Origin of the sequence: Pseudomonas umsongensis (genome assembly GCF_002236105.1) — a bacterium.
GTDB classification, from domain to species: domain Bacteria; phylum Pseudomonadota; class Gammaproteobacteria; order Pseudomonadales; family Pseudomonadaceae; genus Aquipseudomonas; species Aquipseudomonas umsongensis.
Map to the genome: position 1 here is coordinate 57,057 of NZ_NIWU01000007.1, position 57,671 is coordinate 114,727.

General features: G+C 60.0%; 49 protein-coding genes (2 of these 49 cut by a window edge). 23 read left to right on the forward strand and 26 right to left on the reverse strand.

Going from position 1 to position 57,671, the window contains the following annotated elements:
- The 4 genes in view from PSUM_RS26215 to PSUM_RS26230 are tightly spaced (at most 37 nt apart) and all read left to right on the forward strand, a layout consistent with a single transcriptional unit that may run on beyond the window.
- Positions 1 to 487, forward strand: the end of a protein-coding gene (locus PSUM_RS26215; protein ID WP_083349717.1) for a TcfC E-set like domain-containing protein. It extends 2,036 nt beyond the left edge of the window; 487 of the gene's 2,523 nt are visible here — the last part of the coding sequence; its start codon lies off the left edge, out of view; its stop codon occupies positions 485 to 487.
- 37 nt (positions 488 to 524) lie between these two features.
- Positions 525 to 1,265 carry a hypothetical protein gene (locus PSUM_RS26220; RefSeq protein ID WP_020797447.1) on the forward strand — a complete coding sequence of 247 codons (741 nt, stop codon included), beginning with the start codon at positions 525 to 527 and terminating at the stop codon, positions 1,263 to 1,265.
- 3 nt (positions 1,266 to 1,268) lie between these two features.
- A complete protein-coding gene (locus PSUM_RS26225; protein WP_083349716.1) occupies positions 1,269 to 1,766 on the forward strand; it encodes a CS1 type fimbrial major subunit in 498 nt (165 codons plus the stop codon).
- On the forward strand, positions 1,763 to 3,025 hold the full coding sequence (locus PSUM_RS26230) for a hypothetical protein (protein ID WP_093935820.1): 1,263 nt from the start codon (positions 1,763 to 1,765) through the stop codon (positions 3,023 to 3,025). Before PSUM_RS26225 ends, PSUM_RS26230 begins: the two co-directional genes overlap by 4 nt.
- Before the next feature lie 69 nt (positions 3,026 to 3,094).
- On the opposite strand, the gene PSUM_RS26235 is transcribed toward PSUM_RS26230, so the two are convergent.
- Entirely contained in the window at positions 3,095 to 6,220 is a 3,126-nt protein-coding gene (locus PSUM_RS26235; protein ID WP_083349715.1) for a transglycosylase domain-containing protein, read from the reverse strand.
- A gap of 471 nt (positions 6,221 to 6,691) precedes the next feature.
- On the opposite strand from PSUM_RS26235, the gene PSUM_RS26240 reads away from it, so the two are divergent.
- The gene (locus PSUM_RS26240) at positions 6,692 to 8,113 is read left to right on the forward strand and encodes an amino acid permease (RefSeq protein WP_083349714.1); all 1,422 of its coding nucleotides are present in this window, start codon (positions 6,692 to 6,694) and stop codon (positions 8,111 to 8,113) included.
- Positions 8,114 to 8,250: 137 nt separating this feature from the next.
- Here PSUM_RS26240 and PSUM_RS26245 read toward each other — a convergent pair whose 3' ends face one another.
- The gene (locus PSUM_RS26245; RefSeq protein ID WP_033045130.1) at positions 8,251 to 9,378 is read right to left on the reverse strand and encodes an OpgC family protein; all 1,128 of its coding nucleotides are present in this window, start codon (positions 9,376 to 9,378) and stop codon (positions 8,251 to 8,253) included.
- 248 nt (positions 9,379 to 9,626) lie between these two features.
- Between PSUM_RS26245 and PSUM_RS26250 the strand changes: the two genes are divergently transcribed.
- Genes PSUM_RS26250 through PSUM_RS26260 form a run of 3 tightly spaced genes read left to right on the forward strand, consistent with a single transcriptional unit; the run spans position 9,627 to position 12,448 of the window.
- Positions 9,627 to 10,001, forward strand: a complete 375-nt coding sequence (locus PSUM_RS26250) for a GtrA family protein (RefSeq protein ID WP_020800893.1) — start codon at positions 9,627 to 9,629, stop codon at positions 9,999 to 10,001.
- Complete coding sequence (locus PSUM_RS26255) at positions 9,998 to 10,939, forward strand: glycosyltransferase family 2 protein (RefSeq protein ID WP_020800894.1); 942 nt, start codon at positions 9,998 to 10,000, stop codon at positions 10,937 to 10,939. Before PSUM_RS26250 ends, PSUM_RS26255 begins: the two co-directional genes overlap by 4 nt.
- Complete coding sequence (locus PSUM_RS26260; protein WP_083349713.1) at positions 10,940 to 12,448, forward strand: glucosyltransferase domain-containing protein; 1,509 nt, start codon at positions 10,940 to 10,942, stop codon at positions 12,446 to 12,448.
- A 24-nt stretch (positions 12,449 to 12,472) separates the two neighbouring features.
- On the opposite strand, the gene PSUM_RS26265 is transcribed toward PSUM_RS26260, so the two are convergent.
- The gene (locus PSUM_RS26265) at positions 12,473 to 14,092 is read right to left on the reverse strand and encodes an FMN-binding glutamate synthase family protein (RefSeq protein WP_020800896.1); all 1,620 of its coding nucleotides are present in this window, start codon (positions 14,090 to 14,092) and stop codon (positions 12,473 to 12,475) included.
- 109 nt (positions 14,093 to 14,201) lie between these two features.
- Entirely contained in the window at positions 14,202 to 15,005 is an 804-nt protein-coding gene (locus PSUM_RS26270; RefSeq protein ID WP_033045134.1) for a helix-turn-helix transcriptional regulator, read from the reverse strand.
- A gap of 118 nt (positions 15,006 to 15,123) precedes the next feature.
- Here PSUM_RS26270 and PSUM_RS26275 point away from each other — a divergent pair, with 118 nt between their 5' ends.
- The 3 genes from PSUM_RS26275 (at position 15,124) to PSUM_RS26290 (ending at position 17,227) form a co-directional block, all read left to right on the forward strand.
- A complete protein-coding gene (locus PSUM_RS26275) occupies positions 15,124 to 15,945 on the forward strand; it encodes a carbon-nitrogen hydrolase family protein (protein WP_083349712.1) in 822 nt (273 codons plus the stop codon).
- Positions 15,946 to 16,129: 184 nt separating this feature from the next.
- Positions 16,130 to 16,564, forward strand: coding sequence for an NUDIX hydrolase (locus tag PSUM_RS26285; RefSeq protein WP_020800899.1), 435 nt, complete (start codon positions 16,130 to 16,132; stop codon positions 16,562 to 16,564).
- 24 nt (positions 16,565 to 16,588) lie between these two features.
- The gene (locus PSUM_RS26290; RefSeq protein ID WP_020800900.1) at positions 16,589 to 17,227 is read left to right on the forward strand and encodes a LysE family translocator; all 639 of its coding nucleotides are present in this window, start codon (positions 16,589 to 16,591) and stop codon (positions 17,225 to 17,227) included.
- Positions 17,228 to 17,363: 136 nt separating this feature from the next.
- Here the strand turns inward: PSUM_RS26290 and metR are convergent, their stop codons facing one another.
- Positions 17,364 to 18,281: a transcriptional regulator MetR gene (gene metR, locus PSUM_RS26295; RefSeq protein WP_020800752.1), complete on the reverse strand. Its 918-nt coding sequence runs from the start codon at positions 18,279 to 18,281 to the stop codon at positions 17,364 to 17,366.
- Positions 18,282 to 18,390: 109 nt separating this feature from the next.
- Here metR and metE point away from each other — a divergent pair, with 109 nt between their 5' ends.
- Positions 18,391 to 20,703: a 5-methyltetrahydropteroyltriglutamate--homocysteine S-methyltransferase gene (metE, locus tag PSUM_RS26300; RefSeq protein ID WP_083349711.1), complete on the forward strand. Its 2,313-nt coding sequence runs from the start codon at positions 18,391 to 18,393 to the stop codon at positions 20,701 to 20,703.
- Positions 20,704 to 20,745: 42 nt separating this feature from the next.
- Here metE and PSUM_RS26305 read toward each other — a convergent pair whose 3' ends face one another.
- Positions 20,746 to 25,962 carry a dermonecrotic toxin domain-containing protein gene (locus tag PSUM_RS26305; RefSeq protein ID WP_083349710.1) on the reverse strand — a complete coding sequence of 1,739 codons (5,217 nt, stop codon included), beginning with the start codon at positions 25,960 to 25,962 and terminating at the stop codon, positions 20,746 to 20,748.
- 204 nt (positions 25,963 to 26,166) lie between these two features.
- On the opposite strand from PSUM_RS26305, the gene PSUM_RS26310 reads away from it, so the two are divergent.
- Entirely contained in the window at positions 26,167 to 27,201 is a 1,035-nt protein-coding gene (locus tag PSUM_RS26310) for an alpha/beta fold hydrolase (protein ID WP_033043248.1), read from the forward strand.
- Positions 27,202 to 27,315: 114 nt separating this feature from the next.
- Here PSUM_RS26310 and PSUM_RS26320 read toward each other — a convergent pair whose 3' ends face one another.
- From PSUM_RS26320 to PSUM_RS26370, 11 genes are all read right to left on the reverse strand, one after another.
- Positions 27,316 to 27,645, reverse strand: a complete 330-nt coding sequence (locus PSUM_RS26320; RefSeq protein ID WP_173667182.1) for a GlpM family protein — start codon at positions 27,643 to 27,645, stop codon at positions 27,316 to 27,318.
- Between the two features lie 8 nt (positions 27,646 to 27,653).
- Positions 27,654 to 28,982, reverse strand: coding sequence for a two-component response regulator AauR (aauR, locus tag PSUM_RS26325; RefSeq protein ID WP_020800746.1), 1,329 nt, complete (start codon positions 28,980 to 28,982; stop codon positions 27,654 to 27,656).
- Entirely contained in the window at positions 28,979 to 30,880 is a 1,902-nt protein-coding gene (aauS, locus tag PSUM_RS26330; RefSeq protein ID WP_020800745.1) for a two-component sensor histidine kinase AauS, read from the reverse strand. The genes aauR and aauS overlap by 4 nt, the downstream gene beginning before the upstream one ends.
- A 154-nt stretch (positions 30,881 to 31,034) precedes the next feature.
- Positions 31,035 to 31,769: an amino acid ABC transporter ATP-binding protein gene (locus tag PSUM_RS26335; RefSeq protein ID WP_015093699.1), complete on the reverse strand. Its 735-nt coding sequence runs from the start codon at positions 31,767 to 31,769 to the stop codon at positions 31,035 to 31,037.
- Positions 31,766 to 32,437, reverse strand: a complete 672-nt coding sequence (locus PSUM_RS26340; RefSeq protein WP_020800743.1) for an amino acid ABC transporter permease — start codon at positions 32,435 to 32,437, stop codon at positions 31,766 to 31,768. Before PSUM_RS26340 ends, PSUM_RS26335 begins: the two co-directional genes overlap by 4 nt.
- A complete protein-coding gene (locus PSUM_RS26345) occupies positions 32,437 to 33,183 on the reverse strand; it encodes an amino acid ABC transporter permease (RefSeq protein ID WP_020800742.1) in 747 nt (248 codons plus the stop codon). Before PSUM_RS26345 ends, PSUM_RS26340 begins: the two co-directional genes overlap by 1 nt.
- A 188-nt stretch (positions 33,184 to 33,371) precedes the next feature.
- Positions 33,372 to 34,286, reverse strand: coding sequence for a glutamate/aspartate ABC transporter substrate-binding protein (locus PSUM_RS26350; protein WP_020800741.1), 915 nt, complete (start codon positions 34,284 to 34,286; stop codon positions 33,372 to 33,374).
- A gap of 346 nt (positions 34,287 to 34,632) precedes the next feature.
- Positions 34,633 to 36,171 (reverse strand): glycerol-3-phosphate dehydrogenase, encoded by a 1,539-nt coding sequence (gene glpD, locus PSUM_RS26355; RefSeq protein WP_083349708.1) that lies wholly within the window; start codon positions 36,169 to 36,171, stop codon positions 34,633 to 34,635.
- Between the two features lie 286 nt (positions 36,172 to 36,457).
- On the reverse strand, positions 36,458 to 37,213 hold the full coding sequence (locus PSUM_RS26360; RefSeq protein WP_008056633.1) for a DeoR/GlpR family transcriptional regulator: 756 nt from the start codon (positions 37,211 to 37,213) through the stop codon (positions 36,458 to 36,460).
- Positions 37,214 to 37,308: 95 nt separating this feature from the next.
- Positions 37,309 to 38,814 carry a glycerol kinase GlpK gene (gene glpK / locus PSUM_RS26365; protein WP_020799855.1) on the reverse strand — a complete coding sequence of 502 codons (1,506 nt, stop codon included), beginning with the start codon at positions 38,812 to 38,814 and terminating at the stop codon, positions 37,309 to 37,311.
- A gap of 76 nt (positions 38,815 to 38,890) precedes the next feature.
- A complete protein-coding gene (locus PSUM_RS26370) occupies positions 38,891 to 39,742 on the reverse strand; it encodes an MIP/aquaporin family protein (RefSeq protein ID WP_020799854.1) in 852 nt (283 codons plus the stop codon).
- A gap of 346 nt (positions 39,743 to 40,088) precedes the next feature.
- Here PSUM_RS26370 and ybaK point away from each other — a divergent pair, with 346 nt between their 5' ends.
- Entirely contained in the window at positions 40,089 to 40,559 is a 471-nt protein-coding gene (gene ybaK / locus PSUM_RS26375) for a Cys-tRNA(Pro) deacylase (RefSeq protein ID WP_020799853.1), read from the forward strand.
- A gap of 99 nt (positions 40,560 to 40,658) precedes the next feature.
- On the opposite strand, the gene PSUM_RS26380 is transcribed toward ybaK, so the two are convergent.
- Together PSUM_RS26380 and argF are read right to left on the reverse strand one after the other, a co-directional pair.
- Entirely contained in the window at positions 40,659 to 41,768 is a 1,110-nt protein-coding gene (locus PSUM_RS26380; RefSeq protein ID WP_020799852.1) for an ABC transporter ATP-binding protein, read from the reverse strand.
- Positions 41,765 to 42,685: an ornithine carbamoyltransferase gene (gene argF, locus PSUM_RS26385; RefSeq protein ID WP_032831452.1), complete on the reverse strand. Its 921-nt coding sequence runs from the start codon at positions 42,683 to 42,685 to the stop codon at positions 41,765 to 41,767. The genes PSUM_RS26380 and argF overlap by 4 nt, the downstream gene beginning before the upstream one ends.
- Before the next feature lie 406 nt (positions 42,686 to 43,091).
- Here argF and PSUM_RS26390 point away from each other — a divergent pair, with 406 nt between their 5' ends.
- From PSUM_RS26390 to PSUM_RS26410, 5 genes are all read left to right on the forward strand, one after another.
- Positions 43,092 to 43,382, forward strand: a complete 291-nt coding sequence (locus tag PSUM_RS26390) for a hypothetical protein (RefSeq protein ID WP_020799851.1) — start codon at positions 43,092 to 43,094, stop codon at positions 43,380 to 43,382.
- Between the two features lie 134 nt (positions 43,383 to 43,516).
- A complete protein-coding gene (locus PSUM_RS26395) occupies positions 43,517 to 45,622 on the forward strand; it encodes a molybdopterin oxidoreductase family protein (protein WP_083349707.1) in 2,106 nt (701 codons plus the stop codon).
- 97 nt (positions 45,623 to 45,719) lie between these two features.
- A complete protein-coding gene (gene grxD, locus PSUM_RS26400; protein WP_007938922.1) occupies positions 45,720 to 46,061 on the forward strand; it encodes a Grx4 family monothiol glutaredoxin in 342 nt (113 codons plus the stop codon).
- Positions 46,062 to 46,336: 275 nt separating this feature from the next.
- Complete coding sequence (locus PSUM_RS26405) at positions 46,337 to 46,996, forward strand: FadR/GntR family transcriptional regulator (protein ID WP_020799848.1); 660 nt, start codon at positions 46,337 to 46,339, stop codon at positions 46,994 to 46,996.
- A complete protein-coding gene (locus tag PSUM_RS26410) occupies positions 46,986 to 48,293 on the forward strand; it encodes a CynX/NimT family MFS transporter (RefSeq protein ID WP_083349706.1) in 1,308 nt (435 codons plus the stop codon). Before PSUM_RS26405 ends, PSUM_RS26410 begins: the two co-directional genes overlap by 11 nt.
- A 77-nt stretch (positions 48,294 to 48,370) precedes the next feature.
- Here the strand turns inward: PSUM_RS26410 and PSUM_RS26415 are convergent, their stop codons facing one another.
- The 5 genes from PSUM_RS26415 to PSUM_RS26435 all read right to left on the reverse strand — a co-directional run bounded on the left by PSUM_RS26415 (position 48,371) and on the right by PSUM_RS26435 (position 54,277).
- Positions 48,371 to 48,991, reverse strand: a complete 621-nt coding sequence (locus PSUM_RS26415) for a DUF1120 domain-containing protein (RefSeq protein WP_083349705.1) — start codon at positions 48,989 to 48,991, stop codon at positions 48,371 to 48,373.
- Between the two features lie 86 nt (positions 48,992 to 49,077).
- A complete protein-coding gene (locus PSUM_RS26420) occupies positions 49,078 to 50,217 on the reverse strand; it encodes a DUF1120 domain-containing protein (RefSeq protein WP_083349704.1) in 1,140 nt (379 codons plus the stop codon).
- Between the two features lie 10 nt (positions 50,218 to 50,227).
- Complete coding sequence (locus PSUM_RS26425; RefSeq protein WP_083349703.1) at positions 50,228 to 52,711, reverse strand: fimbria/pilus outer membrane usher protein; 2,484 nt, start codon at positions 52,709 to 52,711, stop codon at positions 50,228 to 50,230.
- Between the two features lie 134 nt (positions 52,712 to 52,845).
- The gene (locus PSUM_RS26430; RefSeq protein WP_083349702.1) at positions 52,846 to 53,562 is read right to left on the reverse strand and encodes a fimbria/pilus chaperone family protein; all 717 of its coding nucleotides are present in this window, start codon (positions 53,560 to 53,562) and stop codon (positions 52,846 to 52,848) included.
- A gap of 94 nt (positions 53,563 to 53,656) precedes the next feature.
- A complete protein-coding gene (locus PSUM_RS26435) occupies positions 53,657 to 54,277 on the reverse strand; it encodes a DUF1120 domain-containing protein (RefSeq protein ID WP_083349701.1) in 621 nt (206 codons plus the stop codon).
- Positions 54,278 to 54,629: 352 nt separating this feature from the next.
- On the opposite strand from PSUM_RS26435, the gene PSUM_RS26440 reads away from it, so the two are divergent.
- The 4 genes from PSUM_RS26440 to PSUM_RS26455 all read left to right on the forward strand — a co-directional run bounded on the left by PSUM_RS26440 (position 54,630) and on the right by PSUM_RS26455 (position 57,204).
- A complete protein-coding gene (locus PSUM_RS26440) occupies positions 54,630 to 55,262 on the forward strand; it encodes a response regulator (RefSeq protein WP_083349700.1) in 633 nt (210 codons plus the stop codon).
- 95 nt (positions 55,263 to 55,357) lie between these two features.
- Positions 55,358 to 55,828: a nuclear transport factor 2 family protein gene (locus PSUM_RS26445; protein WP_020799840.1), complete on the forward strand. Its 471-nt coding sequence runs from the start codon at positions 55,358 to 55,360 to the stop codon at positions 55,826 to 55,828.
- Positions 55,829 to 55,868: 40 nt separating this feature from the next.
- Entirely contained in the window at positions 55,869 to 56,180 is a 312-nt protein-coding gene (locus PSUM_RS26450; protein WP_020799839.1) for a GIY-YIG nuclease family protein, read from the forward strand.
- Positions 56,181 to 56,268: 88 nt separating this feature from the next.
- Entirely contained in the window at positions 56,269 to 57,204 is a 936-nt protein-coding gene (locus tag PSUM_RS26455; RefSeq protein WP_020799838.1) for a glutathione S-transferase family protein, read from the forward strand.
- 92 nt (positions 57,205 to 57,296) lie between these two features.
- Here the strand turns inward: PSUM_RS26455 and PSUM_RS26460 are convergent, their stop codons facing one another.
- On the reverse strand, positions 57,297 to 57,647 hold the full coding sequence (locus PSUM_RS26460; protein ID WP_083349699.1) for a glutaredoxin family protein: 351 nt from the start codon (positions 57,645 to 57,647) through the stop codon (positions 57,297 to 57,299).
- Positions 57,647 to 57,671: the final stretch of a nucleoid-associated protein YejK gene (gene yejK, locus PSUM_RS26465; RefSeq protein WP_020799836.1), read on the reverse strand. 980 nt of this gene lie beyond the right edge of the window; only the last 25 of its 1,005 coding nucleotides appear in the window; its start codon lies off the right edge, out of view; it ends in the stop codon at positions 57,647 to 57,649. Before yejK ends, PSUM_RS26460 begins: the two co-directional genes overlap by 1 nt.

Sequence of the window (57,671 nt, forward strand, 5' to 3'; positions counted from 1 at the left end):
CGCCGATGATTTGAGCGGCGGCAGCGCGATACTCAAGCCAGGGCGCAATTTCGTGCCGATCACCGCCTACAAAAGTAGCTCGGTCAGTTTCGATTTCGAGGGTAACCACGTTCCCGCAGCCACCATCCAGCCGGCTCGTTCCAGCTATCACCTGAACAAAGGGGGGGTGGAATATCGCCAGGTGAAAGTGATGAGAACCCTGACCGTGCTCGGTCGCTTGATCGACCCGCAGGGCAACCCGCTCAAGGGCCACCACATCATCAACCACGCCAGTCGCGGGGTGAGTGAAGTGGACGGCTTCTTCTCCATGGAAATGAACGCCGGCTCACCGACCCTGGAGGTGCGCCACGGCAACCAGTTGCTGTGCCAGTTCCGTCTCGACCCGAGCGATGGCCGCACGGAAAACAACGTGCTGATGATCGGCGATCTGCGTTGCACGCCGGATACGTTGGCGGATGCGACGTTCAAGGCTCGAACTGCGGGTTAACCCCCGGCAAACCGGATTAATTAACGAGGTAGGGACGATGAAACGTCTGTTGGTATTAGTTGGTTTTTGTTTGTTCACCCAAACGGCTCACGCTAGCCCGAGCATCAATATCGGTACCGTCTACGACTATCTGGACGGAGATAAAAGCACCTTCCTGAAACGTGTGTTCAATGGCGGCGACAGTACGGCATTCGTCAAGGTCAACATCCTCGAGATTCTCTACGACGCCGATGGCAAGTCGCAGGAAGTACCGCTTCAATCCAATGCCGATGGCAGCTCCCGCGACGGCTTGATGGCCAGCCCGGCGCGGTTGATCGTGCCGGCCAACGGCATGCAGGGCACGCGTTTGCTGTACATGGGCGAGCGTGACCGGGAGCGGTATTTCAGGGTGCGTTTTGTACCGGTGGTGCCGGAGAAGGAAGACGCGTTCGCGCTGTCCAGCGAAGAACAGGAAGACTACAAAAAGTCGCTGTCCGCCGGTGTCACCGTGCTGGCAGGTTATGGCGCGGTGTTTTTCGTGCGGCCCAAGGAAACACGCTTTGACAGCGCGGTTGAAAACGCCACAAGCACCTATCGGATCCGCAACAACGGCAATTCCGTTGTGGTGATCGATGAGTTCAAGGACTGCGCGGTCAAAAACGATCAGGACTGCCAGCCCACGACCAAGCATCACATCCTCGCAGGTCGCACTTTTGAGTTCGAAAAGCAGGCCGGTCGCGAATACCGCTTCACCTTGGTCGAAGGTGAACGCAGCAAAAACCTCGACGTGAAGGGCTGACCCATGAACAGGAAGCTGATCCAGGTCTGGTTGTCGGCCGCCGTGATGGCGGCGAGCGCGGGTGTATTCGCCGCCCGGGAAGAGCACACCTTCGAAGTGTACGTGACCATTCCGACCCCGGCGTTTTACGTCATCCCCTCAGACCCGGGCTGGATTCATCGCGAGCAGCAACTGCCGTGGAGGCTGGCGACGTCGACACTGGGCAGCCTGCGCAAGTATTTCGATGTGAAGAATGTGGCAGGCTCGATTGAAGCGCGGCTTGACGGCCGCCCCTATCTGTCTAACGGCACCGATGCCGATGACATCGCCTTGCGTGTGCTGTTCAACGGCAAATTGTTGAGCGAGCACGAGAGCGGCGAAGTGGTGTCCCTGACCGATGCAGCGCCCGGAAAACGCGTGTTGCTGGAAGTCCTCCCGATGCCGCCTGCCGACGGGGTTTACAAGCCCGGCAAGTACTTTGGCAGTATCAATATGATCTTCAACGCGGTGTTGCCGATATGAAAAGATTGCACAGCAAACCACTAGCCCAGAGCCTGAAGCGTTTTGGATCAATCAGCTTCTTTAGTGTTGCCTTTGCCCTGCAGGCGAATGCGGCGGTCTTGGACATCGAGGCGTCCTTCGCGCCCGACTCGTCACAACCCCAAAAGAATGTATTCATCAATCAGACACCGTCCGGGGGGTTCTGTCGCCAAGTCCCGAGTGCTTGCGAGCCTCGTGGGCTATTCAGTCTGATTGCCCCCATAGCGTTTGCTGCCAACGCACCGATCCTGGCCAATCATGCGGACCCTCGCCAGGGCGGGATGGCGAAGGTCCCCTCTGAGTGGAGAACGGTGCGCGTGACTCATGAGTCGGGCGATTCAAAGGAGCTGTCCATACGCATTGCGGGTATTGGTCACGAAGCCGGCTTACCCCGGGCCATCGGCGAACTGACCAATGGAGGGTGGTGGGACAATTTGTGGGAGGGAGGCGCGTGGGTCTATGCGCCAGCGCCTTGTGGCGGCGTCGGCATATCCACTGCCGGCCACCATGGTTACAACAGTTTCTGGATGGTTCCCGTTGGAGCAGGCGTATGTAGCAAGAAAGCACTGTTCGAGATCCCGCTGGCCTTTCGTTATCAGTATTTTGTGTTCGCGTATGAGCTGCGCACCCCTGATCCGCTGAACATGCTGGGGGGTAAATACACAGGTACCGTTGCGTATACGGTCGGCCCTCATCAGGATTTCGACATGGGCGATGTGATGATTCCCGATGACAATCAGTTGATCCTCAACTTCTCCCTGGATGTACGGCATACGCTCAAAGTGGATATTCCCCCCGGTGGTGATCGGGTGGAACTGGTGCCGGCGGGTGGCTGGCAGTCCTGGCTGACCCAGGGGCGCAAGCCAACCCGGTTGTTTCGCGATCAAACCTTCAACATTTCCTCGTCTAGCCGTTTCAAGATGCAGCTTCAGTGCGAAATCACCGGACTTTTCGATTGCATGATTCGCGACCCCGTTTCCCAGCGAGCCGCCGTGGTGCAACTGAGCGTCAGCTTGCCCAACGGCTTGACGGATCTCAGTGGTCAACCGGTCACTCGTCGTCCTTTGCATGTCGGGCAGGTGAACGCCCAGGAATTCAAACCGGGCTTTTATGTAGACCGTGCGCCCGGCACCCTGCATTTCGAAGTTGCACCTTATTACGTGGACTACATGATCAAGGCAGGCGAAGCTTCCAAATTCAGGGGCAATATCACCGTGATCTGGGATTCCGAAGTGGGATAGATAACGCGTGCCCTGAAGGCGTGACGGCCTTCAGGGCGAGGTCTGTCGAAAAGAATAAATGACCCGCGATCAGCGTCGGGCGACTTCAACAGGCAGGCACTCGGTGTGACTTCCCGGTTGCAGGTACGGCGTCAGGATCGGTGCCATGCCTTTGAGCACTTGCACCGGCAACGCCGAGGTGAACTTGAACGCTTCGGCCGAGCGCCCCGGCACGAAGGCTGTCAGGGTGCCGAAATGGGTGTCGCCGATGTAGAACACGAAGGTCGCCGTCCGGTTGATCGACTTCGAGCTCAGAATCCGGCCGCCCGAACCGATGGCCTCGATGCGGTTGTCGCCGGTGCCGGTCTTGCCGCCCATGGCCAGCGGCTTGCCGTCTGGCGTGGTGAAGCTACCGGCGACGCGCTTGGCCGTACCGGCGTCCACCACCTGGGACAAGGCTTCGCGCATGGCCTTGGCCACCTCGGACGGCATCACCCGTTTGCCGACGTCCGGGTCATTGATCAGTTTGGTTTCATAGGGTGTGTTCGCCGCGAAGTGCAGGCTGTCGATGCGCAACGTCGGCATGCGCACACCGTCGTTGAGAATGGTGCCGATCAGCTCGGCCAGTGCGGCCGGACGGTCGCCGGAGCTACCGATGGCGGTGGCCAGCGAAGGCACCAGGTGATCGAACGGATAGCCCACTTGCTGCCAGCGCTGGTGAATGTCGAGGAAGGCTTCGATCTCCAGGATGGTGCGGATGCGGATGTCGCGGGCGCCCTTGTGCCGACTCTTGAACAGCCAGCTATAGACTTCCTGGCGCTCGAACTGGCTGGCTTTGACGATGTCCTTGAACGTGGCGTCCGGGTGGGTCAGCAAATAGCCCATCAGCCACAGGTCCAGCGGGTGGACCTTGGCAATGAAGCCCTGGTCGGGCAAGTCATAGGTGCCGGGGCCATAGGCGAGGTACAGGCGTTCGAGGCGCTCGTCGGTGAGTTTTTCCTTGTCGATGCTGGATTTTTCGCCGGTGAGGTGCGAGCGCACAAAGGTGTTGAAGCTCTGCTGGCTGGCCTGCGGCAGCAGGTAGCGGTGCACGGCGGCCAGGCGGATTGGGGTCGGGCGCATGCTGTCGAGGAAGGTCTCGAGTCGCGCCTGGGTGTCCTTGTTCTTGTATTTTTTCCAGAACTTGAGCAGGAACGACGTGCCCTCGCGGTCGGCAAACGAGGCCAGGTATTCCTGGCGGCGAGGGTCGCGGTCGTCCTTGAGCAATTCAGCCCGGTTGTTGGGGCCGGAATACGTGGTGTAGCGCACCAGGTCGCGCATCAGGCGAATGAACGGCAGGTTGATCGACTCCCGCAGGGCGTCGCGCAGGGTCGGGTTGCGACCGTTGTCTTCCTTGCGGAAGTTATTGAAGGTGTGCAAACCGCCACCGGTGAAAAACGCTTCGCCGGGGCTGGCGGAGTACTTGCGATCCAGCGCGGCGCCGAGCATGGGTTGCAGGCTGTGGTCTTTGTTCTGGATCAAGTAATCGACCACCCAGCGGCTCAGGCGATCCTGTTCCGGTATCTCGACTTTCTTCAGGTCCGGGACGGACATCTCGCCGTATTTGTCATGCAACTCGGCAATGATCTGCAGGTAAGTGGTGAGCACGCGCATTTTCGCCGTGGAGCCCAGTTCCAGCTTGCTGCCTTCATTGATGTCGAACGGTTGATCGGTGCTGTCGGTTTGGACCCGCACCCGTGAGCCATCCGGTGTCAGCTCGAACAGTGTGAAGCTGTAGCGCACCTGGGTGGTGCTGGTGGGGGTCAGCAAGCGTTCGCCCATCAGGCCGATTTCAGCGGCATAGGCCGGGTCGGCCAGGCGTTTGAGATAGGCTGTGGCCTGGGTTTGCAGCTCGCCTTGCAGGGTGCTGGTGGCCGAGAGGTCAAGCCGATCGAGATCGTACAATGGACGATTGAGCAACCCGGCCAGGCGGCTGCGGGCCACGCTGATGCCCTTGTTGGTTTCGATTGGTTGAATGGTCGGTTGGGTCGCCCAGTCGCGATACGTGACTTTGCTGGCCAGGGCCGCGGCGGCAAAGGGCGCATCGATCACGCCGTTTTGTGCCAGCAAACGAATGTGACTGTCGGTGAGGTCGGCCAGTTCATCGTGGCCTTTGGTCAAGTAATGGGACGGGCGGCGCTGGGCAATCATCAACGACAGCATCTCGCGCAGGGCCAGGCCTTTTTCCGCCATGCTTTTTGGATCCGTGGCGTCGCTCGCCAGGGTTTCGTTGGCCTTGTTGAAGTCGGCGCCATACCACACGCGCAAACCTTCGGCCATGCCATGCACTTCACCGTGGCCCGGCACCGCCGACAGCGGCACGCTATTGAGGTAGTCGCGCACCACGTTCTGCCGAGCCTTGAGCGTTTGCGGGCCATCCTGGTAGGCGCGCACGGTGGCGGAAATCATCTGGCGAATTTTTTCCCCACCCGAGACGGTCAACCCATCGGGTGAATGTCGATACTTCTCAAGTTGCGTGGCCAGGGTACTGCCACCCGCCGATTGACCGGGCAGGTGCAGCATCTTGGCGACTTGGGTATACGCCGCCATGCCGAACCGTGGCCAGTCCACCGCCGGGTTGGCGAGGGGCTGGCTAGGGTCGAGCAAAAAGCGGTTTTCGATGAACAGCAAGCTGTTGACCACCACCGGCGGGATCGCCTCGAAGCTGGAATAGAGCTGTTGCGGATACTTGTATTGGTACAAGGGGTTGGCGCGGCAATCGGTGATTGACAGCCCAGCCTGGATTTTCTCCGCATAAGGCACGAACAGGCCCTTGTCTGTGTAGTCCATCAAAGCCTTGGAAAACCGGGTCTGGGCAGAAATGACGTAGTCACGCTTGATAAGGCGTGGCAGAAATTCGTCCAGCGAGCTGTAACCCAGGCGCAGGTCGAATGGGCCCGCGCCAGGGTAGTGAATGGCGTCGCTGGGACCGGGTTTGAGTTCATAACTCAGGGTCTTGGCAAACTTGCTGACCTCCCTGGCTTGAAACCTCGAGGTACGCATTTCCTTGGCCGCCGCCAGACCCACGACAATCGCAATGATTACCAACAAAAGCCAAAACGCTTTCCAGCCGTGCTTGACGCGACTGCGAGGGGGTTTTTCAGGTATTGGCGCTTCATCCACAGGTTCAGTCTGGACCACGGTTGTACTCGAATCGGTTTGCTGTAAAGCGCCCATAGTCGATTGATCCATTCACGCAGATTGATCGGACTTGTCTGAAGCTTAGTAGGCGCTGCCGCAGGCTGCGATCTTTTGATCTTGTCTTTTAAAAGCAAATCAAAAGATCGCAGCCTGCGGCAGCTCCTACAGGGTTGATCCAGAGCCCTCGAGAGGTTTAGCGGGGCATGACGACGCACCAATACCGTGCAATACTCGCCGCCGTTTCAAAAAGCGAAAATTCCTACAAGACCCAGATAATCCATCTCCGTGGATACCGCTTTCGCCGAGATTTACACCTGATTTTTGTGGTTTATAGAGTGAAAATCTCTGTCGCGAGCTTTTTATACTGCACCCCCCGCTGATCTCGCAGGTTTCGGACTGCAAGACGGTTCTGCCCACGAAGCAGAGTCGGTCAAGGCAGGCGATGGCTTATCGGTCAACGCTTCGCCACTCGGTGGATATATCCAATAACAATACGAGGTTGTACCCATGCCCGTAGGCAATCACCTGCCCCACGGCGAGACCGCTCAGGGCGGCCCGCTCAAACGTGAACTCGGCGAACGGCATATTCGCTTGATGGCACTCGGTGCCTGTATCGGCGTCGGTCTGTTTCTGGGTTCGGCCAAGGCCATTGAAATGGCTGGCCCGGCCATCATGCTGTCCTACATCATCGGCGGCCTGGCCATCCTGGTGATCATGCGTGCGCTCGGCGAGATGGCCGTGCACAACCCGGTCGCCGGCTCGTTCAGCCGTTACGCCCAAGACTACCTCGGCCCGCTGGCGGGCTTCCTGACCGGTTGGAACTACTGGTTCCTGTGGCTGGTGACCTGTGTCGCGGAAATCACAGCCGTGGCGGTGTACATGGGCGTCTGGTTCCCTGATGTGCCGCGCTGGATATGGGCACTGGCGGCATTGGTCAGCATGGGTTCGATCAACCTGATTGCGGTGAAAGCTTTCGGTGAGTTCGAGTTCTGGTTCGCCTTGATCAAGATCGTCACCATCATTGCGATGGTGTTCGGTGGCATCGGCATCATCGCATTCGGCTTCGGCAACGATGGCGTGGCCCTGGGGATTTCCAATCTCTGGACCCACGGCGGCTTCATGCCAAACGGTGTGCAGGGCGTGTTGATGTCCCTGCAAATGGTCATGTTCGCCTACCTCGGCGTGGAAATGATCGGCCTGACCGCCGGTGAAGCGAAGAACCCGCAGAAGACCATTCCCAGCGCCATCGGCTCGGTGTTCTGGCGGATCCTGCTGTTCTACGTCGGTGCGCTGTTCGTGATCCTGTCGATCTACCCGTGGAACGAAATCGGTACCCAGGGCAGTCCGTTCGTGATGACTTTCGAGCGTCTGGGCATCAAGACTGCGGCGGGCATCATCAACTTCGTGGTGATCACGGCTGCGCTGTCGTCCTGTAACGGCGGTATCTTCAGCACCGGGCGCATGCTCTACAGCCTGGCGCAGAACGGGCAGGCCCCGGCCGGCTTTGCCAAGACTTCCAGCAATGGTGTGCCGCGTCGCGCCTTGCTGCTGTCGATTGGCGCCCTGCTGCTGGGCGTGTTGCTCAACTACCTGGTGCCTGAGAAGGTGTTTGTCTGGGTGACGGCGATTGCCACCTTCGGCGCGATCTGGACCTGGGTGATGATCCTGCTGGCCCAGCTCAAGTTCCGCCAAGGCCTGAGCGCCAGCGAGCGAGCCGGCCTCAAGTACCGCATGTGGCTGTACCCGATCAGCTCTTACCTGGCTCTGGCATTCCTTGTGCTGGTGGTCGGCTTGATGGCGTATTTCCCGGACACGCGCGTGGCCCTGTATGTGGGGCCTGCGTTCCTGGTGCTGCTGACAGTATTGTTCTACGTGTTCAAGCTGCAACCGACCAATATCGCGCAGGGTGCGGTGCGTTCGGCTTCGTAAATCGTAACGCCTGAAATGCAAAAGCCCCGATCGAATTGATCGGGGCTTTTTTTCATCCTGTAAGAGCCGGCTTGCCGGCGAAGGCGTCCTTGGGCATTGCGCCGCACTTTCGGGTGCCTTCGCTGGCAAGCCAGCTCCTACAAGGCGGCTACCGCCGAAGCCGGTCGATTCAAGCGCTTGTTGAACTCAAGCCACGCCCCCAGCAACGCCATCAACCCGGCCCCCACCAACGCGGTAAAAATCTGCATGGCGAACGCATCGTCGGTCAGCGCATTGAGCATGTCCGCCAGAGGCGCCAGCAACACGCCCAGGCAGAAAATCTCCAACGAAAAACGCCCCATGCGACAGCTCTGCTGCGCCAGCCAGTTTTGCGTCCAGCCGGTGTTGGGCAACAGTTTCGCGGTGACGTAGGCCAACGCCAGGAAGTGCAGCAGACGCACAGGCGACAGGTTGGTCTTACTGATCGGGTACAGCAGATTGCCCAGGCTGGCGGGCATCAGGGCGTCGTGGACCTGCGGCCAGCGCCAGGCGATGGTCAGCACCGCGGCGATTACGCAATACACCGCCGCCATCATGAACAACGGCTGGCGCACCAGCGGCCGGGTGTCGGGCACGCGAGGGCGTTGAGCATGCATCGCCGCCGCACCGCCAAGGACAAACAGCAGTTGCCAGGCCACGGGGTTGAAGTACCAGACGCCATCCTTGATCGCTGCCAGGTTCCAGCCGAACAACGGCACCGTCATGTACAGCGCAAAGGACACCGCCACCACCGGCCAGGCCTTGCGTACCAATATCGGCAGCACCAGCGGCAAGCCCGCCAGCAGCACGATATACAGCGGCAGCGGGTCCATCAGGTTCGGTTTGAAACGCAGCAACAACTCATCGATCAGGGCCTGCTGAGGGTCGCTGATGAAATGATGCATGCCCATTTCTTCCACAAGGTCGCGGGTTTCCACGTGGCTGTTGGCGAAAAATACAATGCCCATCAGCATTGCCAGCAGGAAGATGTGCACCACATAGAGCACCCAGGCGCGGCGCAGGATTTTCACACAGGCGATCAAAAAGCCTTCGCGCGCCAGGACTTTGCCGTAGGCCAGTACGGCCGCGTAACCGGCGAGGAACACGAAGACTTCGGCGGCATCGCTGAACCCGAAGTTGCGCAGCGTGATTTGACCCAAAGGGTTGTGGGGCACGTGATCCCAGAAAATGAAGATCAGTGCCAGGCCGCGAAAAAAATCGATCCGGTGATCGCGCGCTAGCGTCATGACGTCAGGCTCGTAGACAGGTATTGAACAAAGGATTAGCCAAAGGCGCAAAAAGTTGCGCGCCACATATTGGCGGCGCGCAGGGTGGACTGATTCGCCGGCAATTGCAAAGGCGGGGTATTTCGGAATGTCTCCTGCCCTGATTGCAAGTCCTGACCGCTGGTCTGAAAGGTTGGCCGACCTGCGATTTCTGACAGTAGACAAGCTCAAATACCTGTGTGTTCAGCGTTCTGTCGCAGGAGCGTTACATGAGGCTTTCATGCAAAGGCTTGTCCAGCTACACGGTGATTGGCGTTGCAAACACGCTGATTCACTGGCAGATCTTTTTTCTCTTGAGCGTGGCTGCCGGCTTCACGCAAGCGGCCAGTAACCTGGCGGCCTTTTGCGTCGCGGCCTCGTTTTCCTTTTATATGAACGCGCTCTATACCTTTGACGCCAAGGCGTCGGTAGGCGGCTACCTGTCGTTCATGCTGGCGATGGGTGCGCTCAGCTTCGGCGTCGGTCATGCCGGCGATGTCTGGCGCTTGCATGGCCTGCTGACCGTGGCGTTGTTTTCCGGCCTGAGCCTGGTGCTGGGGTTCCTGTTTTCCAAATACGTGGTGTTTCGTGAGCGTGATTCATGAAGGTTTCGCTTATCGTCCCGGTGTTCAACGAAGAACAGGCGATCAACCTGTTTTACCAGGCGGTACGACGTGAGTTGAAACTCGACGGTGCCGAGGTCGAGATCGTGTTTATCAATGACGGCAGCACCGATGGCACCGCCGCACAGGCCGCGGCCCTGGCGCAGGTGGACGAACAGGTGATGCTGATCAATTTCTCGCGCAATTTCGGCAAGGAACCGGCGCTGTTTGCCGGGCTGGAATATGCCAGCGGCGATGCGGTCATCCCGATGGACGTCGACCTGCAGGACCCGATCAGTGTCATCCCGCTGTTGATCGAACAATGGCAACAAGGCGCGGACGTGGTTCTGGCCAAGCGCCGCGACCGCACCTCCGACAGTTACTTGAAGCGCCACAGCGCGGCGCTGTTCTATCACCTGTTGAATCGAATTTCCTACACCCGGATCGAAGAGAACGTCGGTGATTTCCGGCTCATGGACCGCAAGGTGGTGGACGTGATCCGCACCTTGCCCGAGCATCAACTGTTCATGAAAGGCGTGTTGTCCTGGGCCGGGTTCAACACGGTGGTGGTGGAATACGAGCGGGCCGAGCGTGTGGCAGGCAGTAGCAAGTTCAACGTCTGGAAATTGTGGAACCTGGCACTGGAGGGTGTGACGTCGTTCAGCACCGTGCCGCTGCGCCTGTGGACTTACGTCGGCGGCGGGATTTCGATTTTTGCGGTGCTCTACGCGGTGTACATGGTGCTGGACAAGATTTTCTTTGGGAACAGCGTGCCCGGTTACCCCTCGTTGATGACTGCTATCCTGTTTCTCGGCGGTGTGCAGCTGATCGGCATTGGTATCCTCGGCGAATACGTCGGCCGGATCTACATCGAAGCCAAGCACCGGCCGCGCTATGTGATCAAGGACATCGTTGGCGGCAAAGACAGGCGCACACCCTAGATGGGCAGGTTCAGCGATTTCTTCATCAAGGAACTCACTCGCCGCCAGGCCTGGCTGTTTTTTCTGTTCGCGACCTTTGTGTATGTCCTGCCGCTGATCCTCGCGGATTTTCCCTACATCGATGACAACTGGCGTTCGCTCTCGGCCGGTATGGCCTGGGCAAAGGAAGGGCGATTGTTCGCCGAGTTGTTCTACAAAGCGCTGACCTTCAGCAACGGCGCGCCGAACATCTTTCCCCTGCCGCTGTTGATCGCCACCCTGGTCATGTCCTGGGCACTGACCAGCCTGACCTTTCATCACTTCCGCCAACCGACCGTTGCCTGTTGCCTGGTGCTGTTGCCGCTCTGGTACAACCCGTTCTTCCTGCAAAACCTGACCTATCAATACGACGGTCCGGTCATGACACTGAGCGTGGTGGCGGTGATCTACGCCATCACGTTTCATCACCCTTCACGTATTTTGCAATGGCTGGTGCCTTCCTTCCTGATCGCGCTGGCGCTGGGCTTGTATCAAGTCAGCATCAATGTGTTTCTTGGCCTGTGCTGTCTGGAAGTGCTCAGGGCAGTCAATGACCAAGTGGCCTGGGAGCGGTGGGGCGGCTTGATCGGCTGGAGGATCGCCCAGCTGCTTCTCGGCTGGCTGATTTACGGCGTCAGTGCATTTCCCTTCATGGGACAGGACCGTACGTTGCTGCTCAACGGGTCAACGCAGCCTTTGCTGCAAATCCACATGAACATCGCGCGAGTGCTGGAAAAAGTCGTGCTGCTGTTCCATGGCGGATTTTCCTGGGTGTCTGCCGGGTTGTTGCTGTGCGCCGTTGCCGGCGCTGTTTGTCTGGCATTGGAAATTATCAGGCGCAAGGACAGCGCAACCAAGAAGCTCCTGATCGGCCTGCTGTGTCTGCTGACCGTGCCGGTCTTGGTGTTATTGGTGTCCGGTGTCGCGCTGTTCTTTCGCGACTTCAACGAAGGCGCCAGGACCTTGATGGGGTTTGCGGTGTTACTGGTGCTGCTGTTCTTTTTGAGTCATCTGGCGCTGGCAATGCTGCATGACCGCCTGCCGCTGCTGTTGCTGGTACCGCTGCTGGCCATGCTGTCGTTGTCGTTTGCCTATGGCCGGGTCCTGACGGTGCAGAAAACCTTCGCCAGCAGTGCGCTGAATAGCCTTGAACGCGACATCGCCAGCCATCAACCCTTGCGTGACGCCAAGCGCATCTATATGTCGGTGACCTATTCCGATCACTGGCTGCTGGGAGCCGCGGGTTCGTTCAAGCAACTGCCGGTGTTGCATTATCTGCTGAACGTCGACTTCTACATGCTGGCTGAAAACCTGCCGAAAGTGGGCATCACCAACGTGGTGGCGGAGAAGGAGCGGCGCAACGCGACACGGGTGGGTTATCTAGACTACTCGCCGCTGGTGGAAAGCCAGTTCTACCGAATTTACCTGATTGGCGATTACGGCTTCATCGTCATGAAGGAGCCTGCCCCGATCAAATCGCTGCGTTGGTGACGCGCAATGTCGGGGCCGCGAAGGTCAGGCCGCCGCCACCTCATTGGGCTCGAAACTGTCCGCCCGTGCCATCTGCCACATCCGCGAGTAGAACTCGCCATTGATTTCACCGGTCAGCAACTCTCCTGGTTTAAGGAACACATGCAGCTGCGAGAACAGTTTGATCTCGGTCGCCGACATGCGCCGTACCAAGTGCTTGGCCGACAGCTGCGATGGGTGTTCAAGGCCCGCGGCGGCGAGCATCTCGGCCAGGCCCTTGAGGGTGTTGCGATGGAAGTTGTACACGCGTTGGGCCTTGTCCGGTACCACCAGCGCGCGCTGTCGCAACGTATCCTGGGTGGCGACGCCGGTCGGGCATTTGTTGGTGTGGCAGCTTTGCGACTGGATGCAGCCGATGGCGAACATGAACCCACGCGCCGAGTTGGCCCAGTCGGCGCCGATGGCCAGCACGCTGGCGATATCGAACGCGCTGACGATCTTGCCGCTGGCGCCGAGCTTGATTTTGTCCCGCAGGTTCAATCCCACCAGGGTGTTGTGCACGAACAACAAACCTTCGCGCATCGGCACGCCGATGTGGTCGGTGAATTCCACGGGCGCGGCACCGGTGCCACCTTCCTTGCCGTCGACGACGATGAAGTCCGGGAGAATGCCGGTCTCCAACATGGCCTTGGCGATGCCCATGAACTCCCACGGATGCCCCAGGCAAAATTTGAAGCCCACCGGTTTACCGCCGGACAACTCGCGCAATTGCTGGATGAAATGCATCAGCTCTATCGGCGTGGAAAACGCGCTGTGGCGTGACGGTGAGATGCAGTCTTCGCCCATCAGAATGCCGCGGGTGTCGGCGATCTCCCGAGTGACCTTGTGCTTGGGCAGGATCCCGCCATGGCCCGGCTTGGCGCCCTGGCTCATCTTGATTTCGATCATCCGCACTTGAGGTGTTCGTGCTTGAGCGGCGAAGCGTTCCGGGTCGAAGCGCCCGTCGGCCGTGCGGCAACCGAAATATCCGCTGCCCAGCTCCCACGTCAGATCGCCGCCGTGTTCGCGGTGATAGGGGCTGATGCTGCCTTCACCGGTGTCATGGGCGAAGTTGCCGAGCTTGGCGCCCTGGTTCAGCGCGCGGATGGCGTTGGCGCTGAGCGAGCCGAAGCTCATGGCCGAGATGTTGAACACCGACGCCGAATACGGCTGGGAGCACTGCGGGCCGCCGACGGTGACGCGGAAACCGCTGGGGTCGCTCAAGGGGGCGGGACGCATCGAGTGACCGATGAATTCAAAGCCGGACTGGTACACGTCGATCAAGGTACCGAACGGTTTGTCGGCGCTCTCATTCTTGGCGCGGGAATAGACCAGCGAGCGCTGGGCGCGGGAAAAGGGCAGGGCGTCGCTGTCGGATTCGAGCAGGTATTGACGGATTTCCGGGCGAATCGCTTCGACCAGGTAGCGGATGTTGCCCAGGATCGGGTAATTGCGGCGCACCGCGTGGGGGCTTTGCAGTAGATCGAAAATGCCGATCAGGCTGAGGATGCCGGTAACGACAGTGATTGGCCAGAGCCAGTCGTGATCGAGGAAGGGCAGGCTGGCGAGAGTGAAAATTACGCAGACGGCAAAGAAGGCGTAGCGGCTCAGGAGTGACAGGCTCATACGGTTTCCTTGGGTTCGGACTCGGTTTTTAAAGATCGCAGCCTTCGGCAGCTCCTACAGGTGGGTGCATGGCTTGCCTTTTTAGGCGCTGCCGAAGGCTGCGATCTTTTCAGGCGTTTTGTGCCTGGAGAAAAATCGAAAACAGCTCGGACTGGGACTTGATCCCCAGCTTGCTGTACATGTGTTTCTTATGGACTTTCACGGTCTCGATGGAGATTTCCAGTTTGCGGGCGATTTCCTTGCTGGAGCAGCCGCTGAGCATCAAGCGCCCGACATCCAGCTCCCGGGCGGTCAATTGTGCGCCCATGAGTTGCTGCACCGAAGCTTCCAGTTGCACGCGCCAGTCGCCTTGTACCGGCGCGGGGGCAGAGGCCGCCAGCACTTCGTTGGTCTCGTAGGGCAGGCGCTGGCGCAACAACCCGAGCACCCAGGGCTGGATCAGCGAAAGCAGGGCAATCTGCTGCGCACTGAAGCGTTGCTGGCTGCCCAGTGACAGGCACAAGGTGCGATCGCCCTCCAGTTGGCAATTAAACTGTATTTCGTCGGCCACGACATTCACACGAAAGTATCGTTGATAGTACTCGGTGAGTTCGAACTGCTCCGGCGCGACTTCCGACAGGCGATACAAACCGCTGCGCGACTGCTCGCGGCAGGCGATATAGAACGGGTCGAGCAGGTACAGGCCGCGCAGGTAATCCTGGAACAGCGGGTCGGGGCTGGCGTCAATGCCTGGGCATTCAGCAAACACCTGTGGGTGCTGGTCGGCGCTGAACAGCAAGGCCACCCAGCTATCGCAGGGCACGTATTGATCCAGCAAGCGCACCAACTGCGTCCAGAAATTGGGCTTGTCCAAGGCATCGATCAATTGCCCGACCGAGCGGTGCCAGGCGATGTCGTCCAACGCGAGTGTCATGCCTCTACCCCTATCGTGTTACCCCGGCGGCGTGATTTTCGACCGCGTGCTTGCTGCGCATACTGGCGCACACACAACGACCGGGCAATCTTTCCGGCGTTCAGAACAAGGACTCCCCATGAAAGTCGAACTCGCCCAATTGGCGGGCCGTGACAATGACACGGCTTACAACCTCGAACGTGCCCTGGCGGCGATCAACGCCTGCGCTGCCGATACGCAACTGATCATGTTCCCGGAAAGCCACCTGATGGGCTTCCCGTGCACGGAGTCCGTGGCCGAGGTTGCCGAACCGCTGGAGGGCCCGACCGTCAGTGCGATTGTCGCAGCCGCCCGTGATCGCAACATTGCCGTGGTCATCGGCACCAGCGAGCGCGACAACGGCCGGTTCTACAACACTACGTTGCTGATTACCCCCGAGGGTATCGCCCTCAAGTATCGCAAGACGCACCTGTGGCCGTCGGAGCGTGGCGTGTATGAAGCCGGTGATCGCTTCGCCACCTGCCTGTGGAACGGGGTGCGAGTTGGTTTGCTGATCTGCTACGACATCGAGTTCCCGGAAACCGCACGCGCCCTGGCGCAACTGGGTGCCGAATTGTTATTGGTGACCAATGGCAACATGGACCCCTACGGTCCCACTCACCGCACGGCGATCATGGCCCGAGCCCAGGAAAACCAGGCGTTTGCACTGATGGTCAACCGGGTGGAAGAGGGCGATGGCGGTGTGTTGTTTGCTGGCGGCAGTGCGTTGGTGGATCCCTTGGGCACGCTGTTGTTCGAGGCCGGGCGTGACGAGGGGCAGTTTGCACTGGACCTGGACCTGGAGCGGTTGACGGCGGCGCGTCGGGATTATCGATACCTGGAGGATCAACGGCTGAAGTTGCCAGGGGAATTGGTCGAACATGCTTGTGGATTGCGGGAGCTGATGATTCCTGCGCGTTAACTGATCGTTCCCAAGCTCTGCGTGGGAATGCATCAACGGACGCTCTGCGTTCGGCTTTTGATTTGGGACGCGGAGCGTCCCGGGCTGCATTCCCACGCGGAGCGTGGGAACGATCAACTCGACTCCTACACAATCGGTGGCGGACATGTGATCCTTGGCGCTTTTGAGTCAAAGGCCTTTGTTCATGTCGACGTTTGCTGCCCAATCTTGCGGACTTATCCACATCGCCGCCGCCCTGTTGATCGGCCCGGACGGCCGTACGCTGCTGGTGCGCAAGCGCGGCACCCAGGCATTCATGCAACCGGGCGGCAAGATCGAGGCCCGTGAGCAACCGGCCAGCGCACTGGCCCGGGAGCTGGAAGAGGAGTTGGGGCTGGTCATCGATCCGACGCAAGCCACTTTCCTCGGGCAGTTCTCGGCCCCTGCCGCCAATGAACCGGGTTTTGTCGTACAGGCCGAACTGTTTCTGCTGACCATCGACACCGATGTGTCCCCGGCCGCCGAGATCGAAGAGGTGCTCTGGATTGATCCGGGTACCGACGGTGGTGTCGTTCTGGCGCCATTGACACGGGACCTGATCCTGCCGTTTTATCGAGCTTCGCTGACCGCGACCGCCTGATCATTTACGCAAAGGACTTCGCCCATGATCCCGCTTCAAGACCTGCTGATTTTCGCCGCTGCCGCGTTGTTGATGGTGCTGACACCGGGGCCGAACATGATCTACCTGATCTCCCGTTCGATCTGCCAGGGCCGCAAGGCTGGGGTCACTTCGTTGCTCGGCGTGGTCGCGGGTTTCTTTGTGCATCTGTTCGCCGCCGCGGCCGGGTTGACCGCCGTGTTCCTGGCGGTGCCGATGGCCTACGAAGTGTTGAAGTGGGCCGGCGCACTGTATCTGTTGTGGCTCGCCTGGCAGGCGGTCAAGCCGGGAGCGCGTTCGCCGTTCGAAGCGCAACAACTACCACCGGATTCGTCGCGCAAGTTGATCACCATGGGTTTTCTCACCAGCGCCCTGAATCCGAAGATTGCGGTGTTCTACCTGTCGGTGTTTCCGCAATTCATCACCCCTGAGCACGGTTCGGTGTTCACTCAAAGTATCGTCCTGGGCCTGACCCAGATCAGCGTCAGTTTCTGCGTGAACCTGATGATCGCCCTGTTCGCGTCGGGCATCGCGTCATGGTTTGTCAGCAATCCGACCTGGCTGGCATTGCAGCGTTATTTCATGGGCTTTGTGTTGTCGGCACTGGCGTTGCGCTTGATGCTCGAGCAAAAACGGATGGCCTGAACAGCTTTTGTGGCGAGGGGACTTGTCCCCGTTGGGCTGCGAGGCGGCCCTGATACCCACGAGCAATGTTTGTCAAAAATTGCAGGGGAGTGCTTTGCACTCCAGCGGGGACAAGTCCCCTCGCCACAGAGGTGTTCTAGCGCACCGCGCTAACCCCATCCAGCGTCGAAAACGACGTGTCCTTGGCCGTCAGCAAGAAGTCCCGCATGTACGGCGCATCGAGCATGTCGGCCCGGATTGCCGCATACAGCGTCGCAAACAGGCCTTTCTCGCCCAGGCGCTTGGCCTTCACGTAGCCCCGTGAGCTGTATTCATGCAGCGCCCAATGGGGCATGCCGCACACACCGCGCCCGCTGGCCACCAGTTGCATCATCATCACCGTCAGTTCCGAGGTGCGGACCTGGGCCGGTTCGACGTCGGCCGGTTCCAGGAAGCGCGTGAAGATATCCAGCCGGTCACGTTCCACCGGATAGGTGATCAGGGTTTCGCTGAGCAAGTCTTGCGGGACGATGTAGGCCTTGCTGGCCAGGCGGTGCTGGTTCGCCACCGCGAGCATCGCTTCATAGGTAAACAGTGGCACATAGGTGATCCCTACCAGTTCCACCGGGTCGGACGTCACCACCAGGTCCAGGTCGCCACGGGCCAGGGCGGGCAGCGGGGCGAAGGAGAAGCCCGAGGCCAGGTCCAGCTCGACTTCCGGCCAGGCGTCGCGGAACTGGTCGATGGTCGGCATCAGCCACTGGAAACAACTGTGGCACTCGATGGCCATGTGCAGGCGCCCCGCGGTGCCGCCGGCCAACCGCGCGATATCGCGCTCAGCGGCGCGCAGCAGCGGCAAGGTGGCGTCGGCCAGTTGCAGCAGGCGCAAGCCGGCACTGGTGAAACGCACCGGCTTGGTCTTGCGCACGAACAACGGCATGCCCATGCGTTCTTCAAGTTCCTTGAACTGATGGGACAGCGCCGACTGCGTCAGGTGCAGGCGGTCGGCTGCATCCACCAGGCTATCGGCTTCGCGCAAGGCGTGCAGGGTCTTCAGGTGACGGATTTCAAGCACCGTGGGGCTCCATGAGGAAAACTTGTGATCAACACGAAAAGGTTGAGTTTGTCTCATGATGGCTTCGCTGTCGACAATAGCGCCATCTTTTACCCAGGAGCAATTCGACATGGCCGTAGCCCACACCCTTGGTTTCCCCCGCATCGGTGCCGACCGCGAACTGAAAAAAGCCCTCGAATCCTACTGGAAGGGCGACCTTGACCAACAGGCGCTGAAAAACGTCGGTCGCCAATTGCGCGCCCGCCACTGGCAATTGCAGAAAGACGCCGGTATCGACCTGCTGCCGGTCGGCGACTTTGCCTGGTATGACCAGGTACTGACTCATTCCCTGGCCTTCGGCGTAATCCCCGAGCGTTTCGACAGCACCCGCGACGCGCGTGGCCTGCCGACCCTCGACACGCTGTTCGCCATGGCCCGTGGCGCCACGGCGAGCTGCTGCGGCGCGGAGCACGGCTCAGAGCAATACGCCCAGGAACTGACCAAGTGGTTCGACACCAATTACCACTACCTGGTCCCGGAATTCAGCGCTGACCAGCAGTTCACGCTGAGCTGGGAACAGCTGTTCGATGAAGTCGATGAAGCCAAGGCCCTGGGGCACACCGTCAAGCCGGTGATCATCGGCCCGCTGACTTACCTGTGGCTGGGCAAAGTCAAAGGCCAGGACTTCGATAAACTCGACCTGTTGGAACGCCTGCTGCCGGTCTACAACGAAATCCTCGTGCGTCTCGCTGCCCAAGGCGTGGAGTGGGTACAGATCGATGAACCGATCCTGACCCTCGACTTGCCGCAGGAATGGAAAAACGCCTTTGAACGGGCCTACCACATCCTGCAGTACTCGCCGCTGAAAAAGCTGCTGGCCACTTACTTCAGCGGCCTGCAGGACAACCTTGGCCTGGCTGTCGGCCTGCCGGTGCAAGGCTTGCACATCGATGCGGTGCGTGCGCCGGATCAACTGCTGCACGTGCTCGATCGCCTGCCAACCTACAAGATTCTCTCGGTGGGTCTGGTCAATGGCCGCAACGTCTGGCGCTGCGAGCTGGAACCGGTGCTGGCGCAACTGCAATTTGCCCAGGAGCGTTTTGGCGACAACCTGTGGGTCAGCACCTCCTGTTCGCTGCTGCACAGCCCGGTAGACCTGGAGCGTGAAGACAAGCTCGATCCGGAACTGAAAAGCTGGCTGGCGTTTGCGGTGCAGAAATGTGGCGAAATCGCGGTACTGCGCGATGCCCTGAATGATCCGCAAGCACCCAAAGTGCAAGCGGCGCTGGCTCAAAGCCGTGCCATTGCGACCAGCCGCGCCGAGTCGCCGCGTATTCACAAGGCCCAGGTACAGGCGCGGATCAACGCCATCGTTGCCACGGACAGCCAGCGTCATTCACCGTTTGCCAAACGCATCGAGCAACAGCGCGCACGCTTGAAGTTGCCAGCGTTCCCGACCACCACCATCGGCTCGTTTCCGCAGACTGGCTCGATTCGCCTGGCGCGTCAGGCCTTCAAGCAAGGCAAGCTGTCGGCCAACGATTACACCGATGCCATGCACCACGAAATTCGCCACGCCGTGCAGATTCAGGAGCGTCTGGGGCTGGACGTGCTGGTGCATGGCGAAGCCGAACGCAATGACATGGTCGAGTACTTCGCCGAACAGCTGGATGGGTATGCCTTTACCCGCTTCGGATGGGTGCAGAGCTACGGTTCGCGCTGTGTGAAACCGGCAATCATCTATGGCGACCTGAGCCGTCCCAAAGCCATGACGGTCGACTGGATCAGCTACGCGCAGAGCCAGACCGACAAGGTCATGAAAGGCATGCTTACCGGTCCCGTGACCATGCTGATGTGGTCATTCCCCCGCGAAGACGTGTCACGCAAAGTCCAGGCGCAGCAACTGGCCCTCGCCCTGCGCGATGAGGTGCTGGATCTGGAAGCCGCCGGCATCAAGATCGTACAGATCGACGAAGCGGCGTTCCGCGAAGGGCTGCCACTGCGCCGGGCGCAATGGCAGGAGTATCTGGAGTGGGCGGTAGAGGCGTTCCGCTTGAGCGCCAGCGGTGTGCGTGACGAAACGCAGATTCACACCCACATGTGCTACAGCGAGTTCAACGATGTGATCGAGGCCATCGCAGCGATGGACGCCGATGTGATCACCATTGAAACCTCGCGTTCGGACATGGAGTTGCTGCAAGCCTTTGAGGCGTTCGACTACCCGAACGATATCGGTCCGGGTGTCTACGACATCCATTCGCCACGGGTGCCGGACACCGCCGAAATGGTCAAATTGATCAGCAAGGCCGTCAAGCGGATCCCGGCCGAGCGGCTGTGGGTCAACCCCGATTGTGGTTTGAAGACCCGGGCGTGGCCGGAAACCGAGGCTGCCTTGGTGAACATGGTCGCCGCGGCACGACAACTGCGCAGCCAACTGGCTTGAGGACGATAACGGGAGTGGTTCAACCGCTCCCGTTATCGCGTGTCAGGCCTGATCGAAATGTCGCAATACCGTTGACCGTTTGCCAATGTCGGCATAGGGCAGGGTGGCGTCATCGGCGTGGGTCAGATACCGGTACTGCGGCAGTTTCAGGTGCGCCTTTTCGAATTCGGCGAAGGCGGGTGTGGCCTTGCTGTAATGAAAATGGGCGTACCACAACACGTTGGACGGGACGCTGGTCAGGTCCCAGATTTCGTATTCCTGCAGGTAGTCGGCTCGGCCACCCGGGCGTTTTCGCAGGCTTTTGATCGGGCTGGTTTTACGTATCTCCACAGCGTTGTGGGTAATCAAGTCATCGAGCATGCCATCCGTAGGGTTTTTGCTCAGTAGCGACTGCCGAGTACGCATCTGGCGTCCGGTGGCGATCAGTTCCGTCGCCTTGTTACGCAGTTGCTCGATGACGGGGCTCTGTGGAACAACGGCTTCGATGTCCAGCGCCCGCCGCGTCAGCTCGCTGGCTTCACTGACCATCATGTGCTCCAGATCGACCGGGAGCATGTCTTGCGCCGCATAGGTTTCGATCTTCGACTGGTAGGCCTGCTGCGACTGAAGGCGGTTACGGGCGTCTTCGAGCATGGCGGCAGGGTTCCTTTGCGCGGGACGAGCGGTCGGCGCTGCTGGATTGAGCAAGCGAAACTTGCCGTTTGCACCCTGTTCCCACGTTTCCTGGACACCACCCTGGCCAGTCAGGATGTATTGGTGCTTCTGGGTTGTCGGCTCCCAGCGTTCGACCCCGATTAACAGATGGTCGTCTTCAGTGGTGAAGATTTTCTTGCTGCGTTGCCCGGAGGGCAGGGCTGGAGCCGGTTGGTCGATAGCCTTGCGTGCCCGTTCGGCCATTTTCTCGATACCCTCGAGCAAGGGCGCAACAGCGTCGAGATGAAAGTGCCCGGGGTAGCTGGCGGTCCAGGCGTTCATGCCGCGACGAAATTGCTGATAGTGCTCAAGGCACTCCTGAAGAATCTGATTGCGCTGGGCTCGGTTGGCGGTGACTTCCGGCAGGCTGTATTGGGTAAACAATGCACGGTCGACTTTGGTCCGCAGGCTGTCGACCTGGGCCTGTAGATGGAACCAGGAGAGATCCTGTGTCGTGTCGAAGCGCTGGACGGTTTCCAGCAAATGCCCGGTTTTCAAGTAAAGCAGATTGGCTTCACTCAGGCGTGCGTTCAACATCGTTACTTCGGGCGTCATTTGCGCCTTTTCGGTACTGATCGTAATGCGCTCGTACCACCGCTTGAGCTCGCCCATTGCCGTTTCCATCTGCCCCAGGTGGCCGATCAGTTCGACGCGAATTTTTCGGATGTCTTGCAGAATCCGAAGGCGTTCGGCGTGCGCGTTGTCCGGTAACTCGTCCAGTTGGTCGATTAGAGCGTCGATCCTGTCCATGAGCGGGTTAGCTCGATGATTGATGAAAAAGACCCGCTGCTTTTGGCGATCGGCGATCACGAGGGCATCATTACTTTGCATGTCCTTGAGTACACGCCGTTTGTTGCCATGTGTCAGGGGCGCCAGTTCGACCAGCGTCTGATAGTGCCTGTTGACTATTTCGATGTCGCTGAGACAGGCTGTATCGGCGGCTGGCAACAGGTCCGGGCGGGCTTCGACGGGGCTGCTGTTGTACCGGTTCAGCGTTGCGTTAGTGCCCTGGATCCGGGTCTCGATTTGCGGCGCCAAGTCATCGGCGGCTTCGGTCAATTCATGGTGACGACGAAACACCCGATCGGCCCACCAGCGTGGCAGTCGCTCGCGAATGGCGGCCGGCCAGAGCGGGTCGAAGGTGTCCGCCAGATGTCCGAGCACGCCACCACCACCCAGCCCGCCGCCGTCGAAAGTCGACCCGTAAACACCGAACCAGGTGTCCCACCGGCCTGCTTCATCGAGAGCGATGGGTTGCTTGTAGGTTTTTTTATGAGTACCGCTCAGTCGCCAGCCACGTGAGTCCTTGCTCAGTTCAGCCTGGAAGATTCGGCCCTGGCGCGTGATGAAGTCGCCATCGGCATGACGGTAGACATTGCGATAGACACCGTGCTCGACCGGTTGCAACCCGAGGAGGGAGATTGGTTTTTCATACTCGTAACCGGCGAAACGTTGGGCGATGTGCCGCGCCTGGTTTTTTGAGGTCCGTGGCAAGGCCAGGGTGCCTTTGCCAAGCGCCTTCAACTGACGAGCCCGCGTCAACGTGCGGGCGGCTGCGGCCGATCGGGTGCCCATCGTACTGGGGAGGAGGTCCATGGCGGCATCGATCAGAGACAACAGCACCGACTCTATCTCTGTCAGGCCTTCACCCGCGTCCGCGCGTAACAGCGCTGCGACAGCCCGATTGGCGCTGCTCCAGGCATCGTAGAGAGCAATGGCTGCGCCCACGTAGGGCACAAGGCCCAAGGCCATTTTTATGTAGTTCAACGCCTTCGGTCCGCTGAGCGCGTAGCGTTCCAGGAATAACGCTTCGTTGGAACGCGATGTGCCGCGATGGGCTTCGATCAGGCGTCCCATCTGGGTATTGAGCAGGTGCGCGGCCAGTGAAGTGACCGCCGGCCAGCGTGCCCCGACACCGATCATGGCGTCGAAGTGTTTGAGGACGGCCTGGTTGATCCGGCTTTCATGAGCCCGCACGTCTCCCTGCAAAGCGCGATCGGCCAGGTAGCTGACCATCTCACTGCGCAGGCACAGGTTGAACAGGGCCTTGCGCGCGTCTTCGAGGCTGTCGTGACGGCGCAGGAACTGGCCATCGGGACTGTCGGGCAGGTACAGCAAAGTCATGCCGCTGACCTGTTCGTGAATGAACGTCACCCCGGACAAGGTCACCGGGCCCTCGTTGGGGGTGTCCTTGCCGCCCGCGCTCAGGTAGGCCGGCAATAATTCGATGCGCTTGCCGCCCGCGAGCCAGGCTTGCGGGGTATCGGCGTCGATGGCGGCGTTCAGGACGAGCAGGTCGTCGAGGCCGATGTGTCGTTGCAGGCGTGCACACTCCCCTTGCAGCTTGAGGGTCTGGCGCCAGGGCTCGATCAGGCATTCCCGGCGATGTTCCCTTACAAACAGCGGTTCGCCGTGACTGCCCATGAACGTGTCATAGATGAGTTGTTCGTAGACCTTGGGCAAGTCGAGTTCCGGCAGCGTCTTGCGCAGGTAGGCATGGGTGATGCCGGTTGTCAGGGCCTGGCGTTCGCCGTCGTCCGGCGCCTTGACTTCCACCCGCATGAAGCCCAGGCGCAAGGACAAGGGCTCAAGCTGCATCGACGGCTTGTTGTCGATGTTGAGTTGGGCGAGTTCTTCGAGTGACATCTTGCTTCTGGCGGTACTGGGCACCGTCACTAGTTTTTGCGGGGTACCGGGAGCCGCGCCGTCCGTCAGTTGTTTTTGCAGCGTGACGGAGTCGGGCAAGTCCAGTTGGACGTCGAAGTCGCCTTTGAGCGAGAAATCCTGGCGCAGGCGCGCCTGAAGGTGTCGACGGGTGAAGACTTCGCGAGGCGCCAGGGTTTTTTCCAGTTGTTCGTGGCCGCGTTTCATGGCCTGGATACAAGCGCTGGTCAGGCTCTTGAGCCTGGCACGGTCGGGAGCTGCCAAGGTCGTCAACCAGGTGGGAAGCCTGGCAACCATCGCGGCGCTGCGCTGCTGTTCCAGAATATGCATGAGCGCCAGGCTTCTCGCTGCGTTCACCGGGACCTGCAGTAGTGCCAGCGTTTGTTTGCGCAGCTTTTCCAGTGCCTGCGCACGTTGTGTCGCCTGGCCGCTGTCAGGATAGCGCTGGCGTGTTTGCGCGGCTTGTTCTTCGAAAAAGCTGATCTGTTGATTGAGGCTGTATAACAGCGGATCGGTCGTGATGGTCTTCAGGTGCAGGGCCAGGACCGGGTCCCGTCCCTGGATTTTCAACAACTGCTCTTCCAGGTCCTTGCGGTTGGCGAATCGTTGCAAGCCGCCGCCAATACCGGGCCAGTAGAGCAGCAGGCTGTGAGGGGATTCTGGATCGGACAGAGTGTGTGTCCGGCCAATCACAAACACCCCTTTGAGCTCATGGGGCAAAGGATCGCCGGCGTCTGTTCTCACACTCAGCATCAGGCTGGCGAATGCAACGTCAGGGTCTGGCTCGGCGGCTGTGTCCAGCAGGCCCCTGAGCAATTCGAGTTCCGTGCTATCGAGCTGATTAAGCGTGCGTTGCAGTTCCACCTCGGCCTTCAGGCCGTCTTTGTGTGCCTGGTAGAGTGCGTTGAAGCCACGATTGAACGTTATCAGGTCCAGTGTGCGCGATCGGTAGAGCAAGGTGGATGCGGCAGCGTCTGCAGCAAGCTCTGCGGTTTCCAGCGCCTTGAGTGTGTCCTCAAGTGCTTGTTGAAGGTCACTGTCCAGCGCCTCACCCAGCAGTGTTTCGAGCACCGCACGCTGTTTGCCAAGCGAGGCCTGGCGCAGCGACAGTGGAATATCCGCAGACAGGCTATCGAATAGCGATGATTGATCTTCATCGCCAACGCCTTCGGTCTGATCCAGGTCCTCAAGGGGCGGCGCTTGGGCGAATACCTCGGCGAGGCGCCCTTGCGGTCCGGGCGAAAACAGGTCCGCGATGCCTGTCGTCAATGGCCCGGTCCGGGCCGTGTATTCAAACCTGTAATGGCTGGGGAGCTCTGGCGGGGCGAGTAGTTGCGCGGACAACCAGTGCTCCATGTCGCTGCGGTCTTTGAAGGCCTGGACGGGGACCGGTCGAGACGGCAAGTACAGCAATTGCGCGACGGGGTGCTGGTTGCCCACGCTGATCACCCAGGCCGCGGGAAGTTTGAGGATGCTATTGTCGCTCAGCTTCAGCGCCAGGTGTTCGCAGAGGATCAACTGATCGTCCAGCTGCATTGCCTGGGGCCCTGAATCCAAAACCAACCACAACGGTTTCAATTGTTCGGCGCTCACGGTGCTCAGGGCGAATGCCACCTGGGCCGCGGCTTCGATATGTTCGCGGTACAACTGACTGGCCCGATCACGCCGTGACAGCGGTGTTCCGGGGGCGCGGGCATCCCAATAGGCATTGGCGTCTTCGCTGCGCGGCGCGTCGGCGAACAGCGCCTGCAAACCTTCCTTGCATGCTTGCCAACGGGTCAAGGCGCCTTGCAGCAGGCTCTGATCGATATGGCTCGGCAGCGTCGAGAACTCGGGGATGGGGATTAGAGAGGGGGTGGGGAGAGTTGGGGGCAGCAGCGTCGGGAGCAGTCTTTCGGTCATGGTGGAGGGCTCTTCTACGGGGAGCGGCAAGTCCACTCCTGATCCAGCGCCATTAAAAAAAAATCCCCCAGGCCCGTGGTACTACATAGTTACCGCATCGACCGCTGAGCGACATTCATCAAATTGTCATGCAACTGTGGCAGCGCGCTTGAACAAACTTCATCAGACTTTCGCTCTACTGGGGTTCTGCGTTTCGGTGTTTTCATGCGTGCACGATTTTTATCGACAGCGGCCTTTTTGGCCGCGTTGTTGTTGAGTTTTCCTTCTTTTTCGGCGTCCCGCTGTGACGTCAATGTGGCCACCGAGCGGGTCGACCTGGATCAGGTAAGCCTGGCGTACCAGAGCATCGGTCGCGCCTCGGACCCGGCGTTGCTGCTGGTGATGGGCCTGGGGGGGCAGTTGATTCATTGGCCTGACGAAGTGGTGGTTGCGCTCTGTCAGCAAGGGTTCCGGGTGATTCGCTACGACAATCGCGACGTCGGCCTGTCGACCTGGCGGCAACCCCCCGTCGAGGCCAACCTGACCTTCGAAGTGTTGCGCTATAAGCTCGGCTTGCCCGTGTCGGCGCCATACTCCCTGACCGATATGGCGGATGATGCACTGGGCCTGATGGATGCGTTGCACATCGAGCAATTTCACGTGCTGGGCGCCAGCATGGGCGGGATGATTGCCCAGCACATGGCGGCGATGGCGCCACAGCGGGTTGAAAGCCTGACCCTGATCATGAGTACTTCCGGCGCCGAAGGTTTACCCGCACCCAGTGCGGCGCTGCTGCAGTTGCTGGCGCGCCGGGGGGCGCCCAATCGTGAAATCGCACTGGAACAACAGGCGGACCTGCTGGCGGCACTGGGCAGTCCGTCGGTGACCGATGATCGTCAGGCACTGTTGCATCAGGCGGCACTGGCGTATGACCGGGCATTCAATCCCGAGGGGGCTAAACGGCAGATCCTGGCGATCCTGGCCGAGCCGAGCCGAGTGGCACTGCTCAACCAGCTACGGGTGCCGGCGCTGGTGGTGCATGGCACGGCCGATCCGTTGTTGCCGGTGATGCACGGCGTGCACCTGGCGGCGCATCTGCGTGGCAGCCAGTTGAAGTTGATACCGGGGTTGGCTCATCGGTTTCAGGAAGCGTTCAAGGCGCCGTTGCTGGCGGCGGTGTTGCCGTACCTACGGGCGCATCGTGAGGACACTTCGCATTGGGCGCAGGTTGAGCCCGTGGCGGAACACAACCTTTTGTAACGCCGCCTTCCCCTGTGGGAGCGAGCCTGCTCGCGAAAGCGGTGGCACAGTCAACATTGGCATGACCGACCCTCCGTCTTCGCGAGCAGGCTCGCTCCCACAGAGGAATTGTGATCAGGCCTGCAAGCGAATCCAAACTGTGACCAGCGCCGTCGCCGCGATCAACCACGCCACTGCCGCCACGGCCAGCGATGCCTCGAGGCGCATGCGATCGACCAGCACATAGAGGGTTGCCAGGTAGATGAAGTAAGGAATGATCGACCACATGCCAAACACGATGGTGGTCTTCAAGTCATCCAGCGAACGACCCTTGCCGACAATGTAGTGGGCAATCAGTGCAAAGGTCGGAAACAGTGGCACCAGTCCGGCGATGTAATAGTTTCTGGTCTTGGCCAGGGCCGCGAGGATCACCACCACCGATGCGCCCAGGGTTGCTTTGAGAATCAGATCCATCAGTGGCTTAGCCCGTACTTTTTCACTTTGTCGAACAGCGTGGTCTTGGCCATGCCCAGTTCCTGGCTGGCCTGGGTCAGGTTGCCGCCGCTGCGTTGCAAGGCATCGCTTAGCAAGTTGCGCTCAAAGGCCTCCACCGCTTCAGCGAAAGCCAGGCCTTGGGCGGCACCGCCCGCACCCGGTTTCTTGAATGCCGGCAGGCCCAGGGCAAATCGCTCGGCGACGTTGCGCAATTCGCGCACGTTACCCGGCCAATCGTGGCTCATCAGGTTAGACAGGGTCTGGTTATCCAGCTCCGGTACGGCGCGGTCGAAACGCAAGGACGATTGCTGCAAGAAAAACTCGAACAATTGCAGGATGTCTTCGCGGCGCTCGCGCAGAGGTGGCAGTTCCAGGGTCACCACATTAAGGCGGTAATACAGGTCGCTGCGAAATTCACCGGCCTTGCTCGACTCGTCGAGATCGGATTTGGTGGCCGCGATCACCCGGCAGTCCACCGCCACGCTCTGGTTCGAGCCGAGGCGTTCGAGGGTGCGCTCCTGCAATACCCGCAGCAGTTTGATCTGCAGGGGCAGGGGCATGCTTTCCACTTCGTCGAGGAACAGCGTGCCGCCGTCGGCATGCTCGATCTTGCCGATCCGCCGTTTGCCTGCGCCGGTGAAGGCGTTGGCTTCGTGGCCGAAGATTTCGCTTTCGAACAGGTTTTCCGGCAGGCCACCACAATTGAGCGCCACGAATTGCCGGGTGTGCCGACGACTGAAATCATGCAGGCAGCGCGCGACCAGTTCCTTGCCGGTGCCGGTTTCGCCCTCGATCAGCACGTTGGCTGACGTATCGGCAACATTGGCAATGAGTTCGCGCAAGTTCTGCATTGCCGGCGAACGGCCGATGATTCGACCTTCAAGTGAGTCGCGCTCGGCCAGTTGCCGGCGCAACGACGAGACTTCTCGTGCCAGGCTGCGTTGCTCCAGGGCACGGCGCGCTACATCCACCAGGCGTTCGGGAGAGAAGGGCTTCTCCATGAAATCGTAGGCACCTTTCTGCATGGCGCCGACGGCCATGGAGATGTCGCCGTGACCGGTAATCAGCACTACCGGCAAGCTGCGGTCGCGGGCCTTGAGTCGGTTCAGCAGTTCCAGTCCATCGATGCCGGGCAGGCGAATGTCACTGATGACGATGCCGGCGAAGTTTTCGCCCACCCGCTCCAGGGCTTCCTCGGCACTGCCGACACCGATGCAGGGAATATCTTCCAGGGTCAGTGCCTGCTGGCAGCCGAGCAAAACATGGGGGTCGTCTTCGACGATCAATACACTAAGGTCGTTGTTCATATTGGCTCAGCGGAAGTGGGGCTTACCAACGGTAAACTGAGGACGAAAGCAGTACCACCGCTGGCCGGGTGTTCGACACCCAGGTGACCGCCAGTGGCAGCGGCCAGGCTCGCGGAAAGGGTCAGGCCTAGGCCCAGGCCTTGTTCGCCGGGCTTGGTGGTGAAAAATGGTTCGAACAGGTGTTTGCGCGCTTCGGCATCGATGCCGTGGCCATTGTCCCGTACACGCAGCCGATATTTACCCTCCAGTGCTTCGCCTTCAAGCCACAATTCGGGCTGCGGCTGCGCCTGCATGGCGTCCAGGGCGTTGCCAACCAGGTTGACCAGGATCTGCTCCAGGCGCGTCTGATCGATCTGCATTTGCACATCGTCGAAGTGGCGATGCACCTGCAGATGGGCGTTTTCCACACGCCCGCCGAGCAATTGCAAGGCGGCGTCCACGGCTTTGCCAAGACAAGCCTGGCCCTTGTCGTCACCGCGCCGGGCGAAGGAGCGCAGGCTGGCGGTGATCCGGCCCATGCGGTCGATCAATTCGTTGATGGTCTTGAGGTTGGTGCTGGCCACATCCAGTTGACCGCGCTCGAGAAACCGCACGGTGTTGCCGGACAAGGTGCGCAGCGCCGCCAACGGCTGGTTCAATTCGTGGGCGATGCTGGTGGACATCTGGCCAATCGCGGCGAGTTTCCCGGCCTGCACCAGTTCGTCCTGGGCACGGCGCAGCGTCTCTTCGGCGTGACGACGCTCGCGGATCTGCCCCTTGAGCCGCTCGTTGCTGGCGCGCAGGTCGGTGGTGCGTTCGGTAATCCGACGCTCCAATTGGTTGTTGGCTTCCTGCAAGGCTTCTCGGGCAGCGAGACGGGTGGCGATCACTTTGCGCCGCTCGTTCCAAGCGATCAGCAGGAACGCCACAAGGGCAAAGGCCACGGCCACCAGAATCCCTTGGTTGACCGCTTCGCGGCGCAGATCCTGCAGTGGCGTGAGCAGGGTGAAATTCCACGGTGTATCGCTCAGGGGACGAGTTTGTGACAGGTAGCTGATGTTTTCGTCATCGGAAACCAGTTCGCTATTGGCGGGGAAGGTGAGTTTCTCCACGCCCTCGGACAGGGTTTCCCGGGCCAACGGTTGCAATTCGTTCAGTGGGAACCAGTAGTACTGGAGACTGCGGGCGAGCTTTTCCTTGGTTTCTTCGCTCAGCGGCACCACCGATTTCAGGCGTCGAGCGGGGTCACTGGAGAGAATGATGATGCCGTTCTCGTCGCTGACGAAGGCTTCAAGGCGCGCGCGTTGCCAACGCTCCTCCATGGCCTCGAGGCGGACCTTGACCACCGCGACGCCGATGATCTTGCCGTGTTCTTCCAGGCCATGGGCCAAGTAGTAACCGGGTTCGCCGTTGGTGCTGCCAATGCCATAGAAGCGTCCGGGCTGGCCACGCACGGCGTTCTGGAAATAGGCACGGAAAGACAGGTCTTCACCCAGGTAACTGTCGACATCGCGCCAGTTGCTGGTGGCCATGACGCGGCCGGTGGTGTCCATCACGTAGATGGCCCGGCTGCGGCTGCGCCGGTTCAGGCCTTCTAGGTAATCATTGACGGTCTGCCGGTGCTCCGGCGTCGGGTCGGCCAGCAGCTTCGAAACACTGGTTTCGAGTTCCAGCAGGCTGGGTAGGTAAGTGTATTTGCTGATCTCGCTCTCGACAGCGCGGGCGTGCAGTTCCAGCTGGCGCTGGCCATTTTCGCCGAGGCTGCGGATTCCGTAGTGTTCACTGGTCCAGAAGCCGATATAACCCAGTCCGATCATCAGGGCGATGATCAGCGGCGGCAGGAACAGATGGCGAATCAGGCGAGGTTTCACGGCGAGTGATGGCGACGCGGCGCGATAGAGATTGGGGTCGCATTTCATCACAGATGCCTTGGGTCAACCAGCGTCGGCCTCCTGTAGGAGCGAGCATGCTCGCGATGGTCGTCAACGAAGACGCGTTCATCCTGGATGTACGCGGTGTCTTTGAGGTCATCGCGAGCATGCTCGCTCCTACAGAGGGGCGGCCGTGTTGCTGTTAGTGTTGCAGGATCTTGTTGAGGAAGTGCTGCGTACGCTCGGCGCGGTGGCTGATGTCGCCGAAGAACTCCTCTTTCTTGCAGTCTTCGATGATCTTGCCCTGGTCCATGAAGATCACCCGGTCGGCCACTTTACGGGCGAAACCCATTTCGTGGGTTACGCACATCATGGTCATGCCTTCGTGGGCCAGTTGCACCATCACGTCCAGCACTTCGTTGACCATTTCCGGGTCCAGCGCCGAGGTCGGTTCGTCGAACAGCATGACGATCGGGTCCATCGCCAGCGCGCGGGCAATCGCCACACGCTGCTGCTGGCCACCGGAGAGTTGTCCCGGGTGCTTGTGGGCGTGAGCCGAGAGGCCAACACGTTCAAGCAGTTGCAGGCCTTTCTTGGTGGCCTCTTCCTTGCTGCGGCCCAGCACCTTGATCTGCGCGATGGTCAGGTTTTCAGTGATGGTCAGGTGCGGGAACAGTTCGAAATGCTGGAACACCATGCCCACGCGCGAACGCAGTTTCGGCAGGTTGGTCTTCGGGTCGGCGATGGAGGTGCCGTCAACCACGATGTCGCCTTTCTGGAACGGTTCCAGGGCGTTGACGCACTTGATCAGGGTCGACTTGCCGGAACCGGACGGCCCGCATACCACGATCACTTCGCCTTTCTTGACCTCGGTGCTGCAATCAGTCAGTACCTGGAAGTCCCCATACCACTTGTTGATGCTTTTGATAGAGATCATACGGCGAACCTTTTTTGCAGACGCTTGACCAGCAGCGAGGCGGAAAAGCTGATGATGAAGTACACGAGACCCGCGAAAATCAGGAACTCATTGGAGCGGCCAATGATGTCGCCACTGGCGCGCGAGGCATTGAGGAAGTCCACCAGACCGACGGCGTACACCAGCGAGGTGTCCTGGAACAGGATGATGCTCTGTTGCAACAGCAGCGGGGTCATCTTGCGGAACGCCTGGGGCAGGATGATCAGGCGCATCATCTGGCCGTAAGTCATGCCCAGTGCCTTGGCAGCCCCCATCTGGCCCTTGGGAATCGACTGCACGCCAGCACGGACGATTTCGCAGAAGTACGCCGCTTCGAACATCATGAACGCCACGATGCAGGAGGTGAACGCACCGATCGGGGTGTCTTCGCCGGTGATCCAGCGCAGCACGAACGGCACCGCCAGATAGAACCAGGTGATCACCAGCAGCAACGGGATCGAGCGGAAATAGTTGACGTACGCGCCGGCCAGGTTCGACAGCAATTTGTTGTGCGACAGACGGCACAGCGCCAGGATGGTACCGAGGATGATCCCGCCGATCACGCCCATGGCCATCAACTTGAGGGTCATGACCATGCCGTTCCACAGGCCCGGCAGGGACGGGATGATGCCCGAGAAATCGAATTCCATCATTTACCCCCTACGGAAATCAGGCCCGGTACGGCGACTTTCTTCTCGACCAGGCGCATCAGCAACATCAGGCTCATGTTCAGGGTGAAGTAGATCAGCGTGGCCAGGGTGAAGGCTTCGAACAGGTTCGCGGAAAACTCGGCAGTCTGTTTGGTTTGCGCCAGCAGCTCCATCAAACCGATCAGCGAGGCCACGGAGGTGTTCTTGAAGACGTTGAGGAATTCCGAGGTGAGCGGTGGAATGATGATTCGATACGCCTGGGGCAGCAGTACGTTCCAGTAGATCTGCGGCAACTTGAAGCCCATGGCGCGGGCTGCAGACTCCTGGCCGCGAGGCAGCGCCTGGATACCGGTGCGCACCTGTTCGCAAACGCGGGCGGTGGTGAACAGGCCCAGGCACACGACAACGCTGAGGAATGCCGAGGTGGTCGGGTTCAGGTCCTGCTTGTACCACTCTTGCAGGTCGGCAGGCAGCAGGTCGGGTACCAGGAAGTACCAGATGAACAGCTGAACCAGCAGCGGCACATTACGGAAGAGTTCGACGTAGCAGGTGGCGATGCCCGATACGATGCGGTTCGGCACGGTGCGCATGACGCCCAGGATCGAACCCAGTGTCAGGGCAATGATCCAGGCCGCGATGGCGATGCCGATGGTCCAGCCCAGGCCGGCGATGTACCAGTCGAGATACGTCTCGCTGCCAACGCCAGTGGACTTGAAGAACACGCCCCAGTCCCAGTTGTAATTCATTAGGGTCTCCCCTTGAGATCAATCGATGTACCCGCTTGGGGGAAGCTCCGTTCCCGCCCGAACGTGATGCTCGGGCACACGCCACCGGCTCGACAGCCACCAGTTCGAGTGTTTCCAGAAATGCCAGCAGGGAGTGACAACCTCCCGAGAGGGCAGTGGCCCTCTCAGGAGATAAGGTTAGTCAGAAATCAGGATTTCTTGTCGTCAGCCGCTTTATCGGTCGGATTGGCGATCAGGGCCTTGAGCTCGTCGCTCATCGGGAAGTTCAGGTTCAGGCCTTTTGGCGGGATTGGCTGCATGAACCATTTCTCGTAGATCTTGTTGATCTCGCCCGATGCGTAGGTGGCCTTGATGGCGTCATCCACGGCCTTTTTGAACGGCTCGTCGCCTTTGCGCACCATGCAGCCGTAGATTTCGTAGGACTGTGGCGTACCGGTCACGGCCCAGTCACTGGCTTTCTTGGCCTTGGCCGCTTCACCGGCCAGCAGGGCGTCGTCCATCATGAATGCAACGGCGCGACCGGTTTCCAGCATCTGGAAGGACTCGCCGTGGTCTTTGGCGGAGATGACGTTCATGCCCATCTGCTTGTCGGCGTTCATCGCCTTGAGGATGCGCTCGGACGTGGTGCCGGCGGTGGTCACGACGTTCTTGCCGGCCAGGTCCGGGAAATCCTTGTACTTGGAGTCTGCCTTGGACAGCAGGCGAGTACCGATTTCGAAGATGCCGACGGAGAAGTCGACTTGTTGCTGGCGCTCGACGTTGTTGGTGGTCGAACCGCATTCCAGGTCCACGGTGCCGTTCTGCACCAGCGGGATACGGGTTTGCGAGGTGACGAGGTTGTACTTGACCTGCAGGTTCGGCAGATCCAGTTCTTTTTTCAGCGCTTCGACGACTTTCAGCTGGATGTCGTGGGAGTAGCCGACCGGTTTGCCGGAAGCGTCCGCAATGTAGGAGAACGGGATGGAAGCGTCACGATGCCCGAGGGTGATGACACCGGACTCTTTGATCTTTTTCAGGGTGCCGGTGAGTTCGGCGGCGAAAACTGGCGTGCTGATCAGAGCGGCAGCAATGGCTGCGCCCAGGATATGGGGAACGATGCGCATCAAATTTTCCTCGACATTGTTTTTTTTATGGAGCCAGTTCGTCGGCCCTTTTGTGCTTCGAATGCCCGACGGCTCCTGGAGCGTCGGTACAACAAACATTCGTCCAAGAGTGTAGAGCATGACTCGTGCCAGGCCAGGCTCGATGGTTCAATACATTGATTTATAAGGAGATTAAATATTTATTGAGGTTTTTTTAGGTAAGGGGAATCCGGTTAACCGAATTGACCACCCAGTCGCGTTCGGAAAACCGAACGAAAAAAGATCGCAGCCTGCGGCAACTCGCTTCCTCTGTAGGAGCTGCCGCAGGCTGCGATCTTTTGATCTGCTGCTCTATTCAAGCAATCCGTCAGGCTGCTTCAATCTTGCTGCGGTTCTGCTCGACCTTGCTCAAGTAATCGGCGAGCCTTTGCTGTTGCTCGGGGGTGGTGAACAAGCCGAGCTTGCTGCGCCGCCACAGAATGTCGCGAGCGCTGGTCGCCCACTCTTCGCTGCACAGGTAATCGACTTCGCGGGTGTAGAGACCGCCGCCAATGTGTTCGCCCATGTCGTTGAGGTTCTGTACGCCTTCGAGCATGCGCCAGGTGCGACTGCCGTAGGTGGTGGCCCAACGGCGCGAGATTTCGCTGGGGATCCAGTCGAACTTGTCACGGATCTGCGCGCTCAGCGCCTGCGGTGTGCTCATGTCTTCGCCGCCCGGCAGCGGGGAGTTGGCGGTCCAGCTTGGCAAGATGTGCGGGAAGTGCGACGCCAGTTGCGCCAGCGCCGATTCGGCCAGCTTGCGATAGGTGGTCAGTTTGCCGCCGAATACCGACAGCAGGGGCGCTTCCTCGCCACTGCCCGACAGCGCCAGGGTGTAGTCGCGGGTGACGGCCGACGGGTTGTCGGACTCGTCGTTGCACAGCGGACGAACGCCGGAGTAGCTGTGCAGGATATCGCCACGGCCGATCTGTTTTTTGAAGTGGGCGTTGACCACTTGCAGCAGGTAATCGGTTTCGGCCTCGGTAATCGCCACTTTTGCCGGATCACCGGTGTACTCGCGGTCGGTGGTGCCGATCAGGGTGAAGTGATTGAGGTATGGAATGGTGAAGACGATGCGCTGGTCTTCGTTCTGCAAGATGTGCGCATGATCGCCTTCATAGAGCTTCGGCACGATCAGGTGGCTGCCCTGGATCAGGCGGATGCCGTATGGCGATTCCATTTTCAGGTCGTCACGAATGAACTTGGCGACCCAGGGACCGGCTGCGTTCACCAGCGCCTTGGCACTGATCGAAAACAAGCTGCCATCGGCGCGCTCCAGGTGCAGGTGCCAGAGGCCTTTGGTGCGACGCGCGCTGACGCAGCGGGTCTGGGTGTGGACGTGTGCGCCTTTTTCCCGGGCGGCCATGGCATTCAATACCACCAGGCGCGCATCGTCGACCCAGCAGTCGGAATACTCGAAGCCTTTGGTGATTTCACTTTTCAGCGCGCTGTCGGGACCGAACTTCAGGCTTTTGGAACCGGCCAGCTTTTCCCGTTTACCCAGGTTGTCATAGAGGAACAGGCCAGCGCGGATCATCCAGGCCGGACGCAGGTGCGGGCGATGCGGGAGTACGAAACGCATTGGCTTGACGATGTGCGGGGCCTTGGCCAGCAGCACTTCGCGCTCGGCCAGGGCTTCGCGCACCAGGCGGAATTCGTAATGTTCAAGGTAACGCAGGCCGCCGTGGATCAGCTTGCTGCTGGCCGATGAGGTGTGGCTGGCCAGGTCATCCTTTTCGCAAAGGAACACCGAGAGCCCGCGGCCCGCGGCGTCTGCCGCGATCCCTGCGCCATTGATCCCGCCACCAATGACGGCGATATCGTAGACCTCGGCGAGAGGAGGCGTAGGTGAAATAGAAGTGGGCATCGGCTAAGGCCTCGGAATTCTTTGATTTTCTGTATTTGAATTCGAACATTAATGTTCATTTGCGAAAATATTAGCCCATAAAGACACGCACAGCCAGTCGACTTCGATTGAAAAAACTCATCGAAGGGCGGTTAAAGGAAAATATTCGAACATTCTCGCGCTGATCGTTCCCATGCTCTGCGTGGGAATGCATCAATAGACGCTCTGCGTCGGCGCTGGAATTGGGACGCGGAGCGTCCCGGGCGGCATTCCCACGCGGAGCGTGGGAACGAGAATCGCGCAGGGGTTAAACGACTTCGAGGCGAATCTTGTGTTGATTCAACAACTGCGTCAGCGCCGGCACCGGCTGCTGGTCGGTCACCAGGCAATCGATCAGGCTGATGGGCCCCAGGCGGATCATGGCGTTGCGCCCGAATTTGCTGGAGTCGGCGGCGAGAATCACTTTGCGCGCGTTGGCGATGATCGCCTGGGATACCCGCACTTCCTGATAATCGAAATCCAGCAGGCTGCCATCTTCATCGATGCCGCTGATGCCGACCAAGGCAAAGTCGACCTTGAACTGGTTGATGAAGTCGACGCTGGCCTGGCCGACCACGCCGCCGTCACGCCGCACATTGCCTCCGGTCAGCAAGACGTCGAAGTCGTCCTTGGCGCTGAGCATCGAGGCCACGTGCAGGTTATTGGTGATGATCTTCAGGTGATTGTGATTGAGCAGGGCGCGGGCAATCGACTCAGTGGTCGTACCGATATTGATGAACAGCGAAGCGTGGTCGGGGATCTGTGCGGCAATGGCTTCGCCGATGCGCTGTTTCTCGTCGCGCATCTGATCGGCGCGCATGGCGTAGGCAGTGTTTTCAACACTGGAATCGTAAGCCGCGCCACCGTGGTAGCGGCGCAACAGATTGGCTTCCGCCAGCTGATTGATGTCGCGGCGGATGGTCTGCGGGGTAACAACGAACAGCGTGGCCATTTCCTCGATGCTCACATAACCGCGTTCGCGAACCAGTTCGAGGATTTGCTGCTGACGGGGAGGCAGATTCATGGGGCGTCCTTTGGGCTGCCGTGCAAAATTTGCCCATGATGCCGCAGGAATCTGCTCCCTACCAGTTACATCCCGATACGAGCCTTCAGCCTGGCTTATTCAGCCCCTTCGTGAGGCTCCCAATCGCGTGTGCGGCTGACGGCTTTTTTCCAGCCGGCGTAGAGTTTTTCCTTCGCCGCTTCATCCAGGGTCGGTTCGAACTGGCGCTCGATCACAGCCTTGCCGCGCAACTCGTCCAGGCTGCCCCAGAAGCCACAGGCCAGTCCCGCCAGGTAAGCGGCGCCCAATGCCGTGGTTTCGCGCATCTGCGGACGCTCGACCTGGGTGCCGAGAATGTCGGCCTGGAACTGCATCAGGAAGTTGTTCGCCACTGCACCGCCGTCAACGCGAAGGGCCTTGAGGCGTTCGCCGGCATCCTGCTGCATGGCGTCGAGGACGTCGCGGGTCTGATAGGCAATCGATTCCAGCGCGGCGCGAATGATGTGGTCGACGCGCACGCCACGGGTCAGGCCGAACAGCGCCCCACGGGCGTAAGGGTCCCAGTACGGCGCGCCGAGGCCGGTGAAGGCTGGCACCAGGTACACGCCGTTGCTGTCCTTGACCTTGTTGGCGAAGTATTCGGTGTCGTGGGCGTCGTTGATGACCTTCAACTCATCGCGCAGCCATTGGACGGTGGAGCCGCCGTTGAACACCGCCCCTTCCAATGCATAGGCGACTTCGCCGCGTGGGCCGCAAGCGATGGTGGTGAGCATGCCGTGGTTGGATTTCACGGCTTTGTCACCGGTGTTCATCAGCAGGAAGCAACCGGTGCCGTAGGTGTTTTTCGCTTGGCCGGATTCGACGCACATCTGCCCGAACAGGGCGGCCTGCTGGTCGCCAGCGATACCACCGATGGCGATGCCGCTTTTGGTGTGGCCGTAAATTTCCGAAGAGGACTTCACCTGCGGCAACATTTCCCGGGGGATGTCCAGCAACTCCAGCATCTTCGCATCCCACTCCAGGGTGTGGATGTTGAAGAGCATCGTGCGCGAGGCGTTGGTGTAGTCAGTGACGTGCACCTTGCCGCCGGTAAATTTCCAGATCAGCCAGCTGTCGACAGTGCCGAACAGCAGCTCACCGTTGCGCGCGCGCTCGCGGCTGCCCTCGACGTTGTCGAGAATCCACTTGAGCTTTGTGCCGGAAAAGTACGGGTCGGTAACCAGTCCCGTGGTTTCGCTGATGTATTGCTCATGGCCATCGCGCTTGAGCTGTTGGCAGATTTCGGTACTGCGCCGACATTGCCAGACGATCGCGTTGTAGATCGGGCGGCCGGTATTCTTGTCCCAGACCACCGTGGTTTCACGCTGGTTGGTGATGCCGATGGCTGCGACCTGATCGTGATGCAGGCCAGCTTGCGCCAGGGCCTCGACCATCACCGCGCTTTGGGTGGCGAAGATTTCCATCGGATCGTGTTCGACCCAGCCGGCTTGTGGATAATGCTGCGCGAACTCGCGCTGTGCGGTGCAGACCACGTTGGCGTCGCGATCGAAAATGATCGCGCGCGAGCTGGTCGTACCCTGATCGAGGGCAATGATGTAATTCTTGTTCTGAGTGTCGGTCATGTCGATTGCCTTGGACGAAAAAGGGAAGTGAGGTCTGGCGCGCGAGCAAACGGGCAGGTTTCGCGCGCCAACGCTATCAGGAAATTCTGGGCTTGCCGTCAATGGCCGGTGTTGCATCCTGTGTAGCAGGCGCGGCGCCAGGCAAGTGACGGGCAATCAAGCCGCGGTAGGCGGCAGCACCCAGGCAGGCACCGACAATCGGCGCAAAAACCGGAATCAGGAAGTACGGGATATCGCGGCCGCCAGTGAAGGAAATTTCACCCCAGCCAGCGAAGAAAGTCATCAGTTTAGGACCGAAGTCCCGTGCCGGGTTCATCGCAAAACCGGTCAGCGGGCCCATGGAACTACCAATCACCGCAATCAGCAGGCCGATCAGTATCGGCGCCAGCGGGCCGTTGGGCAGGCCATTGTTATCGTCGGTCAGCGACATGATCACGCCCATCAGGATGGCGGTGATGATCACTTCGACAAGGAACGCCTGGGCCGTGGACAAGCCTGGATTGGGGAAGGTGGAGAACACCGACGCCAATTCGAGGCTGGCCGCACTGCCGCGAACCATTTGGTGAGTTTGTTCGAAATCGAAGAATAGATTGCTGTATAGCGTGTACACCAGTAATGCGCCGCAAAAGGCACCCGCCACCTGGGCGACGATGTAGAAAGGCAGTTTGCGCTTTTCGAAGTCGGCAAAAATGCTCAGTGCGATACTGACGGCAGGGTTCAGGTGAGCGCCGGAAACCCCGGCGGTCAAGTAGATCGCCATGCTCACGCCAATACCCCAGATAATGCTGATTTCCCAGAGGCCAAAGCTGGCACCCGCGACCTTGAGCGCGGCAACGCAGCCCGTACCAAAGAAGATCAGCAGCGCAGTCCCCAGGAACTCGGCCATGCATTGGCTCGACAGCGACGGTTGTTGTAAAGCAGTTGTCATTGAAACCTCATTGTTTTTCTTGTCTGGCGCTTTCATTTCATCATGGTCGAAGCGCGTTCTTCATTGAGGCAGGATCCCCATCCTGTTCCCGTTTTACAGCTGGGTACTGCGGTAAGACATTTCATACAGTTTCAGAAACGAAAAAATATAGACAAGAAACGCTGATGTCAAAGGTCGAAAGTGAACCGCTGGTCACAAATAATCTATTAGTTCTGTGAATGATCGCGTCGGTGAGTGTGCAAAATCACATGGGCTTTTTTAAGGCAGTGCCGCAATAGAGCCTTTTGTGGGTCAATGTCTTAGAATCCGGCCGAGGATTTCTACCGCCACCCAGTCTGGAGCTGTCATGACACCCGCATTGGATTTGCTGAAAAAGGTTCGCGCCGAACACCGTGTGCACAGTTATGAACATGACCCGAAGGCCGCTTCCTATGGGCTGGAAGCGGCGGAGAAGCTCGGACTGGACCCGGCGCAAGTGTTCAAGACCTTGCTGGCGGCCAGTGAGAAAGGCGAATTGCTGGTTGCGGTGGTGCCCGTCGGCGGAAGCCTGGACTTGAAGGGCCTGGCCCATGCGGCCAAGGTGAAGAAGGTCGAAATGGCCGACCCTGCGGCGGCGCAACGCTCCACCGGTTATCTACTGGGCGGTATTAGCCCGCTGGGACAGAAGAAGCGCTTGCGGACCTTTATCGACAGTTCGGCCCAGCCGTTGGCGAGCATTTTTGTCAGTGCGGGACGGCGGGGGTTGGAGGTCGAACTGGCACCGGCGGTGCTGGCGGAGCACACCCAGGCAACATTCGCCGATATAGGCCGAGCTTGAACTTGGGTTGAAAACGAAAAGATCGCAGCCTGCGGCAGCTCCTACAGGGAGCGCATTCCAATGTAGGAGCTGCCGCAGGCTGCGATCTTTTGCTGTTGATCAGTGCGCAGTGCTGTAGCGCCGAACCCCGGAATCAACCGTCGGAATATGCGCCGCCGTACTGCCGGACGCCTGGAACAGCACCAGGTGTTCCGCTGCCACACGAATGCCGACTTCTGCGCCGATCAGATGATCGACGTGGCTCGGGAAAATCGATTCCAGTTGTGCGCCGGTCAGCATTTGCAGGCGGTAAAGCGTCGAGGCACCCTGGAAAGACTTGCCGACGATCCGCGCCTTCAATGCACTGTCTGGCGCATAGACGATATCGTCCGGACGCAGCAATACATCCACCGCACCGCCGACCGGCCAGGTGTAGGCGCGGTTGCCGCGCAATTCACCGAGTTCCGTCTGCACCGACTCCGGGCTGCTCAACTGGCCGCGAATGAAGTAACCCTGGCCGATGAAGCTGGCCACATAGGGTGTCAGTGGTTCGTGATAGAGGTTGTAGGGCGTATCCCATTGCTCAAGCCGGCCTTCCTTGAACACGCCGACGTGATCGCTGACCGCGAAGGCCTCTTCCTGGTCGTGGGTGACCAGGATCGCGCTGGTGCCACGGGCCTTGAGGATGTCGCGCACCTCGTGGCTGAGTTTGCGGCGCAATTCTCCGTCGAGGTTGGAGAACGGTTCGTCCAGCAGCAGCAATTGCGGTTCTGGCGCCAGGGCGCGAGCCAGGGCGACCCGTTGCTGCTGGCCACCGGAGAGCTCGTGGGGGTAACGCTTGCCGAGGTTTTTCAGGTTGACCAGTTCGAGCAACTCTTCGGTGACGCGATCCTTGTTCGGATGTTTGCGAATGCCGAAGGCGATGTTGTCAGCCACGCTCAAATGCGGAAACAGGGCGTAGTCCTGGAACACCATGCCGATGCGACGTTTCTCGGGCGCGAGGGTGAAACCGGCACTGGAGATGGTCTCGCCAGCCAGCTGGATGTCACCTTCGTGCACCGGTTCGAAGCCGGCAATGGCACGCAGGGTGGTGGTCTTGCCGCAGCCCGAGGAGCCCAGCAGGCAGCCGATGTCACCGGCGTTCAAATGCAGGTTGAGGTTTTGCACCACGCGCTGGTCTTGATAGCCGCAGGCGAGGTTGCGCAGGTTAAGCAGTAATGGCTGGCTCATGCGTGGTGGTACGCCGCTTCGACCAGAAACTCGAGCAGGGCCTTTTGTGCGTGAAGCCGGTTTTCAGCCTGGTCCCATGCCACCGAGCGCGGGTCGTCGAGCAGGTCGAGGCTGATCTCTTCGCCGCGGTGAGCTGGCAAGCAATGCATGAACAGTACGTCCGGGGCGGCCAGGTCGAGCAGGGCACGGTTGACCTGGTACGGAGCAAACAGCTGCAGGCGCTTGGCAGTCTCTTCTTCCTGGCCCATGGAGGTCCAGACGTCAGTGCTCACCAGATGCGCACCGCGCACGGCGTCCTGGGGATCACGAACGATGGTCACCCGATCGCCGGCCTTGGCCACGAATTCGGGATTGGGTTCGTAACCTTCCGGGCAGGCGATGCGCAACTGGAAGTCGAACTGGATCGCCGCTTCTATATAACTGTTGCACATGTTGTTGCCGTCACCGATCCAGGCAACGGTCTTGCCCTGGATGGAGCCACGGTGCTCGAGGAACGTCTGCATGTCGGCCAGCAACTGGCACGGGTGCAGGTCGTCGGACAGGCCGTTGATCACCGGCACGCGGGAATTGGCGGCGAATTCGGTCAGGTTGCTGTGGGCAAAGGTGCGGATCATCACGGCGTCGAGCATGCTCGACATGACGATCGCGCAGTCGCCGATTGGCTCGCCACGGCCCAATTGGGTATCGCGCGGCGACAGGAAGATCGCCTGGCCACCGAGCTGGATCATGCCGGCTTCGAACGAAATTCGGGTGCGGGTCGAGGACTTTTCGAAAATCATCCCGAGCACGCGGTTTTTCAAAGGCTCGAACAGTACACCGCGGTTACGCAGGTCTTTGAGCTCAACGCCTCGACGGATCACGCTGACCAGCTCTTGGGGCGTGCAATCCATCAGGGAGAGAAAGTGCCTTGCGCTCATCATTGACTACCTTTTTGCTACAAACCGCAGATGCTCAAAGCCTTGTTTAACGGAACAACGGGCGAGACCTGCGGCGTAAGCCGCACGGGGCGACGAAATAGGGGAAGGCGCGATCTTATAATTAAATGTCGCGTCTTACCAATAGGGCTACGGTTTTTAGGGGATTTCAGAGGGGCTATCGGTGGACCGCAATAGCGCTTTTGAAGCCTGTTTCCTGACTGCAGCCAGTCATTTGTACACCGGGGCCTTGGAACTTGGCAATCCAGAGGGGCGGGGATGGCGAACAGACAGTCGGTTTTCGGCCGGTGGTTCGTGACCTTGGTGCCGGGCGCAGCCGATCTGAAATACTTGCGAATGCAAAGTGCTGGGTTATAACTAATTCACGAGTGACGCAGGAAGCTCAGCGATGGAATCGAAAGAACAGCAGCTTATGGAATTGCTCGGCCTCACGGCACGCTCCCTGACTCACCTGACCGCCTCCATGACATCGATGTCTTTCGAACTGCTGCGCAGCGACGACCAGGTCACACGCGACGCAGGGCGGCGCATGATCGATCGCATGGTCACCATCAGTGCCGGGCTCGACGAACACTGGCGTCTAATTGGCGAGCTGACCGGTGTGCACGCAGCCCAAGGGCCGGTCGAAACCCTCCAGGAAATCCAGTTGCAGGCGCCGCCGAGGTTGCCTTCGAGCTGATGGCTTGCGGTTATCGGCAGGCCTGATAACAACCGATTCACAAGATGAACGTCGCTGGCGCGCTGGAGGGGCAGGCACCATAGTTTTGTTTCCGCGGTCGCTATTGCCCGCCCAGAACAAGACAGAGACTGGCCATGACCAAGACTCTCCATCACCGTGCGTGCCATTTGTGTGAAGCCATTTGCGGGCTGACCATCGAAACCACCGAGCTCGAGGGCAACCTGCAGATCACCTCGATCAAGGGCGACCCCCAGGACAGCTTCAGCCGTGGGCACATCTGCCCCAAAGCGGTTGCCCTGCAAGACATCCAGAACGATCCGGATCGCCTGCATCAGCCAATGCGACGGGTGGGCAGCGAGTGGCAACCCATCGAATGGGACGACGCCTTCAACCTGGTCGCCGAACGCCTGGCCGCGATTCAGGAGCGCCACGGGCAGAATGCGGTGGCGGTCTATCAAGGCAACCCCAGCGTGCACAACTATGGGTTGATGACCCACAGCAATTACTTCCTTGGCTTGCTGAAAACCCGTAACCGGTATTCCGCGACGTCGGTCGACCAGTTGCCCCATCACCTGACCAGTCACTTGATGTATGGCCACGGTTTGCTGTTGCCGATACCGGACATCGACCACACCGACTTCATGTTGATCCTGGGCGGCAACCCGCTGGCCTCCAACGGCAGCATCATGACCGTGCCCGACGTGGAAAAACGCTTGAAGGCGATCCAGGCCCGAGGCGGCAAGGTCGTGGTGGTCGATCCGCGTCGCAGCGAAACGGCGGCAATCGCCGACCAGCATCTGTTCGTGCGCCCCGGTGGCGATGCGGCGCTGCTGTTCGGTCTGCTGCATACCCTGTTCGCCGAAGGCCTGATCCGCGACAGTCATTTGCCAGTGGACGGTCTGGACCAGGTGCGCGAAGCCGTGACCGGTTTCTCCGCCGACGTCATGAGTCCATTGTGTGCGGTGCCGGCGGAGCGGATCCGCCAATTGGCACGGGATTTTGCCGCCGCACCCACGGCGGTTTGCTACGGACGCATGGGCGTCTCGACCCAGGCATTCGGCACCCTGTGCCATTGGCTGGTGCAGTTGATCAACCTGGTTACCGGCAACCTCGACCGCGTCGGCGGTGCCTTGTGCACGGAACCGGCGGTGGACCTGGTGGCTTCGACGTCGGGTGGGCACTTCAATGTGTGGCAGAGTCGGGTGTCCGGGCGCCCGGAGTACGGTGGCGAACTGCCGGTCTCGGCGCTGGCCGAAGAGATGCTCACCGAAGGCGAAGGGCAGGTCCGTGCATTGATCACCGTGGCGGGCAACCCGGTGCTGTCCACGCCCAATGGACGCCAGCTCGAGCAGGCGCTGGACGGCCTGGAGTTCATGGTCAGTGTCGACCTGTACATCAATGAAACCACGCGTTATGCCGACCTGATCCTGCCGTCTACTTCTGCGCTGGAAAACGATCATTACGACACCACCTTCAATATGTTTGCGGTGCGCAATGTCAGCCGCTTCAACCGCGCCATCCTGCCCAAGCCCGAGGGTGCATTGCACGACTGGGAGATTTTCGTCGGGTTGGCCCAGGCGTTTGCAGCGAAGACCGGCAAGGAGTTGAAGCCCACTATCGCTCCGGCGCAGATGATCGACCGCGGTTTGCGCATGGGACTGTACGGCGACGCGTCGCCGCACAAGCTGTCGCTGGCAACCCTGTTCGATCATCCCCATGGGGTTGACCTGGGCGCACTGAAACCCAACCTGGCGCCCCGCCTGAAAACCGCCAATCAACGAATCCAGGCTGCCCCCGCCGCAATCCTCGCCGACCTGGCGCGTTTCGCGACATTGCAGGCGCCGACCAGCGATGAGTTGTTGATGATCGGTCGGCGACATGTGCGCAGCAATAACTCATGGATGCACAACTATCACCGTCTGGTGAAGGGCAAGCCGCGTCATCAGTTGTTGATGCACCCGGATGATCTGGCGAGTCGCAAGTTAAGCGACGGGCAGAAGGTGCGGGTCAGCTCGCGGGTCGGGGTGATCGAAGTGGAAGTGTTGGCCAGCCTGGATATGATGAAAGGAGTGGTCAGCCTTCCACACGGTTGGGGCCATGCCCGGCCAGGTGTGCAAATGAGCATCGCCAGTGGTCAGCCGGGTTCCAGCGCCAATGACCTGACCGACGAGTGTCAGCTTGACGAGCTGTCGGGAAATGCGGCGTTGAACGGTGTACCAGTGACCGTGGTAGCGGCCTGATCGCATCTGACGGAGAGACCGAGCAGGGCGCTCGGCTTTCCGTTACAATGCGCCACCGTGCCGACCCATGAGTCGGAAAGTTCAGCCGAGGTGCTCCATGGATATCATCGAAACGATTAAAGAGCAGATTGCCAACAACACCATTCTGCTTTACATGAAAGGCTCGCCGAATGCCCCGCAGTGCGGCTTCTCCGCGAAAGCCGCGCAGGCCGTGATGGCGTGTGGCGAAAAATTTGCGTACGTGGATATCCTGCAGAACCCGGAAATCCGCGCCAACCTGCCTAAATACGCCAACTGGCCAACCTTCCCGCAATTGTGGGTAGCTGGCGAGTTGGTTGGCGGTAGCGACATCATGACTGAAATGTCGGCTGATGGTTCGTTGCAGGCGCTGATCAAGGACGCGGCTGCCAAAGCAGCGGCAGCCAAGACCGAAGCCTGATACACGGGCATCAAAAAAGGCCCTTCACGGCAAACCGTGAAGGGCCTTTTTTTTGGTTCTGGATTGGGAAACATGGATAGCGCAAATACCTGTAGGAGCCGGCTTGCTGGCGATGGTCGTCATCGATAATGCGTGAGAACTGGTTAAATGCGGCGCACTTGAATCCATCGCCGGCGAGCCGGCTCCTACAGGGGCGCGCGGAGGTTGTCCTTTGGGATGAAGCTGACTAAGATGTCAAAAAATTCATCCTATGATTGGATGAAAGGATGAATCCCATGTCAGATACTTCTCCGTTAATCAAGCGCTCCCTGGTCGACCAGGCCTTGGAGCAGTTGCGCTTGCGCATCAACCAGGGCGTCTGGGCGGTCGGTCAGCGTTTGCCCACAGAACCCGAGTTGTCCGCAGAGCTGGGCATCAGCCGCAACACGGTGCGCGAAGCCATGCGCGTGCTGGCGTTTTCCGGGTTGATCGAGATCCGTCAGGGTGACGGCAGTTACCTGCGCGCGGTGGTCGATCCGCTGGACACCCTAAAGGCGCTGTCGCGCTGCTCACTCGAACAGGCCCGCGAGACCCGGCACATCCTGGAAGTCGAGGCCATTGGCCTGGCCGCCATGCGCCGCACCGATGAAGACCTGGTTGCCTTGCGCGAGGCACTGGGCGTCAGCGGTACCCACTATCACGGCGATCTCGACACCTACATCGCCTGTGACCTGGTGTTCCACCGACGCCTGGTGGACGCCGCGCACAACCCGACGCTCAGTGAGCTGTATCGCTACTTCTCCAGCGTTGTCGGCGAACAATTACGCCACTGCCTGAACATCACGCCCCGGCGCCAGGAGGTGTTCGACCTGCACGTCGAACTGCTTGATGCCGTGGAGCAACGCGACCCGGAGCGGGCCAAAGCCCTGTCGAGGCAGTTGATCAATGAACCTTGAAACCGAGAACGCCATGTCCAGCCAGCACACCGATGTCACTTCACCCAAGCGCACGGCAGAGCTGGAAGAGCTGCTGATCGACGCCGAGGCCGATGACGAGCAGGTCCAGCAAACCCAGCCAGTTCTGCGGCATCCGTGGTTGTTGCTGCTGGGCCTGATCCTGGTGGCTTTGAATCTGCGCCCGGCGCTGTCGAGCATGGCGCCGCTGCTGAGCGAGGTGTCGAAAAGCCTCGGCCTGTCGGCGGCCCAAGCCGGTTTGCTGACGACGTTGCCGGTACTGTGCCTCGGTTTGTTCGCTCCGCTGGCACCGGTGCTGGCGCGCCGCTTCGGGGCCGAGCGTGTGGTGTTGGGCATTCTCCTGACGCTGGCGGGGGGGATCATCCTGCGCAGTTCCTTCGGCGAAATCGGTCTGTTTGCCGGCAGTGTGCTGGCAGGTGCCAGCATCGGCGTGATCGGCGTATTGCTGCCGGGCATCGTCAAGCGCGATTTCGCTAAACACGCCGGGACCATGACCGGTGTCTACACCATGGCCCTGTGCCTGGGCGCAGCCATGGCCGCAGGCGCCACGGTGCCGTTGAGTGAACACTTCGACAAAAGCTGGAGCCTGGGCCTCGGGTTCTGGGTGATCCCAGCCTTGATCGCGGCGATGTTCTGGCTGCCACAAACCGGACAGAAACACGGCGCGCATAACGTTGCCTATCGCGTGCGAGGATTGCTGCGCGACCCGTTGGCCTGGCAAGTCACCTTGTACATGGGCCTGCAATCATCGTTGGCCTACATCGTGTTTGGCTGGTTGCCGTCGATCCTGATCGGTCGTGGCCTGAGCGCAACCCAGGCCGGCCTGGTGCTGTCGGGGTCGGTGATCGTTCAATTGATCAGCTCCCTCGCCGCGCCATGGCTGGCGACTCGCGGCAAGGACCAGCGCCTGGCCATCGTGATCGTCATGGCGCTGACCCTGGGTGGTTTGTTCGGTTGTTTGTACGCGCCGATCGAAGGCTTGTGGGGCTGGGCGATTGTGCTGGGGTTGGGGCAGGGCGCCACGTTCAGCCTGGCGTTGACCCTGATCGTGTTGCGCTCGCGGGACTCGCATGTGGCGGCGAACCTGTCGAGCATGGCCCAGGGGTTCGGTTACACGCTGGCGTCGATGGGGCCGTTCGCGGTCGGCATCGTGCACGACTGGACCGGCGGCTGGAACGCCGTGGGGTGGATCTTCGGTGTGATTGGCCTCGGCGCAATCATTGCCGGGCTGGGCGCCGGGCGTTCGCTGTACGTTCAGGTGGTCAGCGAAAAAGTCTGAATTCGTTCGCTGGCAGGACGAGCAAGCGGCATGAGTCCTTGCCCGGGGTATGGCCCCGGGCAAGGTGGGCTACGGTGTTATGGATACGCGACTTCGAGGGTAATCGAGCCGTCGAGGGCGACGTCGTTGGTCAGGTCGAGTGAGTCGGCGCGGGCAATCTGGGTGAGTATCTGAAGGTCGGTTACCAGGTCCTTGATGGCGATCGGCGTGTCCGGTCCACCGGTAGAAGCAAATGCTGTGATGGAGGCAGGTGCCATATACATGCTTCTGAACCAGGTGTCGCCATTATTTTGAGACTCCAAAGGCTGCACCAGAACACCGTCGGCCATTGGATAGGTGATTAGCACATCGACACTGCCGAGCTTCTGATTGCCATTGATGTAACCCAGGCCGAACATATTGCTACCTGTACCCGAACCAATCCGGTTATCGATCGGTTTCAGCCTGAACGCAATGGCCGAATCGCAACTCACGGAGAGCTTCAAGGTCTTGTCAGGCAGGTTCGTGACCTTGTCCTGATTCAAGTCTTTGGACGAAATCGTCTTGTGGTCGACGACCCCGCCGCCAGACAAGGTCGGCGTGCACGCATTGGGGGTGATGGTACCGATGACCGTCAAATCGGTGCTGGGGGCTGCAAGCGCATAAGGCGCGATGCCGATCAATGCGGTGGCCGAGAGTGCTGCCAAGTATTTTTTCATTATGTGTTACTCACTTCTAGGGTTGTTGTCCCGGCTGGCCACGATGCTTGATTGCATTCGGGGCGCGTACCAGGTTGGGTGGTTTGCTACAGGTAAATAATCTCGATCGTCCCCGAGCCATCGAGGTCGATGGCGCTGCTCAAATCCAGGCTGTTGGTAGGGGCGATGACGGCGTTGACGGTGAGCCGGGTGCTGAGGTTCTGGATCAGTGCCGGGCCGGAATTTGCGGGGCTGTCGGTAAAACCCAGGTAGCTGTTTTTGCCGATGGCCATCGAGGTCGGGCCGGCCGTGCTCCATGCCATGCCGCCATTGGCGGAACCGGTTAGAAAGAGGCTGGCGAACGGGTCGGCGCTGGCGTCGACCGGGTCGAAGTTCAGCGAAAACGAACCGATCTTGCCGTTGCGGCTATCCGTCCCCAGGCCGTAGTCCGTTTCGTTGTTGGCTATCGCCGTACCCAAGCGGTTGTCATGCATGAGCATGGCGAACGTAGTCGGTGCATCGCAGCGCACGTTCAACGTCAGGGATCGCGCAGGCAGACGCGTGCTTTGGGTCGCGTTCAGGTCGTTTACCGACAGCGTGCCAAAGTCGACCAGCCCACCGTTGGATAGCGCCGGTTCGCAGGCCGCCGGTGCGAATCGGGCGCGCAAGGTCGCCTGTTGGCGACGTCCGATGCTAGTCGCGTCGAACTCCCCCGTGGTTTCCCAGGTGACTGCATCACGCACCTGTTGACCTTGCTCTTGTACCCAGGCAGTCAGCTCGAGCTGCGCCGTGAAATGGCGGCCCTGCGCCGGCACACCTGCCTGTACCGGAACGATCCCGTGCGCCGGCCGCCAGATCAGGTTCGATGCCGTCATCACGGGCGCCTGACCGACACCGGCAATCAAGCCGATCTCGACTGACCGACCATCAAGCGCTGCGTCGCGAACACTGATCTGGTAGCTGCCGCGTTCGGCAAAGCGAAAGCGTTCGGCCGTTGCCGCCATGGCCCGGTAAAACACGCTCATGTCGACCGGTTGCGAACAGCTCAGGCTCAGGCCCAGGCGACGCTCACCCAAGGATCGCTCAGGACTGGCATCGGGGCGTATCGCCCGATTCATCAGACCGTAATCAAGCAGCGGTTGACTCAGGTTGAACTGACAGTCATCAGTGGATGCCCGGGCGACCGGCATGAGCCCGCTCAGTACCGCAAAGACGAGGCCCGGCAGCCAATAGCGCAACAGGTTCATATCATCATCCTCAAAGAGCCCCGCACTGGGCGGGTGCTGTTTCGTAATAGGCGCTGGGATCGGCGTCCTCCGGCAGTGTGAAACGCAGTTCACAACGTTCCATCCCCGGCGCGCTGATCCACAGCGCACGGGTGTCGAGGACGTTGGGCAGGAACACCAGGCCGCCGTCCTGCACCAGGGTGACGAACTCACCCTCCCCGGTATTCACAGCCGCGCCACGGGGTAGCGGCTCCCCGTTGTTGTTAGTCACTTTGAGCAAGACGCGTCGTGTCAGGCTGACGCCGAACTCGACGCTGTCGACGGCACCGCGGCCGGCCGAAATCACCGCCAGCCCGTTGTTGATGTCGGCGTTGCGCGGCAGGGTTCTGGTGTCCACTTCCACCGCGCTGCGACCGTAGGCCACCACTTGCGGGACCACCGCCCGGCCTTGCCAGTCGGTCCAGACCGGGCCGCTGGGCGTCGTCACTTTGATCGCACCCATATCGCCCACCGAAAGCAGCGCGAAGGTGTCGCTCACCTGATAGGGCGACAGCGTCACGCCACCGCCGTGCAGCACGGCCCCGCCCCGGGCACCAATCTGATAACTGTCACGCTCGGCATCGGTACGTGTGTAGTTCAGGTCCAGTTGGGTGTAGCGCGGCAGCAAGGAAACCCCCGCGCTCGATTGCACCTGCCGGTCTCGTGTGTCGTGCTCGACGCCGACCCGATACGCCAGTTGATCGTTGATCTGTTCACTCACGCCCACGCCGCTGCGGTACTCGCCGCCCGTGCTGCGCGCCCAGGTGCGTGCCCGGCGGTTCTGGCCCAGCGGGATGCTCAGGTTCACATATACGCTGTCGTCGCTGCGGTTGGCGCCACTGACTTGCCACTCAGCCGTAGCCGAGATCGATACACCGCCGATGTTGGTCCCCCAGGAGGCGAGCGCGCGGCTGCTGCTGTCACCGTCGAACGTGCCAGAACGACTGAAGCCGGCACTGAATGCGCCGAGCCAGGGATGGGACCAGGACAGTGCAGCGCTTTGCTGGTCGCGGTAACGGGAATTGCGCTGGTCACTGGTGCTATCGAACACTGCGTCTTCCAGTTCCCGGTAACCCGGGGTCCGGTAAGAACCGCCGGCATTGAGTGACCACTGCGCGCTCAAAAGGTGCGAGGCGCTCAGGTCGATCTGAAGCCCTTTACCGGGTTGTTGGCCGCTGGCGCTGGCACCTGTCAACGTGGCTTGAATCTGGGTGACAGGTGAGGGTAACAGCGCGATGCCGGCACCCGCCGCGCGGTACTCGTCGGCGCCGGTAATGCCGACGCTCAGCAGGGCTTGTGCGCCGAGTGCACCGCTCCAGCCGCTACTGATCACCCAGGGATCGCCACCTTCTTCGTCGCCGGTATTGCGCACCCTGCCAGCCGCCAGCGAGTAACCCGGAGCCGGTAAACCGATGCCGAGCATCGCGGCAGGAACGGTGAAGCGGCGCTCGCTGCCATCAGCCTCCTTGACCGTGACTTCCACATCGGAGCGGCTGTTGAGGCGACGTACATTGGTCAACGCAAACGGTCCGGCGGGCACCACCGTGGAGTGGATCAACGCGCCGTTCTGGCGGATTTCGACCTGCGCCTGACTGTTGGCAATGCCTTCGATGACCGCGCTTTGTCCTTCGACCTGCAGTGCCTGTTCGTTCAGTACTTGCACGCCGGTGATCTGCGCACCGGCCAGCACCGGGTTGTAGAGATTGATCTGGCCCGCCTGCAGCACCGCTTCCTGGCTGGCGAATGTGCGCTGGGCGTACGCCGCAATGTGCGTCGTGCGGGAGATATCGTCCTGCCAGGTCTGAATCTGTCGGCTGCGCACGATCCAGTCACCGGCATTGAAACCCAGCTCGGTGCTGGCCGAGGCGTAGCGGCTCGAATCATCGCCGTATCGGCTGTGCAGACCGGTTACGTCGTAATTGAGCAGACCGGCGATGCCGCCGGTTTGATAGCCGGACACATCTCGAAGAACCGGGCGCAGTGCGTCGCCGGGCACGATCAATGACAGGGCAAGATTGGCCGGGTCCTGATCGACGACGGTTTGCGGCCAGGTGCCGAGCACATCGTGACACGGGGTGTCGTTTGCAGGTTGTGCGTCCACCAACTGTTCAGGCACACCCAGGTTCGCCGCGTCGAGCAAGTCGCGATCAAAGCACAACGTCCCGTCGCGATTGAACCGGACGTCGACCCGACCCTGACGCTGGCCATTGACCGACAACGTGACCGGATGCCGCCCTGCGGGGAAGCTCGGTGCCGCCAGCAACAGCGTCGCCAGCGCCGGATCGATACCGCGTTGCTGCAGGGTGTTTTTATCGAACGATGCCGGCGACGGCACGTCGGCTCGAGCATCGAGCGCCATCAGCACAATAGCTAGCAGCAACAATGCTTTCATCCACAGCCGGCAGGCGTGAGGATGAGCAATCAACCGAATCGCGGGCATGGCTTCGCCGTCACGGTAAATCATCACTGTGTTCATGGGTTTCACTTGGTTTATGCGCGCGTGCCGGCCGATTGCACTGTGGCCTCAGTCACGCTCGTGGCGGTTGATTCCACTTCACTGAAAACAAGGCGCTCACCGTTCCTTTGTGGCGTCGTGGGTCGCTGCAATCGTCAGGAGCTGATCGGCGCGTCGTAGAGCGGTACCGCAAAACCGTAGACGGTGGCCGGTTGAAAGCGCACATGCGTGGCAGCCCCGGCTGGTGCCGAAACACTGATGTGCTCACCGGGCAACACGTAGGTCTTGGGCAACATCGCACTGCCCGCCGAAGGCAACAGATGTACCTGCTGGCCTAGACGGACCACGTAGGGAGTGTCATTGCGCACGGTCAGTTGATCGCCATTTAGTGACCATTGCAGATCAGTCCATGGGGTGCGATTAGGCGCCAGGCCCTTAGGGTGCAGAATCACCGGCAGGTTCTGGCGCACCGTCACCCCTACACGGGCCTGTCCAGCTTCGGCGGCGGGTTTGCCTTGCGGTATGCCTTCAAAGATCACCCGCTTCAAACGCTGGGTGAGCAAGGGTTTTTCCGATTGCAGAATAAAGCGCACCAACTGGGTTTTCGACGCTTCAACCCGGGCCAGCGGTGGTGTCACAAACACCAGCGATTCAGGGTCTTCGGCAATGTTTTCGAGAGTGACGTGCATTAACGCCAGAGTGGTATCAGTGTTGGTCACTGTAACGGACGCCTCGCCATCGGCCTCATTGATGATGACCACGGAAGTGTTCGGGACCATCCCGTCAGCTTGGGCGTAAACGGTCATCAAGAGCGGGAATAAGCCAGCGCCGGCGTGGATCAGAGGGCGCACGAAAGCAGAAAACATCGTCATGACGTGTCTCGTTGAATGATCAAAAAAGGGTGCTGGCGTGACACCGGTTCCCGGTGTCAGCGCTCCAGGCTGATATTGCGCAGCACGCGGTCTGTCAGTAGTCCAGTTGCACGGTGATATGGCCGTCGATGGGGATTTCATCGGTCAGAGTCAGGTCGCTGGCAGGCACGATAATGGTGAATGCCGTCAGCCTTGCATGCAGGTCTTTTATGGCGATCGGTGTGTCAGGGGCATTCATCGCCGCAAACGAAGTCTTGCCGGCATGTCCCAGGTAGGGCGACGCTCGCCAACTGACACCATCGTCCCGGGACGAGATGGTTTTTACCGCGGCTTTGTCGGCAATCGCGTCAAACAGACCGAGGGCTACACTGCCCAGTTTCTCGTCATCATTAACGATCCCCAGCCCGTGCTGGCTAGGGCTGATGGCGGAAGATCCGCTGCGGTTATCCACCGTGGTCAGGGTAAACAGGGTGGCCGCCTCGCAGTTCACGTCGAGGTAGAGCGTGCCGTTTTCCAACCGGGTGGGCTGGTCCGGATGCAGGTCCTTCATCCCCACCCTGCCGTGCTCGACGATACCGCCGCTCGAGAGACTGGGCTTACAGGCACTGGGAGTGATCATGCCGGTGACACTCAAGTCGGTGTTGGAACTGGCCAAAGCGGACGGAGCGCCTGTCAGCAGCAAGACTGCGGCCAGCAACGATAAAGGTGTGTTCATGCGTTGGCTCTTCCTTGAAGGAGGTTGTCAGTCATTACCCTGGGTGGACAGGAGGCAATCTATAGGCCGGGGTAGACGGAAGGAATGCAACTAATACGAAAACGCGGCGTCCGGAGCACGAAGGATGACGACGGACTACAACTCGTCATGGTTCGCTGTATTGTCTGTAGTCTTTTGGCGTGGGTGACGTAGCTTAAAAAAGTAGGGGGCGTCTGTTTGTTTTGTAAGAGAAAGGACAAAACCCCGAAGGCATTGAGTGTCGCTATTTTACTGATGAGATTGGTTGTTGTAGTGGCCAGTGGACAGCGCTATTTTTCGCGCATTCCAGTCACCTCACAGGAAAACTACGACCATGCGCGTCATCATCGCTGACGACCATCCCGTCGTTCGTATCGGCTTGCGGATGCTCATCGATTCAAGCACAACCTGCGTGGTTGTCGGTGAAGCCGACGGCCCCGACAGCCTGCTGAGTCTTCTTTCCACACTTCCTTGTGATCTGCTGATCACAGACTTCTGCATGCCGGGCGACGGGCAGGCCGATGGCCTGAAGATGCTGAGCAGGGTGCGCCGGCACTACCCGGCGCTGCCGATCATTCTGGTCACCATGTTTGCCAACGTCGCGACACTGAGGTCGGCCTTCGCTGAAGGTGTGACGGCCATCGTTGCTAAAGGCGCGTCGGCAACGGAGCTGCCCGACGCGATCAAATCGGTGAGTCAGGGACGGCGGTTTATCAGCGAGTCCCTGCGCGCCGAACTGACCGAGGCCGGCACTGGGGACTCGTCCCCGTTACCGTCACTGTCGGCCAAAGAACATGAAGTGGTGAGAATGCTCGCCAGCGGCATGACCGTCAGCGAGATTGCTTGTTACTTCAAACGCAGCGTGTCGACGATCAGTAAACAGAAAAGCATGGCCATGCAGAGGCTGGGCATTTCCACGGACGTGGATCTGTTTGCTTATGCCCGTGACAGTGGCATGGTGCATTAGCGTGCCAGAGGGTATTCCCACCACGAATGTCGATAGTGTTCTGCGGCTTTGCAGACTATCTTGCTGGCCATCCTTTATTCGTACGGAGCCTGACCATGAGTGATGCCCATCGCGCATTGATCACCCAGTTCTACCAAGCCTTCCAGCGGCTGGACGCCGAGGCCATGAGCGCCTGCTATACCGATGACGTGGTGTTCAGTGATCCGGCGTTCGGCGAGCTTCGCGGGCGCGATGCTGGCGACATGTGGCGCATGCTCACGACCCGGGCCAGGGATTTCTCCCTGACCTTCGATAGCGTTCACGCCGATGAGCACACGGGCACCGCGCATTGGGTCGCGACGTACCTGTTCAGCCAGACCGGCAACACCGTGGTCAACGACATCCAGGCACGATTCGTCTTCCGTGACGGCAAGATCTGCGAACACCACGACCGTTTCGATCTGTGGGCCTGGTCCCGCCAGGCATTGGGTTTCAAAGGCCTGATCCTGGGCTGGACGCCATTGGTAGGGAACGCCGTTCGGGCACAGGCCCTGAAGGGGCTGAAGGCATGGCAGGCCAGTCGCTGATAAGATCGCGGCTTGTTTCCTTTCAAGTTTTGATTGTGCCGTGACCACCCTCAGCGAAAATTCTCTCGACGCCAATGCACCGGTGAGTAAACCCTGGTTCGTCTACCTCGTGCGCGCGGCCAATGGCGCGCTCTACTGCGGGATCAGCGACGATCCGGTACGCCGCTTTGCCACTCACCAGAGCGGCAAGGGCGCGCGCTTCTTTCTTTCCAGCCCGGCCGTGGCGCTGGTCTATACCGAACTCTGCCGCGATAAAAGCGAAGCGCTGCGCCAGGAACGGCTGATCAAGAAACTCAGGAAAAGCGCCAAGGAATGCCTGGTGGCGAGCTTTGCTGCCGGCTTATCAATCTGACTGATAAGTTCCCATCAGGCATATCGGTGTGATGCTTATGGATTGCGCGCTAAGCTGCGGATTCCTTACCCGTGCGGCGGAGCCGAGCATGTCCGAGTTGATTCTTCATCATTACCCGACTTCCCCTTTTTCTGAAAAGGCCCGCTTGCTGCTGGGCTTCAAGGGGCTGTCCTGGCGCTCGGTGAACATTTCGCCGGTGATGCCAAAGCCTGACCTGACGGCCCTGACCGGAGGCTATCGCAAAACTCCAGTGTTGCAGGTTGGCGCCGATATTTATTGCGACACTTCGTTGATTGCCCGCCGCCTGGAACAGGAAAAGGCCTTGCCGGCGTTCTTCCCCGAAGGCCAGGAAATGATCGCGGCCTCCTTCGCCGCGTGGGCCGATTCGGTGGTGTTCCAGCATGCAGTCAGCCTGGTGTTTCAGCCGGAATCGGTAGCTGTGCGCTTTGGCAATATGCCGCCGGAAGCGATCAAGGCATTCATCGCCGACCGCGCCGCGTTGTTCAGCGGTGGCAGTGCTACACGCTTGTCTGCCGAGCAGGCCAAACACCAATGGCCGACGATCATGGCGCGCCTGGAGCAGCAGCTGCAGCGCGAGGAGGGCGATTATCTGTTTGGCGAGCCCTCGATTGCCGACTTCGCAATGGCTCATCCGCTGTGGTTCCTCAAGGCAACCGCCGTGACCTCACCGTGTGTGGATAGCTATCCGGCGGTGTCGGCCTGGTTGGCGCGGGTACTGGGATTCGGTCACGGTGCGCCGAGCGAGATGACGTCTGAAGAGGCCCTGGAGGTGGCGCGCAATGCCACGCCGGCGGATCTGCCGGACGAGCAGTTTGCCGATCCGAACGGGTTCCAGGCCGGTCAGCAAGTGGTGATTGCCGCGACTGACTATGGCGTTGATCCGGTAGCGGGGGAGCTGCTGTTCGCCGGTCGCGAGGAATTGATCCTGCGTCGTAAAGATGAGCGCGGCGGTTGGGTGCATGTGCATTTTCCGCGGTTCGGGTTTCGCATCGGGGCCTGCTAAAAGCGAAAGATCGCAGCCTGCGGCAGCTCCTACAGGGGATCGATGTACACCCTGTAGGAGCTGCCGCAGGCTGCGATCTTTTGATCTTTAAATCATTTCAACGCCGCAAGAATCGCATCCGGGTCATACCCGCGAATCAACGTCCCGTTGACATCGATGATCGGAATCCCGCCGCCGCCCAGCGCCTGGTAAGCCTTGCGCGCTTCGTCATCCTTCTCGATATCGAATTCCTTGTAGGGAATGCCTTTCTGATCGAGAAAACGCCGGGTCAGCTTGCAGTAGCCGCACCACTCGGTGGCGTAAAGCACGACGTTGGCCTTGGCCTGGGTCTGCTCGGGCACTACTTGCGACGGGTTGAACACCCGCTCGATCTTGCCCCAATGCTGATAGACCACGACCACCAGCAGGATCAACAGGCATTTCTTCAATACGCTACCGAGCATCAGTTGCGGCGCTTGAGCTGGTCG

Coding starts and splice junctions, on each gene's coding strand:
- PSUM_RS26345 (WP_020800742.1), bottom strand. CDS start 33,183: ATGAATTACAACTGGGACTGGGGCGTGTTCTTCAAGTCCACTGGCGTT.
- PSUM_RS26405 (WP_020799848.1), top strand. CDS start 46,337: ATGTCAGATACTTCTCCGTTAATCAAGCGCTCCCTGGTCGACCAGGCC.
- PSUM_RS26425 (WP_083349703.1), bottom strand. CDS start 52,711: ATGAACACAGTGATGATTTACCGTGACGGCGAAGCCATGCCCGCGATT.
- PSUM_RS26255 (WP_020800894.1), top strand. CDS start 9,998: ATGAAGGTTTCGCTTATCGTCCCGGTGTTCAACGAAGAACAGGCGATC.
- PSUM_RS26270 (WP_033045134.1), bottom strand. CDS start 15,005: ATGACACTCGCGTTGGACGACATCGCCTGGCACCGCTCGGTCGGGCAA.
- PSUM_RS26250 (WP_020800893.1), top strand. CDS start 9,627: ATGAGGCTTTCATGCAAAGGCTTGTCCAGCTACACGGTGATTGGCGTT.
- argF (WP_032831452.1), bottom strand. CDS start 42,685: ATGAGCGCAAGGCACTTTCTCTCCCTGATGGATTGCACGCCCCAAGAG.
- glpK (WP_020799855.1), bottom strand. CDS start 38,814: ATGACCGACACTCAGAACAAGAATTACATCATTGCCCTCGATCAGGGT.
- PSUM_RS26265 (WP_020800896.1), bottom strand. CDS start 14,092: ATGAGCCTGTCACTCCTGAGCCGCTACGCCTTCTTTGCCGTCTGCGTA.
- PSUM_RS26285 (WP_020800899.1), top strand. CDS start 16,130: ATGTCGACGTTTGCTGCCCAATCTTGCGGACTTATCCACATCGCCGCC.
- PSUM_RS26415 (WP_083349705.1), bottom strand. CDS start 48,991: ATGAAAAAATACTTGGCAGCACTCTCGGCCACCGCATTGATCGGCATC.
- grxD (WP_007938922.1), top strand. CDS start 45,720: ATGGATATCATCGAAACGATTAAAGAGCAGATTGCCAACAACACCATT.
- aauR (WP_020800746.1), bottom strand. CDS start 28,982: ATGAACAACGACCTTAGTGTATTGATCGTCGAAGACGACCCCCATGTT.
- PSUM_RS26245 (WP_033045130.1), bottom strand. CDS start 9,378: ATGACGCTAGCGCGCGATCACCGGATCGATTTTTTTCGCGGCCTGGCA.
- PSUM_RS26430 (WP_083349702.1), bottom strand. CDS start 53,562: ATGACGATGTTTTCTGCTTTCGTGCGCCCTCTGATCCACGCCGGCGCT.
- PSUM_RS26455 (WP_020799838.1), top strand. CDS start 56,269: ATGTCCGAGTTGATTCTTCATCATTACCCGACTTCCCCTTTTTCTGAA.
- PSUM_RS26380 (WP_020799852.1), bottom strand. CDS start 41,768: ATGAGCCAGCCATTACTGCTTAACCTGCGCAACCTCGCCTGCGGCTAT.
- PSUM_RS26390 (WP_020799851.1), top strand. CDS start 43,092: ATGGAATCGAAAGAACAGCAGCTTATGGAATTGCTCGGCCTCACGGCA.
- PSUM_RS26460 (WP_083349699.1), bottom strand. CDS start 57,647: ATGCTCGGTAGCGTATTGAAGAAATGCCTGTTGATCCTGCTGGTGGTC.
- PSUM_RS26395 (WP_083349707.1), top strand. CDS start 43,517: ATGACCAAGACTCTCCATCACCGTGCGTGCCATTTGTGTGAAGCCATT.
- aauS (WP_020800745.1), bottom strand. CDS start 30,880: ATGAAATGCGACCCCAATCTCTATCGCGCCGCGTCGCCATCACTCGCC.
- PSUM_RS26340 (WP_020800743.1), bottom strand. CDS start 32,437: ATGGAATTCGATTTCTCGGGCATCATCCCGTCCCTGCCGGGCCTGTGG.
- PSUM_RS26230 (WP_093935820.1), top strand. CDS start 1,763: ATGAAAAGATTGCACAGCAAACCACTAGCCCAGAGCCTGAAGCGTTTT.
- PSUM_RS26370 (WP_020799854.1), bottom strand. CDS start 39,742: ATGACAACTGCTTTACAACAACCGTCGCTGTCGAGCCAATGCATGGCC.
- PSUM_RS26420 (WP_083349704.1), bottom strand. CDS start 50,217: ATGAACCTGTTGCGCTATTGGCTGCCGGGCCTCGTCTTTGCGGTACTG.
- PSUM_RS26305 (WP_083349710.1), bottom strand. CDS start 25,962: ATGACCGAAAGACTGCTCCCGACGCTGCTGCCCCCAACTCTCCCCACC.
- PSUM_RS26335 (WP_015093699.1), bottom strand. CDS start 31,769: ATGATCTCTATCAAAAGCATCAACAAGTGGTATGGGGACTTCCAGGTA.
- PSUM_RS26410 (WP_083349706.1), top strand. CDS start 46,986: ATGAACCTTGAAACCGAGAACGCCATGTCCAGCCAGCACACCGATGTC.
- PSUM_RS26440 (WP_083349700.1), top strand. CDS start 54,630: ATGCGCGTCATCATCGCTGACGACCATCCCGTCGTTCGTATCGGCTTG.
- PSUM_RS26350 (WP_020800741.1), bottom strand. CDS start 34,286: ATGCGCATCGTTCCCCATATCCTGGGCGCAGCCATTGCTGCCGCTCTG.
- PSUM_RS26445 (WP_020799840.1), top strand. CDS start 55,358: ATGAGTGATGCCCATCGCGCATTGATCACCCAGTTCTACCAAGCCTTC.
- PSUM_RS26290 (WP_020800900.1), top strand. CDS start 16,589: ATGATCCCGCTTCAAGACCTGCTGATTTTCGCCGCTGCCGCGTTGTTG.
- PSUM_RS26360 (WP_008056633.1), bottom strand. CDS start 37,213: ATGAATCTGCCTCCCCGTCAGCAGCAAATCCTCGAACTGGTTCGCGAA.
- glpD (WP_083349708.1), bottom strand. CDS start 36,171: ATGCCCACTTCTATTTCACCTACGCCTCCTCTCGCCGAGGTCTACGAT.
- PSUM_RS26225 (WP_083349716.1), top strand. CDS start 1,269: ATGAACAGGAAGCTGATCCAGGTCTGGTTGTCGGCCGCCGTGATGGCG.
- PSUM_RS26260 (WP_083349713.1), top strand. CDS start 10,940: ATGGGCAGGTTCAGCGATTTCTTCATCAAGGAACTCACTCGCCGCCAG.
- PSUM_RS26220 (WP_020797447.1), top strand. CDS start 525: ATGAAACGTCTGTTGGTATTAGTTGGTTTTTGTTTGTTCACCCAAACG.
- PSUM_RS26310 (WP_033043248.1), top strand. CDS start 26,167: ATGCGTGCACGATTTTTATCGACAGCGGCCTTTTTGGCCGCGTTGTTG.
- ybaK (WP_020799853.1), top strand. CDS start 40,089: ATGACACCCGCATTGGATTTGCTGAAAAAGGTTCGCGCCGAACACCGT.
- PSUM_RS26435 (WP_083349701.1), bottom strand. CDS start 54,277: ATGAACACACCTTTATCGTTGCTGGCCGCAGTCTTGCTGCTGACAGGC.
- metE (WP_083349711.1), top strand. CDS start 18,391: ATGGCCGTAGCCCACACCCTTGGTTTCCCCCGCATCGGTGCCGACCGC.
- PSUM_RS26275 (WP_083349712.1), top strand. CDS start 15,124: ATGAAAGTCGAACTCGCCCAATTGGCGGGCCGTGACAATGACACGGCT.
- PSUM_RS26235 (WP_083349715.1), bottom strand. CDS start 6,220: ATGGGCGCTTTACAGCAAACCGATTCGAGTACAACCGTGGTCCAGACT.
- PSUM_RS26240 (WP_083349714.1), top strand. CDS start 6,692: ATGCCCGTAGGCAATCACCTGCCCCACGGCGAGACCGCTCAGGGCGGC.